This is a genomic window from Paenarthrobacter sp. 10N417 (genome assembly GCF_056394745.1).
Genome location: NZ_JBFTIL010000007.1, coordinates 1 through 56,576, shown reverse-complemented (window position 1 = coordinate 56,576; position 56,576 = coordinate 1). Strand labels below are relative to the sequence as shown.

60 protein-coding genes and 1 pseudogene (1 of these 61 running past the window's edge) are annotated in these 56,576 nt (G+C 61.0%); 13 read left to right on the top strand and 48 right to left on the bottom strand.

The features are described 5' to 3' along the window. Positions 1–443, top strand: the 3' portion of a protein-coding gene (locus AC1DCM_RS10280; protein ID WP_477518356.1) for a M15 family metallopeptidase. Its footprint begins 406 nt before the window's first position; the window shows 443 of its 849 coding nt (coding positions 407–849); its start codon lies off the left edge, out of view; it ends in the stop codon at positions 441–443. 100 nt (positions 444–543) lie between these two features. Here AC1DCM_RS10280 and glmM read toward each other — a convergent pair whose 3' ends face one another. From glmM to rplM, 3 genes are all read right to left on the bottom strand, one after another. After that, positions 544–1,908, bottom strand: coding sequence for a phosphoglucosamine mutase (gene glmM, locus AC1DCM_RS10275; RefSeq protein ID WP_223946542.1), 1,365 nt, complete (start codon positions 1,906–1,908; stop codon positions 544–546). Positions 1,909–2,085: 177 nt separating this feature from the next. After that, the gene (gene rpsI / locus AC1DCM_RS10270; protein ID WP_216925110.1) at positions 2,086–2,592 is read right to left on the bottom strand and encodes a 30S ribosomal protein S9; all 507 of its coding nucleotides are present in this window, start codon (positions 2,590–2,592) and stop codon (positions 2,086–2,088) included. A 38-nt stretch (positions 2,593–2,630) separates the two neighbouring features. Further along, entirely contained in the window at positions 2,631–3,074 is a 444-nt protein-coding gene (gene rplM / locus AC1DCM_RS10265) for a 50S ribosomal protein L13 (protein ID WP_011775554.1), read from the bottom strand. A gap of 287 nt (positions 3,075–3,361) precedes the next feature. Here rplM and AC1DCM_RS10260 point away from each other — a divergent pair, with 287 nt between their 5' ends. The 9 genes from AC1DCM_RS10260 to AC1DCM_RS10220 all read left to right on the top strand — a co-directional run bounded on the left by AC1DCM_RS10260 (position 3,362) and on the right by AC1DCM_RS10220 (position 11,370). Next, positions 3,362–4,006 (top strand): prepilin peptidase, encoded by a 645-nt coding sequence (locus AC1DCM_RS10260; protein WP_477518159.1) that lies wholly within the window; start codon positions 3,362–3,364, stop codon positions 4,004–4,006. Positions 4,007–4,338: 332 nt separating this feature from the next. Then, positions 4,339–4,533, top strand: a complete 195-nt coding sequence (locus AC1DCM_RS10255) for a Flp family type IVb pilin (RefSeq protein WP_442018347.1) — start codon at positions 4,339–4,341, stop codon at positions 4,531–4,533. A gap of 106 nt (positions 4,534–4,639) precedes the next feature. Then, positions 4,640–5,050: a TadE/TadG family type IV pilus assembly protein gene (locus AC1DCM_RS10250; RefSeq protein ID WP_442018346.1), complete on the top strand. Its 411-nt coding sequence runs from the start codon at positions 4,640–4,642 to the stop codon at positions 5,048–5,050. 14 nt (positions 5,051–5,064) lie between these two features. Further along, a complete protein-coding gene (locus tag AC1DCM_RS10245) occupies positions 5,065–6,081 on the top strand; it encodes a pilus assembly protein TadG-related protein (protein ID WP_442018345.1) in 1,017 nt (338 codons plus the stop codon). 47 nt (positions 6,082–6,128) lie between these two features. Further along, entirely contained in the window at positions 6,129–6,899 is a 771-nt protein-coding gene (gene cpaB / locus AC1DCM_RS10240) for a Flp pilus assembly protein CpaB (RefSeq protein ID WP_442018344.1), read from the top strand. Next, positions 6,896–8,095 carry a CpaE/TadZ family protein gene (locus AC1DCM_RS10235; protein WP_442018343.1) on the top strand — a complete coding sequence of 400 codons (1,200 nt, stop codon included), beginning with the start codon at positions 6,896–6,898 and terminating at the stop codon, positions 8,093–8,095. The genes cpaB and AC1DCM_RS10235 overlap by 4 nt, the downstream gene beginning before the upstream one ends. A 122-nt stretch (positions 8,096–8,217) precedes the next feature. Further along, on the top strand, positions 8,218–9,537 hold the full coding sequence (locus tag AC1DCM_RS10230; RefSeq protein ID WP_442018372.1) for a TadA family conjugal transfer-associated ATPase: 1,320 nt from the start codon (positions 8,218–8,220) through the stop codon (positions 9,535–9,537). A 2-nt stretch (positions 9,538–9,539) separates the two neighbouring features. Continuing rightward, a complete protein-coding gene (locus tag AC1DCM_RS10225; RefSeq protein ID WP_442018342.1) occupies positions 9,540–10,481 on the top strand; it encodes a type II secretion system F family protein in 942 nt (313 codons plus the stop codon). Positions 10,482–10,491: 10 nt separating this feature from the next. Next, on the top strand, positions 10,492–11,370 hold the full coding sequence (locus tag AC1DCM_RS10220) for a type II secretion system F family protein (RefSeq protein WP_442018341.1): 879 nt from the start codon (positions 10,492–10,494) through the stop codon (positions 11,368–11,370). Positions 11,371–11,480: 110 nt separating this feature from the next. Here the strand turns inward: AC1DCM_RS10220 and truA are convergent, their stop codons facing one another. The 36 genes from truA to rpsJ all read right to left on the bottom strand — a co-directional run bounded on the left by truA (position 11,481) and on the right by rpsJ (position 35,493). Further along, positions 11,481–12,371 carry a tRNA pseudouridine(38-40) synthase TruA gene (truA, locus tag AC1DCM_RS10215; RefSeq protein WP_442018340.1) on the bottom strand — a complete coding sequence of 297 codons (891 nt, stop codon included), beginning with the start codon at positions 12,369–12,371 and terminating at the stop codon, positions 11,481–11,483. A gap of 32 nt (positions 12,372–12,403) precedes the next feature. After that, the gene (gene rplQ / locus AC1DCM_RS10210) at positions 12,404–12,964 is read right to left on the bottom strand and encodes a 50S ribosomal protein L17 (protein WP_216925100.1); all 561 of its coding nucleotides are present in this window, start codon (positions 12,962–12,964) and stop codon (positions 12,404–12,406) included. A 66-nt stretch (positions 12,965–13,030) separates the two neighbouring features. Next, on the bottom strand, positions 13,031–14,041 hold the full coding sequence (locus AC1DCM_RS10205) for a DNA-directed RNA polymerase subunit alpha (protein WP_011775567.1): 1,011 nt from the start codon (positions 14,039–14,041) through the stop codon (positions 13,031–13,033). Positions 14,042–14,190: 149 nt separating this feature from the next. Continuing rightward, entirely contained in the window at positions 14,191–14,592 is a 402-nt protein-coding gene (rpsK, locus tag AC1DCM_RS10200) for a 30S ribosomal protein S11 (RefSeq protein WP_014922380.1), read from the bottom strand. A gap of 51 nt (positions 14,593–14,643) precedes the next feature. Beyond that, entirely contained in the window at positions 14,644–15,021 is a 378-nt protein-coding gene (rpsM, locus tag AC1DCM_RS10195) for a 30S ribosomal protein S13 (RefSeq protein WP_011775569.1), read from the bottom strand. Between the two features lie 196 nt (positions 15,022–15,217). Then, positions 15,218–15,331 (bottom strand): 50S ribosomal protein L36, encoded by a 114-nt coding sequence (rpmJ, locus tag AC1DCM_RS10190; RefSeq protein ID WP_011775570.1) that lies wholly within the window; start codon positions 15,329–15,331, stop codon positions 15,218–15,220. Between the two features lie 73 nt (positions 15,332–15,404). Beyond that, the gene (infA, locus tag AC1DCM_RS10185; protein WP_011775571.1) at positions 15,405–15,626 is read right to left on the bottom strand and encodes a translation initiation factor IF-1; all 222 of its coding nucleotides are present in this window, start codon (positions 15,624–15,626) and stop codon (positions 15,405–15,407) included. 194 nt (positions 15,627–15,820) lie between these two features. Then, a complete protein-coding gene (locus tag AC1DCM_RS10180) occupies positions 15,821–16,816 on the bottom strand; it encodes a P1 family peptidase (protein WP_477518158.1) in 996 nt (331 codons plus the stop codon). A 68-nt stretch (positions 16,817–16,884) separates the two neighbouring features. After that, positions 16,885–17,712 (bottom strand): type I methionyl aminopeptidase, encoded by an 828-nt coding sequence (gene map, locus AC1DCM_RS10175; RefSeq protein ID WP_477518157.1) that lies wholly within the window; start codon positions 17,710–17,712, stop codon positions 16,885–16,887. Positions 17,713–17,745: 33 nt separating this feature from the next. Then, a complete protein-coding gene (locus AC1DCM_RS10170; protein ID WP_477518156.1) occupies positions 17,746–18,657 on the bottom strand; it encodes an NAD-dependent epimerase/dehydratase family protein in 912 nt (303 codons plus the stop codon). Continuing rightward, positions 18,654–20,414, bottom strand: coding sequence for a class I adenylate-forming enzyme family protein (locus AC1DCM_RS10165; protein ID WP_477518155.1), 1,761 nt, complete (start codon positions 20,412–20,414; stop codon positions 18,654–18,656). The genes AC1DCM_RS10170 and AC1DCM_RS10165 overlap by 4 nt, the downstream gene beginning before the upstream one ends. Next, positions 20,407–21,624 carry a cytochrome P450 gene (locus AC1DCM_RS10160; protein ID WP_477518154.1) on the bottom strand — a complete coding sequence of 406 codons (1,218 nt, stop codon included), beginning with the start codon at positions 21,622–21,624 and terminating at the stop codon, positions 20,407–20,409. Before AC1DCM_RS10160 ends, AC1DCM_RS10165 begins: the two co-directional genes overlap by 8 nt. 37 nt (positions 21,625–21,661) lie before the next feature. Beyond that, complete coding sequence (locus tag AC1DCM_RS10155) at positions 21,662–22,450, bottom strand: glycosyltransferase family 2 protein (protein ID WP_477518153.1); 789 nt, start codon at positions 22,448–22,450, stop codon at positions 21,662–21,664. Continuing rightward, complete coding sequence (locus AC1DCM_RS10150) at positions 22,447–23,502, bottom strand: 3-oxoacyl-ACP synthase III family protein (protein ID WP_477518152.1); 1,056 nt, start codon at positions 23,500–23,502, stop codon at positions 22,447–22,449. Before AC1DCM_RS10150 ends, AC1DCM_RS10155 begins: the two co-directional genes overlap by 4 nt. Before the next feature lie 112 nt (positions 23,503–23,614). Continuing rightward, positions 23,615–24,184 (bottom strand): adenylate kinase, encoded by a 570-nt coding sequence (locus AC1DCM_RS10145; RefSeq protein WP_224091119.1) that lies wholly within the window; start codon positions 24,182–24,184, stop codon positions 23,615–23,617. A gap of 5 nt (positions 24,185–24,189) precedes the next feature. Then, on the bottom strand, positions 24,190–25,500 hold the full coding sequence (gene secY, locus AC1DCM_RS10140; protein WP_216925094.1) for a preprotein translocase subunit SecY: 1,311 nt from the start codon (positions 25,498–25,500) through the stop codon (positions 24,190–24,192). A 186-nt stretch (positions 25,501–25,686) separates the two neighbouring features. Next, positions 25,687–26,169, bottom strand: a complete 483-nt coding sequence (gene rplO / locus AC1DCM_RS10135) for a 50S ribosomal protein L15 (protein WP_224164997.1) — start codon at positions 26,167–26,169, stop codon at positions 25,687–25,689. Further along, the gene (gene rpmD / locus AC1DCM_RS10130; RefSeq protein WP_216925092.1) at positions 26,169–26,375 is read right to left on the bottom strand and encodes a 50S ribosomal protein L30; all 207 of its coding nucleotides are present in this window, start codon (positions 26,373–26,375) and stop codon (positions 26,169–26,171) included. Before rpmD ends, rplO begins: the two co-directional genes overlap by 1 nt. A 2-nt stretch (positions 26,376–26,377) precedes the next feature. After that, a complete protein-coding gene (rpsE, locus tag AC1DCM_RS10125) occupies positions 26,378–27,049 on the bottom strand; it encodes a 30S ribosomal protein S5 (protein WP_442004123.1) in 672 nt (223 codons plus the stop codon). Between the two features lie 29 nt (positions 27,050–27,078). Next, positions 27,079–27,462, bottom strand: coding sequence for a 50S ribosomal protein L18 (gene rplR / locus AC1DCM_RS10120; protein ID WP_223933973.1), 384 nt, complete (start codon positions 27,460–27,462; stop codon positions 27,079–27,081). Positions 27,463–27,465: 3 nt separating this feature from the next. Continuing rightward, positions 27,466–28,002, bottom strand: coding sequence for a 50S ribosomal protein L6 (gene rplF / locus AC1DCM_RS10115; RefSeq protein ID WP_144659422.1), 537 nt, complete (start codon positions 28,000–28,002; stop codon positions 27,466–27,468). An 18-nt stretch (positions 28,003–28,020) separates the two neighbouring features. Further along, entirely contained in the window at positions 28,021–28,419 is a 399-nt protein-coding gene (gene rpsH / locus AC1DCM_RS10110; protein WP_216925090.1) for a 30S ribosomal protein S8, read from the bottom strand. A gap of 78 nt (positions 28,420–28,497) precedes the next feature. After that, positions 28,498–29,085 (bottom strand): 50S ribosomal protein L5, encoded by a 588-nt coding sequence (gene rplE, locus AC1DCM_RS10105; RefSeq protein WP_144648593.1) that lies wholly within the window; start codon positions 29,083–29,085, stop codon positions 28,498–28,500. Beyond that, positions 29,085–29,444: a 50S ribosomal protein L24 gene (gene rplX / locus AC1DCM_RS10100; RefSeq protein WP_442004064.1), complete on the bottom strand. Its 360-nt coding sequence runs from the start codon at positions 29,442–29,444 to the stop codon at positions 29,085–29,087. Before rplX ends, rplE begins: the two co-directional genes overlap by 1 nt. Before the next feature lie 3 nt (positions 29,445–29,447). Next, entirely contained in the window at positions 29,448–29,816 is a 369-nt protein-coding gene (gene rplN / locus AC1DCM_RS10095) for a 50S ribosomal protein L14 (protein ID WP_003803789.1), read from the bottom strand. 354 nt (positions 29,817–30,170) lie between these two features. Continuing rightward, positions 30,171–30,467 (bottom strand): 30S ribosomal protein S17, encoded by a 297-nt coding sequence (rpsQ, locus tag AC1DCM_RS10090; RefSeq protein ID WP_142938371.1) that lies wholly within the window; start codon positions 30,465–30,467, stop codon positions 30,171–30,173. Beyond that, entirely contained in the window at positions 30,464–30,784 is a 321-nt protein-coding gene (gene rpmC / locus AC1DCM_RS10085; protein ID WP_275959788.1) for a 50S ribosomal protein L29, read from the bottom strand. The genes rpsQ and rpmC overlap by 4 nt, the downstream gene beginning before the upstream one ends. A 2-nt stretch (positions 30,785–30,786) precedes the next feature. Then, complete coding sequence (gene rplP, locus AC1DCM_RS10080) at positions 30,787–31,203, bottom strand: 50S ribosomal protein L16 (protein WP_003803795.1); 417 nt, start codon at positions 31,201–31,203, stop codon at positions 30,787–30,789. After that, positions 31,204–32,025 (bottom strand): 30S ribosomal protein S3, encoded by an 822-nt coding sequence (rpsC, locus tag AC1DCM_RS10075; RefSeq protein WP_216925088.1) that lies wholly within the window; start codon positions 32,023–32,025, stop codon positions 31,204–31,206. After that, positions 32,026–32,391 carry a 50S ribosomal protein L22 gene (rplV, locus tag AC1DCM_RS10070; RefSeq protein WP_431115942.1) on the bottom strand — a complete coding sequence of 122 codons (366 nt, stop codon included), beginning with the start codon at positions 32,389–32,391 and terminating at the stop codon, positions 32,026–32,028. It abuts the gene before it with no gap. Between the two features lie 38 nt (positions 32,392–32,429). Further along, the gene (gene rpsS / locus AC1DCM_RS10065) at positions 32,430–32,711 is read right to left on the bottom strand and encodes a 30S ribosomal protein S19 (RefSeq protein ID WP_011775591.1); all 282 of its coding nucleotides are present in this window, start codon (positions 32,709–32,711) and stop codon (positions 32,430–32,432) included. A gap of 12 nt (positions 32,712–32,723) precedes the next feature. Further along, a complete protein-coding gene (gene rplB / locus AC1DCM_RS10060; protein WP_011775592.1) occupies positions 32,724–33,563 on the bottom strand; it encodes a 50S ribosomal protein L2 in 840 nt (279 codons plus the stop codon). Positions 33,564–33,592: 29 nt separating this feature from the next. Continuing rightward, positions 33,593–33,898 (bottom strand): 50S ribosomal protein L23, encoded by a 306-nt coding sequence (rplW, locus tag AC1DCM_RS10055; protein ID WP_011775593.1) that lies wholly within the window; start codon positions 33,896–33,898, stop codon positions 33,593–33,595. Beyond that, positions 33,895–34,512 carry a 50S ribosomal protein L4 gene (gene rplD / locus AC1DCM_RS10050; RefSeq protein WP_431115944.1) on the bottom strand — a complete coding sequence of 206 codons (618 nt, stop codon included), beginning with the start codon at positions 34,510–34,512 and terminating at the stop codon, positions 33,895–33,897. Before rplD ends, rplW begins: the two co-directional genes overlap by 4 nt. 4 nt (positions 34,513–34,516) lie before the next feature. Continuing rightward, positions 34,517–35,167 (bottom strand): 50S ribosomal protein L3, encoded by a 651-nt coding sequence (rplC, locus tag AC1DCM_RS10045; RefSeq protein WP_026539807.1) that lies wholly within the window; start codon positions 35,165–35,167, stop codon positions 34,517–34,519. Between the two features lie 17 nt (positions 35,168–35,184). Next, positions 35,185–35,493 carry a 30S ribosomal protein S10 gene (gene rpsJ / locus AC1DCM_RS10040; RefSeq protein ID WP_003803825.1) on the bottom strand — a complete coding sequence of 103 codons (309 nt, stop codon included), beginning with the start codon at positions 35,491–35,493 and terminating at the stop codon, positions 35,185–35,187. A 385-nt stretch (positions 35,494–35,878) separates the two neighbouring features. Between rpsJ and AC1DCM_RS10035 the strand changes: the two genes are divergently transcribed. Beyond that, positions 35,879–37,312 (top strand): GH1 family beta-glucosidase, encoded by a 1,434-nt coding sequence (locus tag AC1DCM_RS10035; RefSeq protein ID WP_442018332.1) that lies wholly within the window; start codon positions 35,879–35,881, stop codon positions 37,310–37,312. A gap of 26 nt (positions 37,313–37,338) precedes the next feature. Here AC1DCM_RS10035 and AC1DCM_RS10030 read toward each other — a convergent pair whose 3' ends face one another. The 8 genes from AC1DCM_RS10030 to rpoB all read right to left on the bottom strand — a co-directional run bounded on the left by AC1DCM_RS10030 (position 37,339) and on the right by rpoB (position 54,258). Next, on the bottom strand, positions 37,339–37,464 hold the full coding sequence (locus AC1DCM_RS10030) for a hypothetical protein (protein WP_442018331.1): 126 nt from the start codon (positions 37,462–37,464) through the stop codon (positions 37,339–37,341). A gap of 25 nt (positions 37,465–37,489) precedes the next feature. Beyond that, positions 37,490–41,782, bottom strand: a complete 4,293-nt coding sequence (locus AC1DCM_RS10025) for a hypothetical protein (protein WP_477518151.1) — start codon at positions 41,780–41,782, stop codon at positions 37,490–37,492. A gap of 157 nt (positions 41,783–41,939) precedes the next feature. Further along, positions 41,940–43,130, bottom strand: a complete 1,191-nt coding sequence (gene tuf, locus AC1DCM_RS10020; protein WP_477518150.1) for an elongation factor Tu — start codon at positions 43,128–43,130, stop codon at positions 41,940–41,942. A gap of 232 nt (positions 43,131–43,362) precedes the next feature. After that, complete coding sequence (gene fusA / locus AC1DCM_RS10015; RefSeq protein ID WP_477518149.1) at positions 43,363–45,477, bottom strand: elongation factor G; 2,115 nt, start codon at positions 45,475–45,477, stop codon at positions 43,363–43,365. A gap of 69 nt (positions 45,478–45,546) precedes the next feature. Further along, on the bottom strand, positions 45,547–46,017 hold the full coding sequence (rpsG, locus tag AC1DCM_RS10010) for a 30S ribosomal protein S7 (protein ID WP_003803829.1): 471 nt from the start codon (positions 46,015–46,017) through the stop codon (positions 45,547–45,549). A gap of 1 nt (position 46,018) precedes the next feature. Then, the gene (gene rpsL / locus AC1DCM_RS10005) at positions 46,019–46,393 is read right to left on the bottom strand and encodes a 30S ribosomal protein S12 (protein ID WP_009358312.1); all 375 of its coding nucleotides are present in this window, start codon (positions 46,391–46,393) and stop codon (positions 46,019–46,021) included. A 354-nt stretch (positions 46,394–46,747) separates the two neighbouring features. Next, on the bottom strand, positions 46,748–50,647 hold the full coding sequence (locus tag AC1DCM_RS10000; RefSeq protein WP_431115949.1) for a DNA-directed RNA polymerase subunit beta': 3,900 nt from the start codon (positions 50,645–50,647) through the stop codon (positions 46,748–46,750). 104 nt (positions 50,648–50,751) lie between these two features. Continuing rightward, on the bottom strand, positions 50,752–54,258 hold the full coding sequence (gene rpoB, locus AC1DCM_RS09995) for a DNA-directed RNA polymerase subunit beta (protein ID WP_477518148.1): 3,507 nt from the start codon (positions 54,256–54,258) through the stop codon (positions 50,752–50,754). A gap of 474 nt (positions 54,259–54,732) precedes the next feature. On the opposite strand from rpoB, the gene AC1DCM_RS09990 reads away from it, so the two are divergent. After that, positions 54,733–55,932, top strand: coding sequence for an acetyl-CoA C-acetyltransferase (locus tag AC1DCM_RS09990; protein WP_442018329.1), 1,200 nt, complete (start codon positions 54,733–54,735; stop codon positions 55,930–55,932). Positions 55,933–55,958: 26 nt separating this feature from the next. Then, positions 55,959–56,426 (top strand): aminoacyl-tRNA deacylase, encoded by a 468-nt coding sequence (locus AC1DCM_RS09985; RefSeq protein ID WP_477518147.1) that lies wholly within the window; start codon positions 55,959–55,961, stop codon positions 56,424–56,426. Positions 56,427–56,453: 27 nt separating this feature from the next. Here the strand turns inward: AC1DCM_RS09985 and AC1DCM_RS09980 are convergent. Further along, a pseudogene (locus AC1DCM_RS09980) lies at positions 56,454–56,576 on the bottom strand (IS110 family transposase); the annotation flags it as partial.

The following is a 56,576-nucleotide window of genomic DNA, read 5'->3' as shown; positions in this document are numbered from 1 at the left end:
CAGAAAAGATGTTTGGCGCAGCGGCGGCCGAGGGCGTCGTCATGGCATTGGCATCCGGGTACCGTTCCTATTCCACCCAGGTGGTCACCTACAACGGCTACGTCGCAAGCAGCGGCCAGGTTGCAGCCGACAGGGCTTCGGCACGCCCCGGTCATTCCGAACACCAAACGGGCTGGTCCTTTGACATTGGCGACGGCGGAGGTGCCTGCAGTTTCCAACCCTGCTTCGCCGACCAACCCGCGGCTATTTGGGCCAAAGCCAACGCGCACAAATTCGGTTTCATCGTCCGCTATCCGTGGATGTTCCATGAAACCACCGGATACTTCTACGAGTCCTGGCACCTGCGCTACATCGGCGTCGAAGCAGCGACAGAGATGAACACCCGAGGCATCGCAACGCTTGAGGAGTACTTCGGGTTGGAAGCAGCACCGGACTACCTGTAGCGCCGGTCCTTTTAGAGCCCGTCCTTTTAACCAGTGCGGCCCGCCCTCCTGCAAACCAGTAAACCGGTGATCAGGAAAGCGGGCCGAGGTTGCTTGGGTTCTATACAGCCAGTTCGCTGGGAGCGCTCAGGCGTTCTTTGACTACGGCAGCCAGGCTGTTGCAAATACGTTCAGCCGTCTCCATGTCCGCAGCTTCCACCATGACGCGCACCAGTGCCTCGGTTCCGGACGGGCGCAGCAACACACGGCCGGTTTCACCCAGTTCCAGTTCAGCTGCGGCTACCGCGGCGGCAACGCCTTCGTCGGTGCCCGCACGGGCCTTGTCTACACCCTTGACGTTGATCATGAGCTGAGGGAGCTTGGTCATGGCCGTTGCGAGTTCCTTCAAGCTACGGCCAGTCAGGGCCACCTGCGCAGCAAGCTGCAGGCCGGTGAGAACGCCATCGCCGGTGGTTGCGTAATCGGAGAAGATCACGTGGCCGGACTGTTCGCCACCCAGGTTGTAGCCGCCGTCGCGCATTTCCTCCAGCACGTAACGGTCGCCAACAGCGGTTTCGCGGATGGTGATGCCGGCATTGCGGAGGGCGATCTTGAGTCCGAGGTTGCTCATGACCGTGGCAACCAGGATGCTGTCCTTGAGTTTGCCCGCTTCATTGAGCGCCAGCGCCAGGATCGCCATGATCTGGTCGCCATCTACTTCGTTGCCTTCGTGGTCTACAGCGAGGCAGCGGTCGGCATCGCCATCGTGGGCAATGCCGAGGTTCGCACCGTGCTTGACCACCGCTTCCTTCAACGGACCCAGGTGGGTGGAGCCCACGCCGTCGTTGATGTTCAGGCCGTCCGGTTCGGCGCCAATGACGACTACGTCTGCGCCGGCGTCCTTGAACACCTGCGGCGAACAACCACTCGCCGCGCCGTGTGCGCAGTCCAGGACAACCTTCAGGCCTTCGAGGCGCTTGGGGAGGGTGCCGAGCAAGTGGACAATGTAGCGGTCCTCAGCGTCGGAGAAGCGCTGGATGCGTCCGACGTCGCCGCCCACCGGGCGCTGTGGCTCTTTGCCGAGCTGCGCTTCGATGGCGTCCTCGACGTCGTCGGGCAGCTTCTGGCCGCCGCGTGCGAAGAACTTGATCCCGTTGTCGGGGGCCGGGTTGTGGGAGGCCGAGAGCATAACGCCGAAATCGGCGTCGAGGTCTGCCACCAGGTAGGCCGCAGCCGGGGTGGGCAGCACCCCGGCGTCATAGACATCGATGCCGGAGCTGGAGAGCCCCGCTTCGACGGCGGCGGCAAGGAACTCGCCACTTGCTCTGGGGTCCCGGGCGACTACGGCGCGAGGCCGCTTGCCATCTGTTGTGCGGTCATGGCCGAGTACGACGGCGGCGGCCTGGGCCAGCTGCATAGCCAGCTCGGCGGTGAGCAATCCGTTCGCGAGACCGCGCACGCCATCTGTTCCAAATAATCTAGACATCGGCTCAAGTTTAGACGACGACGGGACACCACCCGTCCAGCAGCGTGTCGGAACGTCATGTGCGCAGGTCAAATCCGGCTCCCAGCACGCCTCTTTGAACTGCTTAAAACGCAACTTCTTAAACGGCGAAAGCCCGCCCCGCCGAGACGGCGGAACGGGCTTTCGAGCAAGCGCAGATTAACGCTTGGAGTACTGCTGAGCCTTACGTGCCTTCTTGAGACCAGCCTTCTTACGCTCGATGACGCGGGCGTCACGGCGCAGGTAACCGGCCTTCTTGAGGGTGGCGCGGTTGTTGTCGACGTCGATCTCGTTCAGCGAGCGGGCCACACCGAGGCGCAGTGCACCGGCCTGGCCGGAGATGCCACCGCCGTGGATGCGGGCGATGACGTCGTAGGCGCCTTCAAGATCAAGGATCTTGAAGGGCTCGTTGACATCCTGCTGGTGCAGCTTGTTCGGGAAGTAGTTCTCCAGCGTGCGGCCGTTGATGATCCACTTGCCGGAACCCGGGATGACGCGAACGCGTGCAACGGCTTCCTTGCGGCGGCCAACAGCTGCACCGGCAACGGTCAGTGCCGGGCGCTCCTTCTTGGGCGCATCTTCAACAGATGTGCTTTCAGAGGTGTAGCTGGTGAGGGTTTCCTCAGCCTCGACGGCTTCGGCGGTCAGTTCTTCGTTCTGAGCCACGGTTCTCCTTGTAATAAAAAGTTGTTTGGTGGCCAGGACTACTGGGCGACCTGGGTGATTTCGAAAGTCTTCGGCTGCTGTGCAGCGTGCGGGTGCTCGGGGCCTGCGTAGACCTTGAGCTTGCCCAGCTGCTGAGCGGCGAGGGAGTTCTTGGGGAGCATGCCCTTGATGGCCTTCTCAACAGCGCGAACCGGGTTGGATTCCAGCAGCTCGGCGTAGTTGACGGAGGTCAGGCCGCCCGGGTAACCGGAGTGGCGGTATGCGCGCTTCTGCTCCAGCTTGGCGCCGGTGAGGGCAACCTTTTCAGCGTTGATGATGATGACGAAGTCGCCCATGTCCATGTGGGACGCAAAGGTCGGCTTGTGCTTTCCGCGCAGCAGTGTTGCGGTCTGGCTGGCAAGACGACCAAGGACAACGTCGGTGGCGTCAATGACGTGCCACTGGCGGTTGATATCGCCGGGCTTCGGGGTGTACGTACGCACGGTTTTGCCTCGTTCTTGTTCTGGCGTTCATGTTTTAGGCGACACGCAGTGAGGCGTGTACCTACTATGTATGCGTTACCGGAGCAGAGGTGAGGGCTCTATAGACCAGTCATCCCAGAATCTCGATATACCTCTTGAGTTAGCGACCCTGCAACTGGATCCCCGAGAAGGCATGTGTCATCGAGATAGGACACGCACAACGACTATAAACAATACCTTCAACGGGCCGTCCGGGTCAAAATGGGGTATCCGCCCCTCGGGGTCGCATGCGCTTTGAGGGAGAGTACATGACCAACGGTCCCGTTTTCCTGCTCCTGCTCGCCGTCGCCGGCTTGCTGTTGAGCCCGGCCGTCGAGTTAGTGATCGCCCGTGGCCTTCCGCGACTCGGCGAGCCCCCTTCCCTCAAGGTCCGGATCACGACGGCGGCAGTCACCGCACTGCTCTTTGCTCTGCTGGGTTGGCGCTTTGGTTTTACCGCGGAATTGCCGGCGTTCCTTTTATTGGCACTTCTTGGGGTGCAGCTTTCGAGAATTGATTTCACCCTCCATTTGCTGCCAAACCCCCTCGTTTTGTTCCTGCTTGGGGGTGGTTTTGTCCTCCTTGCCGCGTCCGCTGCACTCGATCCCGCCTGGCCTGAGCTGCTCCGAGCACTTGCTGGAGGCCTCATACTCTTCGTTGGCTACCTGATTCTGGGACTTATTTCGCCGAGAAGCCTCGGAATGGGCGATGTGAAGCTCGCAGCACCCGTCGGACTGTACTTGGGGTACTTGGGTTGGAAGCAAGTACTCTACGGCGGACTACTGGGATTCGTGGTGGGCGGGGTGCTCACGGTGCTTCTGTGGCGGCTAAGTCACAAGGAAAAGCCCGCAGAAACAGCTCACGGACCGGCGATGGTTGTCGCGGCGCTGGGCGTGACTCTGCTACTTCAGTAGGCCTGCGCCCGTTGGCATTTCGGAGGCTCTTCATGGGCTCAAAAATCTAAGGCTGCTGTCTATTCCAAGTAGTCGCTTGCCCTTTCTGACTTCCAAACTGAGTACTCCCCTGCCCTTCTACGGGTGACAACTGGATTTGTGTTGCAGGAATTCGAGTACGACTACGCATTGTTCAGCGGTACGTCCAGGGTGAATTCTTATCTCATCGAATTCCGAACCACTAAAGGCACCATGGGGGTAGTTCGGGAATCGAAGGCAAATTCCGATAATTTGCTGGACCTATTTCAATCAATTACCAAAACCCAATAATTCATTCTGGGAAGGATTTTCCAATGTCTGCTCTTATTCTCTCCGTCACCTCGTTCATCGCCGGCGTCAAGACCCGCTTCACCAAAGAAGAGAGGGGCGCCACGATGGTGGAGTACGGCCTCATGGTCTCCTTGATCGCGGTAGTCGTCATCGCTGCTCTTCTGATTCTGGGCCCGGCAATCGCGAACCTCTTCACCGGCGTCGCGGCTAGCCTCTAGCCGGACACAAGCGGTTGGCTGTGACGGCGACCTCCGTCGCCGTCACAGCCAACCTCCTTCTTTAAGGGCACTTAAGCTGCCACGATTCTGGGTCTGGGAGACGGTCGTGAAGACTAAAAAGAAGAACGAACGCGGGGCAGTAGCCGTGGAAATGGCGATTCTGTTGCCAGTCCTACTGCTGATCTTGATCGGGGTAATCGAGTTCGGACGGGCCCTCAACGTCCAGGTTTCGCTGACACAGGCCGCCCGCGAGGGCGCGAGGTATGCAGCGGTCCACTATCAGGACGGCCCACTTGATGTTACCGGCACTGCGTTAGCTTCCGCCCCTTCCTTGGCTGGTCTTGGGGTAACGGTAAGCAATAACGCGTCGAGCTGCGCCCCTGGCTCTAACGTCACAGTCACAACCAGCGTTTCACTCCCCTCGATGTCCGGATTTCTGGACGCCGGCTTCTTTGGCACGGCGGGCATCTTCCCCCTCAACATGACCGGAGTAGGAGTGATGAGATGCGGTGGATGAGGAATTTCCGAAAAGTGCGTCAGTCTCACCTGGATGTCGCCGAATCCAACGAAAAGGGTGCGGCCGCAGTCATAGTTGCYGGAATGATGGTCGTGCTACTGGGCTTCGCAGCTCTAGCCGTTGACGTCGGCGCGCTCTACGCCGAAAAAGCGCAGTTGCAAAATGGTGCGGACGCCGCGGCCCTGGCGATCGCTACGGATTGCGCCCATGGAAGTTGCGGGAACAGCGCCTCCACTGGCAACCAATTCGCAAATAACAACGCCAACGACAACGCCAGCGGAGCTGCCGTCACCTTCCCCGCTGCAACTACCGTCAGGGTGGTCACCAACGCCAGGGACACGTCGGGCCAGAACAGCTTCTCATTGTTCTTTGCCCGGGTGCTCGGATTCGATACCACGCCCGTAGACGCAGCGGCAGAAGCATCTTGGGGAGCGCCGTCCAGTGCAACCACGCTGCCGTGGACTGTCAGCGAGTGTGTCTTTAAGAAGTACCTATCCCCAGCACAGCTGGCGTCGCTGAACTCCACGGGAAACTTCACCGGAGACCCTGTTCCTACGCACGTTCTGTTGCGGTATGACACGAACGCCCCCACGGTGTCCGGTTGCGCAGCACAAAACGGATACCAGCCGGGCGGATTTGGCTGGCTCGTCACCAATTCGGGGTGTTCCACCGACATCTCCCTCAATGCAACGGTCAATGGCCAAACCGGCAACCACTTTCCGAACGCTGCCGCCTGCAATTCCGTGTTGGCCCACATCATGGACGAGCCGGCACTCATCCCACTCTTCAAAACGGCGACGGGTAATGGCTCCAATGCCAAATACACGCTGATTGGTTTCGCAGCCTTTCAGGTGACGGGTTACAAGTTCAGCGGCTCAGGCGCAGTCCTGGATCCTGCCGCGCCGAACTGCACCGGGAATTGCCGGGGCCTGCAGGGCTACTTCAAACGGTTTGTTTCGCTCGAGGAAGGAATGACGGTTACTGGCGGCACCCCCAATTACGGAGCATCCATCGTGACGCTCACCGAATAGTCGCTCACACAGCACTGGCAGTATCAAAATTAGAAGGGAGTTAGAAAGTGAAAGCACGCCTACTGGGAGGCATTGCGGCACTGCTTTTAGCAGTCATCGGCACAGTCTTGCTGGTTACCTACATTCAGGGAGCCGACAAGCGTGCGCAGCAAGGGCTCGATCCCGTGAACGTTCTTATCGTCAAGGAACGCATTCCGGCCGGCACCAAGACCGAGGATCTCGGCAACAAGGTGAAGACTGAAACGCTGCCGCAGTCTGCGGTAGCACCAGGCACCATCAGCGCACTCAACGACCAAAAGGGGAAAGTCACGTCAGTTGACCTGCAACCTGGCGAACAGTTGCTGGGCCTGAAGTTGGTGAACCCCAATGAACTGGTTCCTGGAACAGTTCCGGTACCGGAAGGCCTGCAGGAACAGACTTTCATTCTGGCCCCCGAAAGGATCATGGGTGGCCGCATCGAAGCCGGCGACACGGTGACCGTGTTTGCCTCCTTCAAGGCAGACGGCGATATCCCCTCCGATGCGGATATCCCCGCCGAAGTTAAGGGCTGGAAACAATACACCAAGCTGCTGTATCACGATGTATTGGTGACGGCCGTCCAGCAGGCAGCACCGGACGCAGAGAAGAAGTCGGCCAACACGGACGGCTCTGTACAGCTGCCCAATGGATCGGCTTATGTCACCGTTGCCCTCAGCGACGCGAACGCCGCCAAAATGGTCTTTGGCGCGGAATTCGGCACTTTGTACTTGTCCAAGCAAACCGACAAGACCGCTAAGAGCCAACCACCGGTAACGACTCTGGGAGGCGAGTTGAAATGAGCCGCTTCGTAGCCATCACTGCGGTCCGCGATTTCGAAGGCCGCGTGCGTCAGGCAATTACTGGAGCACTCCACGGCGACCTGCAGACGCTGTCACCCGATGTGCTTCATGGCGGTTCCGATGACGTCTTCAAGCAACTGAGTGGCGCACCACCAGAGGTCATGATTCTGGGCCCTGGTGTGAATCCCGACGATGCTTTGAAGTTGGCCACTGTCTTCGATCTTCAATACCCCGAAATCAGCCTGCTACTCGTCTGCCAGCCCGAACCAGACATCGTGCTACGGGCCATGCATTCCGGGATTCGTGATGTTGTTTCTCCTGAAATCGACATCAATGAACTTCGGGTACTGCTCGAGAGAGCCTGTCTTGCCTCCGCCAGTCGTCGACGCGGAATGCAGCCAGCTGCCGAATCCGGCCAGGACCGAGGACGAGTCATTGCTGTCATGTCGCCGAAGGGCGGTGTGGGCAAAACGACCGTGGCCACCAACCTGGCCGTCGGGCTCGGCGCCATGGCTCCCATGGACGTTGTGATCGTGGACCTGGATCTCCAGTTCGGCGACGTGGCCTCCGGCCTGTTGCTGGAACCCGAGCATTCCATCACGGAGGCGGTTCACGGTCCTGCGGCGCAGGATTCGATGGTCCTCAAGGCTTTCCTTACGGTTCACCCAGCCGGCATTTATGCCCTCTGCGCACCTCGGAAGCCATCGGAGTCGGATTACATCACGGCGGACCACGTCTCCAGGCTTCTCAACCAGCTGGCCAGCGAGTTCAAATATGTGGTGGTGGATACGGCTCCGGGACTCGGCGAACACTGTCTTGCCACCTTGGAGCTGGCCACCGACGGTGTCTGGGTGTGCGGCATGGACGTGCCAAGCATCCGCGGGCTGCGCAAATGTTTCAGCGTGCTCAAGGAACTGCAACTCCTACCCCAAGGGCGGCACACGGTGCTGAACTTCGCGGATAGGAAGAGCGGGATTTCCGTACAGGACGTGGAGTCGACGATAGGAGTCCCCATTGACACCGTGATTCCCCGTTCTCGGAACCTGCCTTTCTCCACCAACCGCGGAGTGCCGGTGCTCCAGGGGACCACCCGCGATTCTGCAACCAAGGGTTTGAAGAAACTCGTGGAACGGTTCGACCCCCGCTTGGCCACTACGCCCCAAAACAAACTGCACAGAAGGGTGGTGGTGTCATGAAACTATCAGAACGGCTATCGAAAAGCAGCCCACTCGGGGCAGTGGAGTCACCTGTTAGCAGCGGTGAACAGCCTGCAGGCAACGAAGTACCCGCAATGTCAGTCCCGGCGACGTCTGGGCCGATGCTCGGGGGATCGCTGTCGGCCCCGGCTGTCGACGCGCTATCGGGTCTCAAGAAACGGGCCGCGGCGGCCCTTTTCGAAAGCATGGGCACCAGGAGCAGCGACACCTCCACCTCGGAGGAAGAGCTCCGGTCTTTTGCCGTTGACGAACTTTCAACGTTTATCGACGACGAACAAGTGCCTCTTTCCCCGGAGGAACGTCGGCGGCTGATTCGGGAAATCTCAGATGAGGTCATGGGATACGGGCCCCTCCAGCGCTTGCTGGAGGACCCCTTGGTCACGGAAGTCATGGTCAACCGATTCGACCAGATTTACGTGGAACGACACGGGCACTTGGCACTGACGGACCTGCAATTCAGCAGCGATGACCATCTGAGAAAGGTCATCGAGAGAATTGTTTCCAAGGTGGGACGCCGGATTGACGAGTCCTCACCATTGGTGGACGCACGACTCGAAGACGGTTCCCGTGTCAATGCGATCATTCCTCCCTTGGCGGTTAACGGCCCTTCACTCACCATCAGGAAGTTCAGCCAAGTTCCGCTTACGGTCCGCAACCTCATCGAGTGGGGTTCCATGAGCCACGAGATGGCGGAGCTGCTGAGCGCCTGCGTCCTTGCCAGGTTGAACGTTATCGTCTCAGGCGGTACTGGCACCGGAAAGACAACGCTGCTCAATGTGCTCTCCACGTTCATTCCTGAGTCTGACCGCATTGTCACCATCGAGGATGCCGTGGAACTCCAACTGCAGCAACGGCACGTAGTGCGGTTGGAAAGCCGGCCACCCAACATCGAAGGCAAGGGTGCAGTCACCATCCGCGACCTCGTTCGAAACTCGCTGCGTATGCGTCCCGACCGGATCATCGTTGGCGAAGTGCGCGGTGGCGAGTCACTGGACATGCTTCAGGCGATGAATACCGGTCACGACGGTTCTCTCTCCACCGTGCACGCGAACTCACCGCGTGACGCGATCGCCAGGTTGGAGACTCTGGTCCTCATGGCTGGCATGGACCTGCCGCTCCGGGCCATCCGTGAGCAGGTATCCTCCGCCGTCGACCTTATTGTGCAGGTGACTCGCCTCCGTGATGGCACCCGGCGCGTCACTCATGTGACGGAAGTACAAGGCATGGAGGGAGACGTCGTCACGCTCCAGGATGCATTCTTGTTCGATTATTCGGCAGGCATCGATGCCCAGGGCCGGTTCCTGGGCAAGGCCCTTCCGACGGGGATCCGACCACGGTTCCTCGACCGTTTTTCCGAACTGGGTATTTCGGTGTCCCCGTCAGTTTTTGGCGTAACACCGGTCCCCGTGGGAAGGCGGTAGCCATGGATTCGCCAGTTCTGTTTCCTGTAGCCATAGGGCTGTGCGTTGCTGCCCTGGTATTACTCGTCGTCTTTGTTCTGAAGCCCCGGAACGGGAGCATACCCTTGGAGCGGCGGCGTTTGGACGCCAAACCCGATGACTCCGCCGTCGGCCGTGTTTCCCATTCGGCCGTGCAATTCGTAGACACAGCCATTGGCCGCTCTGGCGGCCCTTTTAATCGGGAAGTGCTCTACAGGGCCGGAGTCAGGCAGGCTCCCGCTGATTTCACCGTAATGGTGGCCATGGGCACTGTGCTCCTTGGAATTGCAGGTTCGTTCCTGGTCAATGTGATCATCGGGATCCTGTTGGCCATTGCAACTCCGTTTGCCGCCAAACTTGTTCTGGCCTTCAAGACAGATAAACGCAGGGCCAAATTTGACGCCCAGCTCACCGACACAATCCAGATGCTGATCGGTGGGCTACGGGTGGGACACAGTATCATGCGATCACTCGAAGCGACCGCTCAGGAAGCGCAAGCACCAACGTCTGAAGAGCTGTCCCGCATCGTCAATGAGGTCAGGATCGGCAAGGACCCGCGCCAAGCCGTTGAAGACTGCGCCGACCGCATGGACAGCGACGACTTCAGGTGGATCGGACAGGCCATTCAGATCAACCGGGAGGTGGGCGGTGACTTGGCAGAAGTCCTGGAGCAGGTTGCAGGAACCATTCGGGAACGCAGCGAGATCAAGGCCCACGTCAAGGCCCTAAGCGCTGAGGGGAAGATGTCCGCTTACATCCTTATGGCTCTCCCCGTCGGCGTAGCCCTGCTTCTGACCATCATGAATCCGCATTACATGTCCGTCTTCGTCCAACACCCCTTGGGAATAGCCATGCTGGTTGCCAGCGCGGTCCTGTTCGTCATAGGTGGATTCTGGATGAGCCGCACCGTGAAGATCAAGTTCTAGGAGGGTTGCCATGACCGTCATTGCGTGGCTGATCATCGCCGCCATTATCCTTCCGCTGGCCTACTTCGCGTGGTCCATAGCAAGCATCGACCGTAAGGGGATCGTAGCCATCCAGAGCAACTTGGGTTCCGGGTTTGCCCAGGGTGCGGGTGTCAGCGTTCAACGCCCCCCGTTCATGCTCGGCTTAGCGCGGAAACTCACTCCTGGCAGCTACGAAGCGAAGCTTGATCAATGGCTCGCGTTGGCTGGGCGTCCGCAGTCGATGCCCCTGACAAAGCTGATTGCCATCAAGCCCGTCCTGGCGGTATCCGGGGCTACCGCAGGGCTGCTGCTGATAGTTGCAGGACCAAGCCCATTGAGTATCGGATTCGCCATCTTCCTCACTGCCCTCCTGTACTTCATCCCAGACCTGCTCGTCTACAACACTGGGTTGAAGCGCCAAGAAGAAATCCAGCTGGAGTTCCCCAACACCTTGGACCAGATGCTGATTTCGGTTGAAGCCGGGCTCGGATTTGAGGCAGCCATGGAGCGGGCGTCAGCCTATGGAACCGGGCCATTGGCGCAGGAACTCATGCGGACGCTTCAAGATATCCAAGTAGGGCGGCCTCGGACGGAAGCCTACGGGGCGCTGGCCGAACGTTCCACCGTTGCGGATGTCCGTAGCTTTGTCCTGGCCGTGATTCAAGCTGATAAGTACGGCATCGGCATTGCTAACGTCCTCCGCGCCCAAGCAAGGCAAGCGAGAGTCAAGCGCCGTCAAATCGCCGAAGAGAAGGCAATGAAGCTACCCGTCAAGGTGCTTTTCCCGTTGCTGTTCTCCATCTTCCCGGTGCTGTTCATAGTCCTTCTGGGTCCCGCTGTCATCAAGATCATGCAAGCATTCAGCTGATCTTGACCTTCGGGAATTAGACCGGCCGTTCGCGGATCCCAGACCGTGGGCGGCCACAACGGCCCCCTTCCGGTACCCAGAGCCGGGAGGGGGTCCTCCAACGTTCGGACCTACTCGCGCCGGGCCCTCGTCAACTCAGCCCGCGCCAGCAGCTCGCTGTCCGACGGGTAAGCAACTTCCTCCAGGACCAACGGGTGCGGTGCGGCCAACACGGACTTGGCGTCACGCCTCCGCTCCAGAAGACGTTCATGCAGCCAGCCCGGTTGCTCCAGGCCTTCCCCCACGCGCAGTGCCGAGCCCACCAAGGACCTGACCATGTTGTGGCAGAACGCATCGGCCTGAACAGTAGCGACAATGACCCCGTCGCTCCCCCGTTTGAAGTCAAACTTCTGAAGCTCCCGGATGGTCGTTGCGCCCTCGCGGGGTTTGCAGTAGGAACGGAAATCCTGGAGCCCCAGCAACTGGGAAGCGCCTTCATTCAACAGCGCGACATTCAGCGGCGCCTTATGCCACAGCGTGATTCCGCGCAGCACCGGATCCCAGCGCTCCGCGCCATCCGCAATGCGGTAACTGTAGCGACGCCACAAGGCAGAAAACCGGGCGTCGAAACCTTCCGGCGCCAGACCGGCGTCGTGCACTTCTATGGCACCGGTCAGGTCACCGAGAATGCGGCTGAGGGCCCCGCGAAGGCGACGCAAAAGCGCCACGGCGGGGTCCAGTTCGTGCCCGCGCGGAAGTCCAAGCCACTCGGCTTCCGTCAGATCCAGATGGACCACCTGGCCGCGGGCGTGGACGCCGGCGTCAGTGCGACCAGCAACCGTGACCCGGACCGGACGGCGCACGAGGAGGGCCAGCGCTTCCTCAAGTGCTCCCTGCACGGTGACCAAGCCGGGCTGCAGTGCCCAGCCGTTGAAGGGTCCTCCGTCATAGGAAAGATCCATGCGGACACGCAAAAACCCGCCGCCCCCCAAAGCGGGGGCAGCGGGTTTTCGTTCGTTCATAGACTTAAGTCTACTGTGAAGAATTCAGTGAATTACTTCTTGTCCTCAGCGGCCGGAGCCTCTTCGGTCTCAGCAACTTCAGCGTCAGCAGCCTCGGCCTCAGCGGCCGGAGCCTCTTCGGTTTCAGCAGCTTCGGTCTCTACAGCCTCGGTCTCAACAACCTCTTCCTCAGCAGCCGGGGCAGCCTTGGCAGCAGCAGCGGTTGCTTCAGCAACTACGGCCTGCTTCGGGGAAACCGGCTCGAGGACGAGCTCGATGACAGCCATGGGAGCGTTGTCGCCCTTACGGTTGCCGATCTTGGTGATACGGGTGTAGCCACCATCGCGGTTGGCAACGGCGCCGGCGATGTCGGTGAACAGCTCGTGGACGATGCCCTTGTCGCTGATCAGGCCGAGAACGCGGCGGCGGGAAGAGAGGTCGCCACGCTTGGCGAAGGTGACCAAACGCTCTGCATACGGCTTAAGGCGCTTGGCCTTGGTAACCGTGGTGGTGATGCGCTTGTGCTCAAACAGTGCAGCTGCCAGGTTCGCGAGCATCAGGCGCTCGTGAGCCGGGCCGCCTCCGAGGCGCGGACCCTTAGTGGGGGTAGGCATAATAATTTCTCCTGTTGTGTAAGCCGGTCAGGTCCATCGCTGGACCTGACGGCCAAGATCTGCTTTTTAGAGCTCGTCGTCGCTGAACGCGGCGTCGTCCTCTTCGATGGCTGCGGCGCGGGCTGCGAGATCGAAACCGGGAGGGGAGTCCTTGAGGGACAGACCCAGTTCGACGAGCTTTGCCTTGACCTCGTCAATGGACTTCGCACCGAAGTTACGGATGTCCATCAGGTCAGCCTCGGAGCGGGCAACGAGTTCACCCACGGTGTGGATGCCCTCACGCTTGAGGCAGTTGTAGGAACGGACGGTAAGGTCCAGATCCTCGATCGGCAGAGCCATGTCCGCTGCCAGGGCAGCGTCCGTCGGCGACGGGCCAATCTCGATACCTTCAGCTGCGGTGTTCAGCTCACGAGCCAGACCGAACAGTTCCACCAGGGTGGTGCCTGCAGAAGCAACGGCATCGCGCGGAGCGATTGCCTGCTTGGTCTCGACGTCGACAATGAGCTTGTCGAAGTCGGTGCGCTGCTCAACACGGGTAGCTTCCACGCGGAAAGTTACCTTCATGACCGGCGAGTAGATCGAGTCAACCGGAATACGGCCGATCTCGGAGTCGCCGGACTTGTTCTGAGCTGCCGAAACGTAGCCACGACCGCGCTCGATGGTCAGTTCGAGTTCGAACTTGCCCTTCGAGTTCAGAGTGGCAATGTGCAGATCCGGGTTGTGGAATTCGACGCCGGCCGGCGGAGCAATGTCCGCGGCGGTGACGACTCCGGGGCCCTGCTTGCGCAGGTAAGCAACAACCGGCTCGTCGTGCTCGGAGGAAACCGAAAGGTTCTTGATGTTCAGGATGATCTCGGTGACATCTTCCTTGACACCCGGAACCGTGGTGAACTCGTGCAGCACGCCATCGATCCGGATGCTGGTTACAGCGGCACCGGGGATGGAGGAGAGCAGGGTACGGCGGAGGGAGTTTCCGAGGGTGTAGCCGAAGCCCGGCTCCAGCGGTTCAATGATGAAACGGGAGCGGTTCTCGGATACAACTTCTTCAGACAGGGTGGGGCGCTGTGCAATGAGCACTTAGGTTTCCTTTCGGCGAGCATCCGCTATATGACGCAACACAGGTGGTGGAAATCGGCTTCGGTTTCCAGCCTGACCAGCCGGGCCATGCTTGTAGATGGTCTAAACCATGTACAGCAGGCCCGGCCGGTCAGACAGGGAATACCTAATTAGACGCGGCGGCGCTTGGGCGGGCGGCAACCGTTGTGGGCGCTGGGGGTGACGTCCTGGATGGAGCCAACCTCAAGGCCAGCAGCCTGAAGCGAACGGATTGCGGTTTCGCGTCCGGATCCCGGACCCTTGACGAATACGTCAACCTTGCGCAGACCGTGCTCCTGAGCGCGCTTTGCAGCAGCTTCAGCAGCCATCTGGGCAGCGAACGGGGTGGACTTACGGGAGCCCTTGAAGCCAACCTCACCGGCGGAAGCCCAGGAGATTACAGCACCGTTCGGGTCCGTGATGGACACGATGGTGTTGTTAAAGGTGCTCTTGATGTGCGCCTGGCCAAGCGCAATATTCTTCTTATCCTTGCGACGCGGCTTACGAACCGCTCCACGAGTCTTCGGGGGCATTGTTTCTCCTACAGAAAGTTATCGGGGGAAAACCAGGTCAATCCCGAGGGATTAACGTCCGGCCTTCTTCTTGCCGGCGACGGTGCGCTTCGGGCCCTTACGGGTACGAGCGTTGGTCTTCGTACGCTGTCCGCGTACGGGCAGGCCCTTGCGGTGGCGCAGGCCTTCGTAGCTGCCGATCTCAACCTTGCGGCGGATGTCAGCGGCTACCTCGCGGCGAAGGTCACCCTCAACCTTGTAGTTGCCTTCAATGTAGTCACGCAGCTGGACCAGCTCGGCGTCAGTCAGGTCCTTGACGCGAACGTCAGCGCTGATGCCGGTGGCAGCCAGGGTTTCGTGTGCACGGGTCTTGCCCACGCCGTAGATGTAAGTAAGCGCAATTTCCAACCGCTTTTCGCGGGGAATGTCTACGCCAGCGAGACGAGCCATAGTGGCGGTACTCCTTGAATAAACCGGAGGTCGTAGGCAGTACACCCACACGATCCGTGTGGCCCCAGCCTCCGACCGGGGGTACGTTGACCAGGCTCTGTAATGCAGTCCTGGCACAACTTGTGCTGCCTTTATTTACTTGCGTGGGCTAGCAACCCAGGTTTGCCCTTGCGGGCGCTGATTCCCTGAAGGGGAATTAGCCCTGGCGCTGCTTGTGGCGCGGGTTCTCGCAGATCACCATGACCCGGCCGTTACGGCGGATCACTTTGCACTTGTCGCAGATCTGCTTGACGCTCGGCTTGACCTTCATGGCGTTCCTTTGCGTGTTTTGCAGTTGATCTGCTGGAGCGGCTTGGCACTATTGCCTTCGGCCGCCCAGCAATTTACTTGTAGCGGTAGACGATACGACCACGTGTGAGGTCGTATGGGCTTAGCTCCACCACTACGCGGTCCTCGGGGAGGATTCGAATGTAGTGCTGACGCATCTTCCCAGAGATGTGTGCGAGAACGACGTGCTTGTTGGTGAGCTCAACACGAAACATCGCGTTGGGCAGCGCCTCAGTCACAACGCCCTCGATCTCAATGACCCCGTCCTTCTTGGCCATATCCTCCGCTAACTGTTGTTTGCCGCTGTCCTCCGGTAGGCACCGAAAATCCAACGGACGTTTTTTGTTTGCTTGGCCCTCTTGGAACCACGACACTAAAAAGGGCGTGGCTGCACAGACAACCAACAAATAACTCTACGCCAATGGGGCCGGAAAGTTAAATCCGTCCATGGTAGCGCACGTACCGCCGCCCGTCACTCCCCTACTGTCCGGTAAGCGGGGAAGTCTCCCGCCGCCGTCGTGACACTTTCGGCCGTCTCAACACCGTCCAGGATCGCCAACCGCACTGCTTCGGCTGCGGCACTTTGGAGCGTAATAAGCGATACCTGCCGCGCCTGCTCGGTACTGCGATCAAGCCCGACGGCGCCCGTCGCCAGGGCGAAAACGGTGTCACCGTCCGCCAAAGTGTGGGACGGATCCAAGGCCCGCGCCAGCCCCGCATGCCCAGAGCTGGCGGTCCGCTTGCACTCAGCAACATCCAGGACAGCATTCGTAGCGATGACGACGAGCGTGGTGTTGAGCCCTTCCGTAGAAGCCACTGGGTCTGCGACCCTCTGCGCGCTCGGTCGTGCCTCCCTTAGACGCGCGCTGCCGGGCCCCAGCCCCACCGGCGTCCCGAGCGCGTTCACGACCGCGATCGCGCCAACGATCACCGGGCCGTCAGGAGAGATGCTGTCGAGCGTGATCGAGGATGTACCGACGCCGCCTTTGTACTGCCCGCGCGCAATCACTGCACCCGTGCCAGCACCAACGTTTCCGCGTTCGACGGCGGCATGGTCGCCTGACGCGTACGCTGCGGCGGCTGCCTGGTAACCCATGTCGGCGTCGGGTCGCGCTTTCACGTCACCGCCGCGTCCGAGGTCGAAGATGGCGGCGGCCGGAACGATCGGCACCACCGTCCCGGGAACCGCAAAGCCCCGGCCCTGCTCCTCACACCAGAGTTGAGCACCGGTAGCCGAGGCCAGCCCGAACGCGCTGCCACCCGTAAGCACGATGGCGTCGACCGTGGATACCAATGTTGTCGGATCAAGAGCGTCAGTTTCGTGCGTACCAGGACCTCCCCCGCGCACATCCACCGATCCCACGGTTCCCACGGGCGGAAGGACGACGGTCACGCCACTGAGCCACCCGCCGTCGCTCTTCTGAACGTGGCCAATACGGATGCCCGGCACATCGGTGATCGCACTCATGGCACCATTGTCCACCTCGAGGCAACGCAGCTGCGTCGCCGGTGGGGCTGGGACCGGGTAGCGCTCGGTTACGGGATGGGGACAGGCACGACGCCGAGCGGCGCCAACTTCTCCGCGCCTCCGTCCGGGGCAGACAGGACCCAGATGCCCTTATCGTGCACAGCCACGGAGTGCTCCCACTGGCAGGAGCGCTTGCCGTCGGTGGTGACAACGGTCCAGTCATCGTCCAACGTGGCAGTCTCGATGCCACCGCGCACCAGCATGGGTTCGATCGCGAGGCACAGCCCCGGGCGAATCTTCGGGCCGCGGTGATTGGTGCGGTAATTCAGGACGTCCGGGGCCATGTGCATTTCCGAACCGATGCCGTGGCCCACGTAATCCTCCAGGATGCCCAGCGGCTTACCGGGGACGGAAGAAACGTAGTCATCAATAGCGTTGCCGATATCGCCCACGAACTTGCCCTTGGCCAGCGCAGCGATCCCTCGCCACATGGCGGCCTCGGTGACATCCGAGAGCCGCTGGTCCTCAGGGTCTGCCGTGCCAACGATGACAGTGCGGGCGGAGTCCGAGTGCCATCCGTCAACGATGCAGCCGCCGTCGATGGAAATAATGTCACCATCGTTGAGGACGCGATTTCCGGGGATACCGTGGACCACTTCCTCGTTGACTGATGTGCAGATGGTGGCAGGGAAGCCGTGGTAGCCAAGGAAGTTGGACTTGGCACCGGCGTCATTCAGGACTGCCGCAAAAACTTCGTCGAGGTCCTTGGTGGTGACGCCTGCCTTGGCCGCCGCAACGGCAGCGTCAAGTGCACGGCTGAGGACCAAACCGGCCTCGTGCATCTTGCGCATTTGCTCGTTGGTTTTGTACTCGATGCGGGGCTGACCGAACGCCATGTTCTCCTCTGGATGGTTTGCTGTAGGAGCCGATCAGGCCCCGTGCTCCAACCATTTTCCCGCATCGGAGAGCGTGGTCGAAATTGGTTCGATTCCCAGCTCTTCCCGTAGGCGGTCCAAACGGTAAGTTCTGTCCCGTCCGAGCTGGCTGACGGCGTAGCGCGTGAGGCGTGGTGCCTGGCCGGAAACGAGGGCAAGGGCTTCGGAAATACGGGCAAGGGCCATGGCAGCGGGCCGCGGGATGTACCTGATATCCACCCCGGCATGGCCAGTGACCGCGAGTACCTGCCTCAGCACGCTCCCGAGCTCCACAGGCTCCGCGTCCGCCACGTTGATAGCTCCGCGGGCATCGGACTGGCAAGCTGCCAGTGCTGCCTCCGTCAGATTGTCAACATACGTGAGCTGATGACGGATACCGGCATGGCCCACGGTGAGAAGCCGTCCGTGGCGAATATTGCTGATCAAGCGCGGCAGCAGCGTCCGGTCCCCCGGTCCGTAAACTCCATGTGGCCGAAGAACCACGGCGTTGCGATGCCGTCGGGCCTCCACGTCGGCGAGCGCCTTGCTTCTTGCATATGCGTTGAGGTGACGCGCAGCCACGCCTTCTTCGCCGCGGTTGGTGCAGGGCTCCCACCAGGGGTAGACGCTTGAACTGGAAATGTGAACCAGTCGTGTTGTTGGGTAGGCCTCAGCCACGGCACGGGTCCCCATCACGTTGGTGCGGTAGAACGTGCGGGCGGCGCCCCAGTCGGCCACGTGGGCGCCGGCATGGATCACCGCGTCCACGGCCGGCAATCGGGCAGGCGGCACACCGGCCAGGTCCCAATACGTCAGCCCAGGGCCCTGGCGCCGTGCGAAACGAACAACTTCCCAGCCTTGGGCCTCGGCGGCAGTGGCGACTGCTCCACCAATGAATCCTGTGGCCCCGGTGACCGCGATTCTCACTGCGCGCCGGCTTTGTCAGCGGACCTGCGGGCAAATTGGCATCGAAGTGCTTCCCGATCCGGCTTTTTGTGGCGTCCGCTGTGGGGGATGGCATCCAGGATTTCGATGTGATCGGGGAGAGCGGATTCGTCAATCATCGCCGGGAGGACCTTGGTTAGCTTTGCTTTCAGCTGCCTCCCCTGTGTCTCTGACAGCCCCTGTGCAGGCACGACCGCCAGCCACACAGCTTCATCACCGATCCCGTCCGGAACCCCCACCATGACGGCCTGCTGAACTCCGGGCACGGAAGTGATCAGCGGTTCATACAGCGCAGGGTAGATGTTGGTCTTGCCCCGGATGATCATGTCCTTCTTACGCCCGATCATCACCAAGCGCGCGGGACCCATTCCGGGGCCTCCCGCACCGTGGTCCAGCCGCACCAAGTCTCCGGTGGCGTGTTCAATCATGGCTTCCTCGCCCAGATATCCGTGGCACATGTTCGATCCCCGGGCGTACAGTTCGTGGTCCTCCCCCACCCGGATCCCGACGGCGGGTAGCGGCTCTCCGAGGAAATCGCCTTCGCCACTTCCATCCGGCGACGTGAATTCGGCTTCAGCGCCGGACGCAAAGGCCAGCTTCTCCCTACCATCGGCTACGGCGATGGGCAGCAACTCCGTCATGCCGTAGATGAGTTTGAACTCGACGCCGGGAAGCAGCGCCGTTGCCCGTTTCAGGAACGGAGCCAGAACCGGCGCGGCTCCAAGCATCACGGTCCGCAGTGTTCCGGGGAGCCTGGCGCTGCCGTCCTCGACCGCATCCAGGATGGGCGCCAACTGGGACGGCACAAGGAAAAGGTGCGTCGCGCCGTCGTACGAGTCTTCTTTGCCAGCCACCGGCCCAAGCTCGCGTGCCAAGCGAAGAGGATCAATGTGCGCGGAGAAGCCATAGCCGGGCATAGTCCAGTGCGCGCCGGCGATGAGTGCCGGCAAGCCCATCATCAGCTGCTCGGAGTGGATACGATCGCCCTCGGCAAAGGTACAGCGCTGGCTTAACTGCTCGAACCCTGCCCCAAGCGAACCCCGTGTATGTACCACACCTTTGGGCGAACCGGTGGTCCCGGACGTAAAAATAATCACGGCTTCCTGACTTGAGGAAGCCCCTGTAGAAGACGGAACTCTATCTCTAAGAAGCGCCGTACTGGCCAGTCGCTTCACGGGCGTCGCGCTTCGGGGTACGCCGGGGAGCCACGGTCCGGAGTAGTAGTGCCGGACATCCATGGCACCGTAATCCGGCAGCAGCAATCCCCTCCGCCGGGCCAGTGGCCGTAGCGGGCTCTTGGTACTCACCGCGTACAGGAGTGACTCGGCCGCCGCCCACCGAGGGGCAGCCAGCCTGGCCCGATCATGGAAAAGCGACGGTCCGATTCCCGGATCGATGAACACCACAGAACCACCGGCCCGGACGGCCCCCAGGGCCAGGATGAACGCTGCCGGGCTGGGGCGGACCGAGAACAGCATCCGCTCACCGGCACCGAAGCCATCATCCTGGAGATGCCGGGCAGTGGCATCTATACCGTTCACCAGTTCGCGGTATGTGATGGTCCGTCCTGGTCTCAGCCGGTCTGGACGTCGTAGTCGCCCTGGAGCATGGTTCCAAGCCGAAAATCTGCCGGGCGCCGTGACTGCTGGACTCCCAGGCACGCGCTCCGCTGCCGCGTAGACAGCCTCGATGAGATCCGTGCCGGAAACGGTATCTTCCAACAATGCGTCATCAAGCATTGACCAGCTCCAACTTCCTGTACGCCGGAATGAGCACACCCTTGCTAACTTGACGTGACGAGATGACCCACGGATGGTGGGCGTACCTGTCCAGAAGTGAAGACAGCGTGGCGTTGATCTCGGCCATGGCCAACGGCATGCCGATACAAAAGTGCGGACCCGCACCGAACCAAAGCTGACGCGCATGGGGCGGGGTGGGAATCCCAGGTTCGAATCCGCCCAGGCTTTTAGACGCGTGAACAGTCGACAGCAAAAGACGGTCACCGGCACGGATAGCGACTCCGCCAAAGGTGCAAGGAGAAACAGCATCCCTCAGCATCATCGGCGACGGCACGGTGAACCGGAGTGCCTCGTTCACAGCCGAAGAAACACCGGATCGATCCTCAACGAGGCCCGCAATGCGTCCGCTGTCAGCGAGCAGGGCAATCAGCCGCGGAACAAAGGACACTAAGGTCTCTGTTCCCACCATCACGAACGCGCTGATGATGCCCATGGCTTCTTCCTCGGTCATCCCGAGTGCGCGCAGCCGCCCGGGAAACGTTTGGGGATCGCCCTTCCGGTACGCTGCCCTCGCCGGTCCAGCCAGGACCCCGACGGCGGATCTTCCCTTGGCTACCTGCCTCACTGTCAACGTGGGGCGCCCCAGGCGGACGAGCGAAGAGATGGAAGACCCCAGATTGAAGAGTTCCCTGTTGGGCAACCGGCCAGGTGCATCATCCGGCACGCCCAGCAGCCTGGAGATGACTCCCCCAGCAAGCTCCTTGACGCAGTCCACCAGGTCCACGTGGCCACCTGCGTCCAATCCGTGGTGTAGGCGATCATGAAGCGAAGCAGCGGCCGGCTCAACAATTGTCGCCACCGAGCCTGGAGTGAAGAGGTCCGCGAGCTTCCGCCGCAGCTCCCTGTGCTCGGTGCCGTCCATGTTCACCAACGCCTTTGGCCCCACTACGGGAGTCCAGAGCGCACCCGAACCGGACGGTCCGTTCTTGATGAATCGTTGGCTATCCATGAGAACGTCACGCACCAAGGCGGCTTCGCTGACGAGGATCCCCAGGCCGGGCAAACGCATCACCGGCCGCAGGCTGCCCAGCCCCCGGATCGCCGGGTACAGCAATGGATGCGCCCCCAGCTGAACACGCTGTTCCCAGCGTTCGGCCTTGCTGATGACGCCGCCGGGCATCCTGCCGCTAGGCATCTTGCCGCTAGGCATGCTGCCGTTGGGCATCCCTCCGTTGGATATCAAAGCGTCACCGAATGTCCACGTGCTCTGGGCGGTACCGGTGGTCCGCATACCAAGCCAGGGTGTTCTTCAAGCCCCAGGCTTTGACCCGCCGTGAGGAGCCGTAAACCACAACATCCCGGCGCAACGCGTAATTGCGGGTCAGCTTTCGCACGCGGTTGGACAGTGCGCGGTCTTCGTGGAGGTCTTCGATGCTGGTTCGCGGGAATCCGCCGGAACGGTCATAGATGTCTGCCGTGATCGCCATATTGCACCCCGGAAGCATCTGATAGGGGCCCAGGTACCCGTCACCCTTATTGCCGGGGCGGATCCGGCCGAAGAAAGATGCGATCTCGACGGCGAGCAACATCATCCTCCGCTCCCCCATACTGATCCCTTCGTCCTCGCGGGGCACAAGCTGGCCGGCGATGAGTTCCAGACCGTCGTGGAAGGCCTCAACAATTTTGGCGGTCCAATCCGGCGCAGCGAGACAATCGGCATCCGTCCGGGCAAGCCACGTTGCGCCGTGCTCCAAGCCGAAGCACATGCCCGTGTCTGCGGCCGCGCCCGTCCCCTTCTCGGCTTCATGCACAAGCCTGATATCCATGTGGGGATGAGCCGCGGCAAACTCTGCCACGATCAAACAGCTGGCGTCCGTCGATCCGTTGTCGACCACCACCACCGTGAAGTCCTGATGTTCTTGGGCCGCAAGAGAGTCCAGCGTCTGCCGGACCAGCTTCTCTTCGTTCAGCATGGGCACAGCGATCGACAGCGGCCGGGTAGGGGCCAGGCTTCCCAGATGGCTTTCCAGCGTCACAGCCGCACCACTGCCATGCCCAGGCTCACGCCGCCGGCGAGTCCCACCAAGGCCACGAGATCCCCCGGACCGCAGCGGCCACTGTCCACGGCAAGTTTCAGTTGCAGGGGCAAGCTAACGGAGGCCAAATTTCCGAAGTCCTCTACCGATGGAACCAGAAGCTCCCTCGGAACACCGGCCCGCTCCGCAAAGACTTCCCGGTACGGTGCACTCACCTGGTGCACACAAACCACGGCGAAGTCCGTCCACTGCAGTTCCAGCCGGTCCAATGTTTCGTCCAGGACGCCGCAGCCCAGATCCAGAAACGCGTCCTTGAGTTTCTCCCCGTCCATGGTGAAATAGGTCGCTTCCGGATCGCGCGGATACGCAGATCCACCTGCAGCCAAGGTGCCGACCGACCAGTGGCTGCTGCGGGCCGTGAAGCCCATGGCAAGAATGCCCGCCGGACCGGCCTCCACGCGGTTCGTCTCCTTTGCCGCTGAATCCGCAGGTTCGAGCAGCACTGCCGCGCCGCCGTCGCTCATGGTGTACCCGGGAAAGCTTGACGCGAAAGTGTCAAAGTCCGGAACAGTCCAACGGATGGCCCGCGACGGCGACTCCCCTGTGACCACCAGGACCCGCGCATAGCGTCGCGTGGCGATCAGGGCATCTGCCACCTCCAGGCCGTTCAGGAAACTGTTGCACGCATTCTTCACGTCCATCACAGGGCAGTCGAGTCCGAGTTTGGCAGCGGCCATGTGGCCCGTGGCCGGTTCCACCATGTCCTGGCTGGCGGACGCGAAGATCAGGAGGTCTATATCCGAGGCCGGCAGTCCGCATTCAGCCAGCAACTTTGCGGCTGCATGGGCCGCAAGGTCCGACGCCTGTTCCGAGTCCGCCATGACGCTCCGGGACCGGATACCGGTCACGCGGGAGATCAAACCCTTCGGAACACGGAAGCCGGGACTCGACTCACCAATACGGCGTTCGACGGCGGCAGTGTCCAGGCGCGCAGGCGGGAGGTAGACCTCCAAACCTGCAATCCTGCTGTGTGCCGAAAGAGCTGTTTGCATGCGGTTCCCCCAAAAACTGCCGCGAAACGAAAAGGGTGTGTCCCGCACCAATGGTACGGGACACACCCTTTTGCTCCAGCGCCGATGATCCGGCTATGTGGAAAAAGCCCTGCTAGACGGCCTTGGCCGACTCGATGGCTGTGAGGACGCGGTCGGTGACCTCGTCGATGCCGCCGATGCCGTCAACCTGCGTCAGGATGCCACGCTCGGCATACTTGGCAACAACGGCCTCGGTCTGCTCGTGGTAGAGATCCAGCCGGTGACGGATGACGGCCTCATTGTCGTCAGAGCGTCCGGTTTCCTTCGCACGGCCCAGGAGGCGGGACACCAGTTCTTCGTCGTCGGCAGTCAGCTGGAGCACGACGTCGAGCTCCTGCTCGCCTTCAGCGAGGATCTGGTCGAGGTAGTCGACCTGCGCGGTGGTGCGCGGGTATCCATCCAGCAGGAAGCCATTCTCGACGTCGCTCTGGCTCAGGCGATCACGAACCATGTTGTTCGTGACGCTGTCCGGAACGAAGTCGCCTGCATCCATGTATTTCTTGGCTTCGATGCCCAAAGGGGTTTCGCCCTTTACGTTGGCACGGAAGATGTCGCCGGTGGAGATGGCGACTACGCCGAGGCGCTCGGAAATCCGCTCAGCCTGCGTACCCTTACCCGAACCGGGAGGTCCAATGATCAGCATTCTCGTCATCGCAAAAGCCCTTCGTAGTGACGTTGTTGTAGCTGCGCATCAATCTGCTTGACGGTTTCCAGACCGACACCCACCATGATCAGGATTGACGTGCCACCGAACGGGAAGTTCTGGTTGGCGTTGATCAGGACGAGTGCAACCAGCGGAATCAACGCCACGAAGCCCAAGTAGAAGGCTCCAGGCAAGGTGATCCTGGAAAGCACGTACTGCAGGTAGTCCGCGGTCGGTTTACCCGCCCGGATGCCCGGAATGAACCCGCCGTACTTCTTCATGTTGTCCGACACTTCTTCAGGGTTGAAGGTGATGGCCACGTAGAAGTAGGTGAAGAACACGATCATGGCGAAGTAGAGCGCCATGTAGATGGGGTGGTCGCCACGGGTGAGGTTGTTGTTGATCCACTCAACCCACGGCGCCAGCTGCTCCCCTGCTTTCGGCTGGTTGAACTGAGCAATCAGGCCCGGCAGGTACAGCATGGAGGAAGCGAAGATGACGGGCACGACGCCGGCCATGTTCACCTTGATGGGGATGTAGGTGCTCGTGCCACCCACGGTGCGGCGTCCGATCATGCGCTTGGCATACTGGACGGGAACCCGCCGCTGGGACTGCTCCACGAAGACCACCAGGGCCACCGTGAGCAAGCCGATCGCCAGGACGATGAAGAACGTCCCCGGTCCCTTCGTCTCCCAGATGGAACCAAGTGAACGCGGGAAGCCTGCAGCAATGGAGGTGAAGATGAGCAGCGACATTCCGTTGCCCACGCCCTTCTCCGTAACGAGCTCGCCCATCCACATGATGAGGCCCGTACCGGCCGTCAGCGTGATGATGATGAGCAGCGTGGTAATGATGCTGTCATCAGGAATGATCGGGAGGTTACAACCCGGAAGAAGCTGGCCGGAGCGCGCCAAGGACACCAGTGTGGTGGCGTTCAAGAGGCCGAGGGCGATGGTGAGGTACCGGGTGTACTGGGTCAACTTCGACTGGCCCGAGGAACCCTCTTCGTAGAGCTGCTGGAACCGGGGAATGACCACCCGGAGCAACTGAACGATGATGCTCGACGTGATGTAGGGCATGATGCCCAGTGCAAAGATCGAGACCTGCAGCAACGCGCCGCCGCTGAACAAGTTAACCAGCTGGTAAATGCCCTGCGAGGTGTCACCGTTGTTCAAGCATTGCTGGACATTCTGGTAGTTCACACCAGGCGAGGGGATGAAAGCTCCCAAGCGGAAGATTGTGATGATTCCCAGCGTGAACAACAACTTGCGTCGCAAATCAGGCGTCCGAAACGCCCGGCCGAATGCGCTTAGCAAGCGTCCTCCTGAGTAGAAAGTACAAGGATGTGGATGGGCTCAATGAAACCCAACAACCGAGTCTAGCTGCTTGTGACGCCGTCGCAATAATCGAGAGTTCACTTTCACGCAAAAAATCCCGGTATACGGGGCCGAAGCCCCGCGTACCGGGATCTTTTTCACAACGGGGATCAGCCCCACTGGCTCTTAGAGAGCAGTGGTGCTTCCGCCTGCTGCAGCAATCTTTTCAGCAGCGCTGGAAGAGAAAGCGTGAGCGGTGACGTCAACCTTGACGGTGATGTCGCCAGTGCCCAGGACCTTGACGGGCTGGTTCTTGCGAACAGCACCCTTCTCAACCAGGGACTCAACGGTGACAGCGCCACCTTCCGGGAACAGCTCGTTGAGCTTGTCCAGGTTCACAACCTGGAACTCAACCCGGAACGGGTTCTTGAAGCCGCGCAGCTTCGGCAGGCGCATGTGCAGCGGCAGCTGGCCGCCGGCAAAGCCAGCCTTTACCTGGTAGCGGGCCTTCGTACCCTTGGTACCGCGACCGGCGGTCTTACCCTTGGAGCCTTCACCACGACCAACACGGGTCTTGGTGGTCTTGGCACCCGGGGCGGGACGCAGGTGGTGGACCTTCAGAGCGTTCTGCTTCTCAGCAGCCTCTGCGGCGGTCTTGTTCTCTGCCATTACTTCGCCTCCTCTACATTCACGAGGTGCGGAACCGTGTTGAGCATTCCAACGGTCACGGCGTCGGCGTCACGGACAACGGTGTGTCCGATGCGCTTCAGGCCGAGGGACCGGAGGGTAGCCTTCTGGTTCTGCTTGGCGCCGATGACGCCCTTGATCTGGGTGATCTCCAACTTGGCGTCGGAGGGAGTCAGGTTCTTAGCCATGACTAAACACCTGCCTTCTGGTTCTGGAGCGCGCGCACCAGAGCAGCCGGAGCAACCTCGTCCAGCGGCAGGCCACGGCGGGCAGCCACGGAAGCGGGCTCTTCGAGCTGCTTCAGAGCGGCAACGGTCGCGTGAACGATGTTGATCGCGTTGGAGGAACCGAGCGACTTGGAGAGGATGTCGTGGATACCCACGCACTCCAGTACCGCGCGGACCGGACCACCGGCGATAACACCGGTACCGGCGGAAGCCGGACGCAGCAGGACAACGCCTGCAGCAGCCTCACCCTGCACACGGTGCGGGATGGTGTTGCCAACGCGCGGAACGCGGAAGAAGGACTTCTTGGCCTCTTCAACGCCCTTTGCGATAGCAGCGGGAACTTCCTTGGCCTTGCCGTAGCCAACGCCAACCATGCCGTTGCCGTCACCGACGACGACGAGTGCGGTGAAGCTGAAGCGACGACCACCCTTGACGACCTTGGCAACGCGGTTGATGGTTACAACGCGCTCTACGAACTGGCTCTTCTCGGCTTCGCGACCGCCGTCGCGGCCACCACGGCCACCACGGTCGCCGCGGCCCTGGCCACGCTCGCCGCGCTCGCCACGACGTCCGCCGCGGCGGTCATCGGCAGCGGGTGCGGTCTCAGTTGCTTCAGCAGCTACAGCTTCAGTCACCTGAATGTCCTTTTCGTTATTTTCAACGGTCACAGTGCCAGCCCACCTTCGCGAGCACCGTCAGCGACGGCGGCGATGCGGCCGTGGTACTTGTTACCGCCACGGTCGAAGACAACAGCTTCGACGCCTGCAGCCTTGGCACGCTCGGCAACGAGCTCGCCGACGCGCTTGGCCTTGGCAGTCTTGTCTCCGTCGAGAGCGCGAAGGTCAGCTTCCAGGGTGGAAGCGTAAGCCACGGTTACACCCTTGCTGTCATCGACAACCTGGACGAAGATGTGGCGGGCCGAACGGTTGACGACCAGACGAGGACGTACAGCCGTACCGGTGATGCGCTTGCGGATACGAAGCTGGCGACGGCTGCGTGCAGCAGACTTGCTCTTGTTCGTACGCTTCTTGTTAATTGCGATGGCCATGGTTTACTTACCAGCCTTTCCGACCTTGCGGCGGATGACTTCGCCGGCGTAACGGACACCCTTGCCCTTGTAGGGGTCAGGCTTGCGCAGCTTGCGAATGTTGGCAGCAACCTCGCCGACCTGCTGCTTGTTGATACCCGCAACAGAGAGCTTGGTCGGACCCTCTACTACGAAGGTGATGCCTTCGGGTGCCGAGACGTTAACCGGGTGGCTGAAGCCAAGAGCGAACTCCAGGTCAGAACCCTTTGCCTGAACGCGGTAACCAGTACCAACGATTTCAAGCTTCTTCTCGTAGCCCTCGGTAACGCCCTGGATCATGTTGGCGATCAGGGTGCGGGTCAGGCCGTGCAGCGAACGCGAGTTGCGCTCGTCGTTCGGGCGGGTGACCGTGAGAGTGTTCTCTTCCAGGGAAACCTCGATCGGGCTGGCCACAGTGTGGCTCAGCTCTCCCTTGGAACCCTTGACGCTGATGACGGAGCCATCGAGCTTGACCTCAACTCCGGCAGGAACGGTGATGGGGAGACGTCCAATACGTGACATTATTCTCTTCCTTTCCCGTTACCAGACGTACGCGAGGACTTCGCCGCCCACGCCCTTCTTGCCGGCCTGCTTGTCAGTCAGGAGGCCGGAAGAGGTGGACAGGATAGCGATACCCAGGCCACCCAGCACGTGCGGCAGGTTGGTGGACTTCGCGTAAACGCGGAGGCCCGGCTTGGAGATGCGGCGGACGCCAGCGATGGAACGCTCGCGGTTCGGACCGAACTTCAGGTCGATGGTCAGCTTCTTGCCAACCTCGGCGTCTTCTTCCTTCCAGCCGGCAATGTAGCCTTCTGCCTTCAGGATGTCAGCAACGCGTGCCTTCAGCTTGCTGTACGGCATGGTCACGGTGTCGTGGTATGCCGAGTTTGCATTGCGCAGACGCGTGAGCATGTCTGCGACAGGATCTGTCATAGTCATTTGGGCTATAGCCCTTCCTCATAACGGTTTCCGCTGCGCCTGCTCTTGCGAGCCTGCGCTGCCGGACCTGTTACGTAGTTAGTTTTCGGTCTTGAACGGGAAACCAAGCGCCTTGAGCAGCGCGCGGCCTTCGTCGTCGGTCTTGGCGGTGGTGACGACCGTGATGTCCATACCGCGAACGCGGTCGATGGAGTCCTGGTCGATTTCGTGGAACATAACCTGCTCGGTCAGACCGAAGGTGTAGTTGCCGTTGCCATCGAACTGCTTGCCGTTGAGGCCGCGGAAGTCACGGATACGCGGCAGAGCCAGCGAAACCAGACGGTCCACGAATTCCCACATGCGGTCTCCACGCAGGGTTGCGTGTGCACCGATCGGCATGCCTTCGCGCAGCTTGAACTGTGCGATCGACTTACGGGCCTTGGTTACCTGCGGCTTCTGGCCGGTGATCAGGGTGAGGTCGCGGACAGCGCCGTCGATCAGCTTGGAGTCCTTGGCGGCATCTCCAACACCCATGTTCACAACAACCTTCACCAGGCGGGGAACCTGGTTCACGTTCGCATAGCTGAACTCGTCCTGCAGGGACTTCTTGATGGTCTCTGCATACTTCGTCTTCAGACGCGGAACGATCTTGTTTGCGACGGTAGTCTCAGACAGTGTTTCACTCATCAGATGTCCTTCCCGGTGGCCTTGGACACGCGGATACGGACGGTCTTGGTAGCGCCATCCTTCTCAACGGTGTCGAGACGGAAACCAACACGGGTCGGCTTCTTGGTCGACGGGTCAACCAGAGCAACGTTGGAAACGTGGATCGGGGCCTCAATGACCTCGATGCCACCGGTCTTGGTGCCGCGCTGCGACTGACCGACCTTGGTGTGCTTGGTGACGCGGTTGATTCCCTCTACCAGCACGCGGTTGGTGTCCGGGAATACGCGCAGGACCTTGCCCTGCTTGCCGCGGTCGCCGCCACGTTCCTGCTTGGCGCCGGTGATGACCTGAACGAGGTCACCCTTTTTGATCTTAGCCATGGACTAAAGCACCTCCGGGGCCAGCGAAACGATCTTCATGAACTTCTTGTCGCGAAGTTCACGACCAACCGGGCCGAAGATACGGGTACCGCGGGGGTCACCGTCGTTCTTCAGGATCACAGCTGCGTTTTCGTCAAACTTGATGTAGGAACCATCCGCACGGCGGCGTTCCTTCTTGGTACGGACGATGACCGCCTTAACGACGTCGCCCTTCTTTACGTTTCCGCCGGGAATAGCGTCCTTGACGGTAGCGACGATAACGTCGCCAATGCCTGCGTAGCGACGACCGGATCCACCGAGAACGCGAATGGTAAGGATTTCCTTAGCACCCGTGTTGTCGGCGACCTTGAGTCGCGACTCCTGCTGAATCAATTTTTACTCCTTGCGTCGCGCCGGTTCTCAGACCGAAATCATGCATACGGAATGAGCCTTGCGGAACGGTTGATCGGGGTGTCTCTTGACCTGCCTGGATTTTGCCAGAACAGGCCTAAACGCCCGTGCCACGAGCATCAGCTTCCCTTGCAGAAAACTCTGCGCGGGGCAGTATGCAGCGGCACGATTGTTTACGAGGTAGTTGATGACGCACAATTGGCGCCATACAAACTCAATATCCTAGCATGTTTCGCTGGTCTTTCCGAAACGTGCCAGGAACGCGGAAGGGCCCGCGTTCCATGCAGAACGCGGACCCTTCCAATAAATCTCAACCGGGCAAGCCCAGCGTCGGATTTACTTGGCCTTCTCGAGGATCTCCACCAGGCGCCACCGCTTGGTAGCGGACAGCGGGCGGGTCTCAGAGATGAGAACGAGGTCGCCGATGCCGGCGGTGTTCTCTTCGTCGTGAGCCTTGACCTTCGAGGTGCGGCGAATAACCTTGCCGTACAGAGCGTGCTTCACGCGGTCTTCAACCTGAACAACGATGGTCTTTTCCATCTTGTCAGAGACAACGTAGCCGCGACGCGTCTTACGGTAACCGCGCTGTTCAGCGCTGGCTGCTGCTTCCGTCACAGTTTCCTTCTCGCTCACTTGGCGTCCTCTCCAGCTTCAGCTTCGGCAGTTTCAGCCTTGGCAGCCTTCTTGGACTTCTTTTCTTCCTTGGCTTCCACAACCGGTGCGGCAACCTCGGCACGAATGCCCAGCTCGCGCTCACGCAGAACGGTGTAGATGCGTGCGATGTCCTTCTTTACCGCACGCAGGCGACCGTGGTTCTCCAGCTGACCGGTGGCGGACTGGAAACGCAGGTTGAACAGCTCTTCCTTGGACTTGCGGAGTTCTTCAACGAGACGCTCGTTGTCGAAACCGTCCAGCTGTGCGGGTGCGAGATCCTTCGACCCTACTGCCATTTCTATTCACCACCTTCGCGACGCACAATGCGTGCCTTCAACGGGAGCTTGTGGATTGCCAGGCGCAGGGCCTCGCGAGCTACCTCTTCATTGACACCGGAGAGTTCGAAGAGAACCCGGCCCGGCTTGACGTTTGCGACCCACCATTCCGGAGAACCCTTACCGGAACCCATACGGGTTTCAGCAGGCTTCTTCGTCAGCGGACGGTCCGGGTAGATGTTGATCCAGACCTTACCGCCACGCTTGATGTGGCGGGTCATCGCGATACGGGCGGACTCGATCTGACGGTTCGTCACGTATGCCGGGCTCAGGGCCTGGATACCGTACTCACCGAAACTGACCTTGGTGCCACCCGTTGCAGCGCCGGAACGACCCGGGTGGTGCTGCTTACGGTGCTTGACTCGACGTGGGATAAGCATTTAAGCCTCTCCTCCTTCTGCTGCCGGAGCAGCAGCTTCAGCGGCCGGAGCCTCTGCAGCAACCGGTGCTGCGTCAGCGGCCGGGCGGTCGTTACGACGACGGCGGTCGCCACCCGGGCGGCCCGGACGGTCTCCTGCGCGGCCACGGGACGGAGCAGCAGCTGCCTGCTGAGCCAGTTCCTTGGCGGTTACGTCACCCTTGTAGATCCAAACCTTCACGCCGATGCGGCCGAAGGTGGTCTTGGCTTCGTAGAAGCCGTAGTCGATGTTCGCGCGGAGGGTGTGCAGGGGCACACGGCCTTCGCGGTAGAACTCCGAGCGGGACATTTCTGCGCCACCCAGACGACCCGAGCAAGCAACACGGATACCCTTGGCACCCGCACGCTGTGCGGACTGCATGGCCTTCTTCATCGCACGGCGGAAAGCCACGCGGGAAGTCAGCTGCTCAGCGATGCCCTGGGCAACAAGCTGTGCTTCCATCTCGGGGTTCTTGACCTCGAGGATGTTCAGCTGAACCTGCTTGCCAGTGAGCTTTTCGAGCTCGCCGCGGATGCGGTCTGCTTCGGCGCCACGGCGACCGATAACGATACCCGGGCGTGCCGTGTGGATATCCACGCGGACACGGTCACGGGTGCGCTCGATCTCAACCTTGGCAATGCCGGCGCGCTCCATGCCAGTGGACATGAGCTGACGGATCTTGATGTCCTCGCGGACGAAGTCCTTGTAGCGCTGTCCGGCCTTGTTGCTGTCAGCAAACCAGTGCGAAACGTGGTCGGTGGTGATGCCGAGTCGGAACCCGTGCGGGTTTACTTTCTGTCCCACTTAGCGAGCCTCCTCTTTCTCCGGGGTTGCGACGACCACGGTGATGTGGCTGGTCCGCTTCCTAATGCGGTAGGCGCGGCCTTGGGCACGCGGCTGGAACCGCTTCATGGTCGGGCCTTCATCAACGAATGCTTCGCTGACGAACAGGTCGCTGTCGTCGAATGCAACGCCGTCACGGTCCGCGAGGACACGTGCGTTGGCCATTGCCGACTGAAGTACCTTGAATACCGGCTCCGAAGCTGCCTGGGGGGCAAACTTCAGAATTGCCAGAGCCTCATTCGCTTGCTTACCACGAACAAGGTTGACGACGCGCCGGGCCTTCATAGGCGTTACGCGGATGTGACGCGCAATAGCCTTGGCTTCCATTGCTTTCCTTCTCTCGTCTAAGACGTAAAGTCAGGCGCCTAGCGGCGCTTGCCCTTACGGTCGTCCTTAACATGGCCGCGGAATGTCCGCGTGGGAGCGAATTCGCCGAGCTTGTGCCCGACCATCGACTCAGTGACAAACACCGGAATGTGCTTGCGTCCGTCGTGTACGGCGATCGTGTGCCCGAGCATGTCGGGGATGATCATCGAACGGCGGGACCAGGTCTTGATGACGTTCTTGGTGCCCTTATCGTTTTCCCGTGCGACCTTCACAAAGAGGTGCTGGTCAACGAAAGGACCTTTTTTCAGGCTGCGTGGCATGTGTCCAGGCTCCTATCGCTTGTTCTTGCCAGTACGGCGGCGACGAACAATAAGCTTGTCGCTCTCTTTGTTCGGACGGCGGGTACGGCCCTCGGGCTTGCCGTTCGGGTTAACCGGGTGACGTCCACCGGAAGTCTTACCTTCACCACCACCGTGCGGGTGGTCAACCGGGTTCATGGCTACACCACGGACGGTCGGGCGAACGCCCTTCCAGCGCATACGGCCGGCCTTGCCCCAGTTGATGTTCGACTGCTCGGCGTTGCCGACCTCGCCGACGGTTGCGCGGCAGCGCACGTCAACGTTGCGGATTTCGCCGGAGGGCAGACGCAGCTGGGCGAAGCGGCCTTCCTTGGCAACGAGCTGTACCGAAGCACCAGCGGAACGTGCCATCTTGGCGCCGCCACCCGGACGCAGTTCAACTGCGTGGATAACGGTACCAACCGGGATGTTGCGCAGCGGCAGGTTGTTGCCCGGCTTGATGTCAGCGTCGGGACCAGCCTCGACGAAGTCACCCTGGGACAGCTTGTTAGGAGCGATGATGTAACGCTTGGTGCCATCAACGTAGTGCAGGAGTGCGATGCGAGCCGTGCGGTTCGGGTCGTACTCGATTTCGGCAACGCGGGCGTTGATGCCGTCCTTGTCGTGACGACGGAAGTCGATCAGACGGTACTGGCGCTTGTGCCCACCACCCTTGTGACGGGTGGTGATCTTACCGGAGTTGTTACGGCCGCCAGTCTTGTGCAGCGGACGCAGCAACGACTTTTCCGGAGTCGATCGCGTGATTTCAGCGAAGTCGGCTACGCTCGAGCCACGACGGCCCGGGGTAGTCGGCTTGTATTTACGGATTCCCATAATTTATTTCCTCGTTAAAGTGGTCTCCGCTACGCGAGCGGACCGCCGAAGATGTCGATTGTGCCTTCTTTGAGGGTGACAATTGCACGCTTGGTGCTCTTGCGCTGTCCCCAGCCGAATTTGGTGCGCTTGCGCTTACCGGCACGGTTGATGGTGTTGATCGAGTCAACTTTGACCGAGAAGATCTTCTCAACGGCCAATTTGATCTCGGTCTTGTTCGAGCGAGGGTCCACCAGGAAGGTGTACTTGCCTTCGTCGATCAGACCGTAGCTCTTTTCCGATACGACGGGTGCAAGCACGACGTCGCGCGGGTCCTTGATGGTGGTTACGCTCACTTGGAGGCCTCCTCGTTCTTAGCCTTGTCAGCGACGAACGCCTCGAAAGCAGCCTTGGTGAAGACCACGTCGTCGGAAACGAGAACGTCGTAGGTGTTCAGCTGGTCTGCGTACAGAACGTGAACATCTGCGAGGTTGCGCACGGAGAGTGCAGCGACGTCGTTGGCGCGCTCGATAACAACGAGCAGGTTCTTGCGCTCGGAGACTGCACGCAGCGAAGCCAATGCTTCCTTGGCGGACGGCTTGGAGCCGGCAACCAGTTCAGCGATGACGTGGATGCGACCGTTACGGGCGCGGTCAGACAGGGCGCCGCGGAGAGCAGCAGCCTTCATCTTCTTGGGGGTGCGCTGGCTGTAGTCACGAGGGGTCGGACCGTGGACAACGCCACCGCCGGTCATGTGAGGAGCACGGATGGAACCCTGACGGGCGCGGCCGGTGCCCTTCTGCTTGAACGGCTTGCGACCTGCACCGGAAACCTCGGCGCGGGTCTTCGTCTTGTGGGTACCCTGGCGGGCAGCAGCGAGCTGTGCGACGACGACCTGGTGCAGCAGCGGCACGTTGGTCTGGACGTCGAAGATCTCTGCAGGCAGGTCTACCTTGACAGTGCTAGTCATCTAACTAGGCTCCCTTCACGGCGGTGCGTACGAGTACGACCTGGCCGCGGGCACCGGGGACGGCACCCTTGATAAGGAGCAGCGACTTCTCAACGTCAACAGCGTGAACCGTGAGGTTCAGCGTCGTGTGACGCTCGGCGCCCATGCGGCCGGCCATTTTCAGGCCCTTGAAGACGCGGCTCGGGGTGGATGCGCCACCGATGGAGCCAGGCTTACGGTGGTTCTTGTGGGCACCGTGGGAAGCGCCAACGCCGTGGAAGCCGTGACGCTTCATAACACCGGCGAAGCCCTTGCCCTTGGAGGTGCCGACGACGTCGATCTTCTGGCCGGCTTCGAAGATCTCAACAGAGAGCTCCTGGCCCAGCTCGTAGGATGCGGCGTCTGCGGTACGCAGTTCGACAACGTGGCGGCGAGGAGTTACGCCTGCCTTTTCAAAGTGACCAGCCAGCGGCTTGGTGACCTTGCGGGGATCGATCTGGCCGTAGCCGATCTGGACGGCGACGTAGCCATCTACCTCTGCGTTACGCAGCTGGGTGATGACGTTGGAGTCAGCCTGGACGACAGTTACCGGGATGAGCTTGTTGTTCTCGTCCCAGACCTGGGTCATGCCGAGCTTCGTGCCCAGCAGGCCCTTTACGTTACGGGTTGCGGTCATAGTCTCTCAGCACCTCCCTAGAGCTTGATTTCGATGTTCACGTCTGCAGGCAGGTCGAGACGCATAAGCGAGTCAACAGCCTTCGGCGTGGGGTCGATGATGTCGATCAGACGCTTGTGAGTACGCATTTCGAAGTGCTCACGGCTGTCCTTGTACTTGTGCGGAGAGCGGATAACGCAGTACACGTTCTTCTCCGTCGGAAGCGGCACCGGGCCGACTACCGTTGCGCCTGCGCGCGTGACCGTCTCAACGATCTTCCGCGCTGAAACATCAATGACCTCGTGGTCATATGACTTCAGCCGGATGCGGATTTTTTGTCCCGCCATGTCGCCTGACTCTCTTTCAGCTAGTGCTGCTCTAGTTAGGGCTGCTCTGTTTACTTACCTGTTGGCGTGGCCGCCGAAGCGTTTGAGGTTGTACCACCACACGCCGCACAAGCTGAATCCGGCTCATTCCGGGTTCCTCAACTTGCCGGCGCACCGACCCCCGCGGTCGGGCGTGTCGCGATTTTCACGCAAACTCGACCGCATTCCATGGGGTTCAGGGTTATGTTTGGGCTTCAGCCTGGACCCTGACACCCGGCATTATCCGGATCGGGACACGAAGAAGCGCTTGAACAACTCATCCAGTATGGCGGAAATAAAGGCCAAAGGCCAATCGGGGCCCGGGCGGGCATTGCCACAGCCGCCACGCGCTGTGGATGATAGTGGAATGACCGCCCAGGATACGGGTTCCGTGGAAGATCTGGCCGCGCGCCTACGTCCAGGGTTCACGCTGGGAGTGGCGGCCGCCGCCTTCCAGATTGAAGGTTCTGTAACCGCTGATGGGCGGGGACCTTCGGGCTGGGATGCATTCGCGCAGAAGCCGGGGGCAATCGTCGACGGCGACTCCCCCACCATTGCGTGCGATCACTACAACCGTGCTCACGAAGATATCACCCTGATGCAGGAACTGGGCATCGACTCATACCGCTTCTCCTTGTCCTGGCCCAGGATCCAGCCCGGCGGCAAAGGTGGAATCAACCAGCGCGGGCTGGACTTCTACGATCGACTGATCGACAAACTGCTTGCTGCCGGTATCTCGCCCATGGCAACCCTGTTCCATTGGGATACTCCTCTGGAACTTGAACACGCCGGCGGCTGGATGAATCGGGATACAGCGGAACGCTTTGCCGTTTATTGCAGCGCTGCAGCGGAGCGCTTTGGGGACCGCGTGGAGCACTGGGTCACCATGAACGAACCAGTTTCCGTCACGCTCCAAGGCTATGCTTTGGGCGTCCACGCCCCAGGCCGCCAGTTGTTGTTCGATGCACTTCCGGCCGCCCATCACCAATTATTGGGCCATGGATTGGCAGTGCGGGCCCTGCGTGAGGCCGGAGTGAAAGGGCAGATTGGCATCTCCAATATGCACTCGCCCGTCCGCCCAGCGAGCAACAGCCTCTCGGACCGTTTGATGGCCCAGTCCTTCGATCTGCTCCTCAACCGCATTTATGCTGACGCCGTCCTGCTGGGTCAGTACCCCAGGCCACCTTTGCCCATGAAACCCTGGTTCCGGTCATTGGGGACCATCCGGGATGGTGACCTTGAGCTGATCAGTCAGCCGCTGGACTTCTATGGGCTCAATTACTACTACCCGATCAAGGTTGCCGCAGGGCGAGGACCGGCGGAGATCCCCACAGGCACGGCCGTCGAAATGACGAAAGTGCCGTTCCACCTTGCCGCCTACCAGGAGTATGAAACAACCGGATTCGGCTGGCCAGTGGCGCCGGAGCATTTGGCAGTGCTGCTCCGCGAGATGAAGGACCGCTACGGCGAGGCTCTTCCACCGGTCTATATCACCGAAGGCGGAGCCAGTTTTCCGGAGCCTTCGCACGTTGATGGGCCCATACAGGACCATAACCGGATCAGCTACCTGGCGGAGCATCTTGGCCACGCGCTGACTGCTACGGGGCCCGGCGGCATCGCCGAGGACGTCCAACTCCGCGGTTACTACGTGTGGACACTCCTGGATAACTTCGAGTGGGCGGCTGGGTACTCGCAACGCTTTGGCTTGGTGCATGTGGACTTCGACACCTTGGAGCGCACACCCAAAGACTCGTTTTACTGGTACCGGGCGCTGGGCCGGGCACGTCACCGGGAACCCTAGCCCAGGTGGGTTAACTCCCCATGCACCTACTTGTTCTTGTTGGCGCGGTTGATGCGCTTGGCGCGGTCAATTTCGTTCCGGAAGTACTTGCGACCCCACAGCACTCCGCCGCCGATCACCGCGATGATGGCAAGGAAAATCAGAAATTCCATGGTGCTCCTCTCATTGAGCTCAACGTTAGCGGATTCCATCCTGAGTGGATGCTGCCGAGCGTTCCTCTGTCGGGTTGTTGCCGTCGATTGCCGGCGGTTTTCGGTTCAGCCGCCATATGGCCAGCACGATCAGGGTCAAGGCAACGATCGCCAGCATGGCGAACGCGTAACTGCGCAACGCCCACATGACACTGGCAGCCACACCAGCGGCGCCCCACCACACGAACATGCGCTCAGCCAGGAGAAGCCCGGCCACCAGGAGCACTGCATGGGCCACGAGGACGTATATCTGCTGGGATGAAGTGCCCATGAAACTTGTCCCCACGGCTGTCAAGGACAGCAGCCCTGCTGTCAGGGCAAGCCGCAATTGTCCCTCAGAACGTTGCCGGTCCAAGTAGCGCGCCCCTGCCATAACCGCCCCGGCGACGACGTACCATTGTGCCGCCCAAAACCAATCCGGCGAGCTGCCATCCACAAACAGAAGCGCGCGTTGGAACCCGGCGAGCGTAGCCACAGCAGTGATTTCTCCGGCCAGCCTCTTGCCGTCTGTGACCTCGATGACCACCAACACTCCGGAAACCAGGATAAGTGTGGCACCCACGAAAGAGGTCTGGTCCCGCCCCAGGCCGACGGCCGCAGCTACTCCAAGCCCCGCGATCGACGTTACCGCCAGGGCGTTCCGCCGCCAAGGTTGTGAGGCGATGAAGGGGCCGCCCAGCCTGCGGACCACATACATCGCTGCCCCGGTTCCCGCTGCGCCTATCAACCATGGCAGGAAGGAGTCCCAGGCAGTCAGCTCCCGACCATCCAGCAAACCGTCGACGGCGGCCACGGCACCAACCAGCGCGGCGGGCGCGGCAGCGGCATAGAGGGAGGGCATCCCCTCAAAGTGCGAGGCGGCGAACACCACTGAGGCCAGAACCAGGATGGCAAAACCGCTAAGCGACAGTGACGTCGTCATAGCCAACAAGCCACCAGCAGCTGTGAAGGTGAGTGCCGAAATCAACCACAGCAACCGTTCGACCACAGCTGCGGCTGAACCCCCGCCAGTTATTACGGGTCTCGCGTTCAGGGGCGGGAAAACTGCCCTGGCAACGATGGCAGCCACTGCCAGCGCCAGCAGCACCCAAGGCACTTGGTACTTGTCCAGCAACGGCTGATACAGCCACGTATCAGATGAGAAGCCCAGGGAGGGTCCAGCCGCGATCACTCCTGCCGTGAGTCCAGCGATCCCGAAGTACTGCGCTCCCCGGGCGCCAAAGGTGCGCCACGCGATCGCGGCCGCTACCGGCACGAATGCCAACTCCGCGAGAAGCACCCAACGGCCACCGCCGTCGTAATCTGCTGCGAGCAAGTAGACCAGTGGGAGAAGAAGCTGTGCGCCTGGAATTGCCCATACCATTGCCTTCTGGAAGGGGTCGTCGCTGTGTCGCCTCTGGAGGAAGGACTGCACAAAGAACTGCACTGGCAACTGCAGGATAAGGATCAGCGCGACAGCGACAGATGTAGCAGCAGCCGACTCCGTGAAGTCGGCCACCACCAGCGTGACCAAGGCCCCGGAGAGAATGCGCACAGCCAACAGGTATCCACCGCGGGCCAGGCGCTGGCCGGTCACAGCAACCATGAAGCCGCTGTATGCCGTAAAGATGCCCAGCAGGAGTTCCAGATCCCTGACATTTCCAAGCCGGAGGGCGAACAGCAGAACCATTGCCGCAGGAGCGAACAACCATCCCAGTTTGTGGGCTCGAAGGGTCGTGCTGATGGCCACGGCCGCCAGAGCCGTAATGGTGGCACCCGCACCTGGCTGCCAACCCTCGAGAACCCCCGACGCCCCGCCCAGGGTGAGGAACATACTGCACAGGACCATCCCGGTAAGCACCACTCCAGCATCGATAATGGCAGGCCCCAGGGACTTCGCAAGATAACCCGCACGCAGCGGCAGGATCAGCTGCAGGGCAAGAACGACAATGAGGCCAACGGCAACCTCTTCATGGGCAATCTGGAATCCGGCGTCCTTCGTTGCGTCGTAGTAGGCCGAGGCAGCTAACACGGTTCCCGCGGCGCGCGCCAACCACCAGTAGCTTTGCCTATGGAGGGAAGCACGCAACCGGAGGGCTGTGGCGCAGAAGTAGATGACAGCGGCCAGGAGAACCACGTTGGCCAGTGTCCGCGACACGGCAACCCCGGCCACGATGCCTGCCACCGTAGCGGCGGCCGGAGCCAGGAACTCCCCTATTGTGGGACGCCACGTCAAGACGCCAGCGCCACCTGTGGGGCCGGTACTGCTACTGTCCCTACCCTGAGGGAACGCCAACCAGCCGGAAACCAAACCTGCGGCAACCACCGCCCCCACAGCAACTGCCACGGTGGGCCGCCCGGGTGCACCATCGAAAATGGGCAAAGCAAGGAGTCCTGCCATCGCCGCCCCGCCGAACCCCGCTGTGGACGCCTGCCCTCCCACGGCGCGAACGCCGTTGGCCTCAAGCAAGGCACTCACCAGCTGCTGTACGGCACATGCCGCCACGAAAGCGAACAACGTGTAGGAAGGCCTGTACGGATGATCGGTGAAAACGCCGGCAGCCAACGCCGTTACCGATAGCGTAAGAGCGACCCGCCCAGCCAGGACGTAGACATGTCGAAGTGGCCTCGACTTGTTTGCTCCCAGAAGGAACCAATAGAGGGCCGCGACAACTAGCAGCCCGGTCACGGGCCACGCACCCAGCAACCGAACGAACGGTGCTGCCACAACAAGTACGGCGGCGGGTGCGAACTCTGCCCCCTGGCCCAGCTTCCAACCCAGCACCATGGCTGTCGGCATCGCGATGCAGAGCGGCACAAACTCTGGAAGCTGGAAAGTTCCCACGCCAAGCATGACCGTGAGCACAACCGCCGCAACAGTTTGCAGCCCGAGGCACGAGACGGCGTCGTACCACCACGTTCGTGGAAGCAAGCGTTTTCCGCCGAAGGCGACTCCAACCGATTGGACCCCCAAACAGATGATTCCAGCGAGAACCACGTGGCTAGAATCTGCAGATACATCCCACACAAGACCCAACACTGCCAAGGTGAAGGCGACGCGGGCGCCATAGAAATTGAGCAATCGGTGCTGGCCTGACGGCGCTTGCTGGCCCGACGGCACAAGCACCATCACTGCAAAGTACAGCCCGCACATCAGCATGACCATGGGGTACTCCCCCTTGGCCAGGAAGTTGGGCGTCATGCTTACYGCGAGMCCCACGAAMGGCACGACAAACGGATGCAGCACCACCAGAGGACGGASATAGAGCGGAGGTAGCCACCGCGGGCGAACCAGCGCTCCGAGCGTGAAGAGAATGGCAACGCCAATCAGCGCCGTAAARTACCAGACCAAGGCCCCGCCAAGCACTGAGACTCCGGACCATGCCGTGGAGACCACGAAGGTGAGCGAGAGCAGAGCCAACACCTTGTTATCGAGGCGCAGTGCAGCGTAAACGTAGGCAGCAGTTCCCAGCAAAGAAGTGACCAGCCATGCCGTGGGGCCGTGATGAAGGGCAAAGTTATACATGGCCAGGCCTGTAACCGGAATCAGGGCCAGCCCCGTTCCGGTAAAAGCTATGGCTGCCGGGCGAAGTCGCGGCACCCTTGGCTGGATGATCAGTCCTGAACCATAGAACAAGATGGTGATGGCCCAGATGGCCACAAAACGAAGAACCTCAGGAAGGCTCGTTCCAACAAACAGTGCGCCTGCGGCGACAAGCAATAGACTCGCGACGTACAGGGTGATGTTGATGTTTTGGCGGTCGCGTTTCTCCTTCCGAGCCGCCACCGCTTCCGGGCTCTCAAGCTGGGGAAGCTTCGGCTGGAATGGTTGCTGTTGTTGCGTAGGAGCCACACTTCCCTGTGGAGCGGGCACGCGACTGCTCGACGGCGGCACCCCGACTGGCCCAGCGATCCTCACCGTCTGCTGAAACCCAGAAGGCATGATTGCCGGCTGGAACGGCATCGACGGCTGTACCACAGGCGATTGCTGTACTGTCGGCAACTGCTGTGCTGTCGCCGGTACCTGTGCTGTCGGCGGTTGCTGTACTGTCGGCGGGTGCTGTACTGTCGCCGCTTGCTGCCGCACTTTGGGCCGCTGACTTTGCCCTCGCGCGTCCTCCCACCCAGCCAGATGGCCGGCGAGGTACCCCGCACGATAAGTAGCGGCGTCGTCGATTCTGACAGTCGGCGTCGAACGAGCACCTTCCCGCCGGCCCCGCACCAAGCCCAGTGCGTAGCCAATGACACCAATAACGGCCAAAAGCATCAGCGCAAGGCCTGTCGTCAAGAATCCCAGCATGGAAGCTCCTACGGTGAAGCCGGGCGCAAGGCCTGCACGGCATTAATCCAATCGATAGATAAATGATAGCAAAGAAGAACCCCACCACATAAGCGATGGGGTTCTTCTTTAGCTCGCTACCGACAATGCCGGAAGTTTGCGGATCTACAAGTAGAAACTACTTGATGATCTTGGTAACACGTCCCGAACCAACGGTGCGGCCGCCTTCGCGGATAGCGAAGCCGAGGCCCTCTTCCATAGCGATCGGCTGGATGAGCTCAACGGTCATCTCAGTGTTGTCGCCAGGCATAACCATTTCCGTGCCTTCCGGCAGGGTGATAACGCCGGTTACGTCCGTGGTACGGAAGTAGAACTGCGGGCGGTAGTTCGAGTAGAACGGGTTGTGACGTCCGCCTTCGTCCTTGGAAAGGATGTAGACGTTGGCCTCGAAGTCGGTGTGCGGGGTGATGGAACCCGGCTTGACGACAACCTGGCCACGCTCGACGTCGTCGCGCTTGAGACCGCGGAGCAGGAGGCCACAGTTCTCGCCGGCCCATGCTTCGTCGAGCTGCTTGTGGAACATCTCGATACCGGTAACCGTGGTCTTCTGGATCGGGCGGATGCCAACGATCTCGACCTCGGAGTTGATGGCGAGGGTTCCACGCTCGGCGCGGCCCGTAACAACGGTGCCACGACCGGTGATGGTGAAGACGTCTTCGATCGGCATCAGGAACGGCTTGTCGCGGTCACGTACGGGGTCCGGAACGGACTCGTCGACAGCTGCCATCAGGTCCTGGACGGACTTGACCCAAACCGGGTCGCCTTCCAGAGCCTYCAGACCGGAAACGCGAACAACCGGAGCTTCATCGCCATCGAAGCCCTGCGAGCTCAGGAGCTCACGAACTTCCATTTCGACGAGGTCGAGGAGTTCTTCGTCATCAACCATGTCCGACTTGTTCAGTGCGACCAGCAGGTAGGGAACACCAACCTGGCGGGCGAGCAGAACGTGCTCACGGGTCTGGGCCATCGGACCATCGGTTGCGGCAACCACGAGGATTGCGCCGTCCATCTGGGCAGCACCGGTGATCATGTTCTTGATGTAGTCAGCGTGACCGGGGGCGTCAACGTGTGCGTAGTGACGCTTCTCGGTCTGGTACTCCACGTGGGAGATGTTGATGGTAATACCGCGCTGGCGCTCTTCCGGAGCAGAGTCGATGGACGCGAAGTCGCGCTGCTCGTTGATGTCCGGGTACTGGTCGTACAGCACCTTGGAAATGGCGGCAGTCAGCGTCGTCTTACCGTGGTCAACGTGACCAATGGTGCCGATGTTGACGTGCGGCTTAGTCCGCTCGAACTTTGCCTTTGCCACAGGTTCCTCCTAGAACGATTTCAAGTGAAGTGCTCCTCGGCCGCGCTTTTCGCGGCAGAAACTTTAGCAAGTCTACTTGGGGGCTTGGTTTTGGTGAAATTGCAGATTCAGGAACCAATACTAGTTCCTAGAGCCTGTTCGCGCAGGGGGCCGGGCCGCGACTTTCGCCGCAGCCCCGCCACTCACGCTGAGATGCCTTCCCGGAACCGGAATTGCATCCGTTACCGGGAGATTACTCGCCGCGGGTTTTCTGGATGATCTCGTCGGCTACAGCCTTCGGGACCTCCGCGTAGCTGTTGAACGTCATGGAGTACACGGCACGACCCTGCGTCTTGGAACGGAGGTCGCCAATGTAACCGAACATGCCGGACAGCGGAACGTGTGCACGGATAACCTTCACACCTGCTGCGTCCTCCATGGACTGCATCTGGCCACGGCGGGCGTTCAGGTCACCAATAACATCACCCATGTATTCCTCAGGTGTGCGGACCTCAACATCCATCAGCGGTTCGAGCAGAACAGGGTTCGCCTTGCGTGCAGCTTCCTTGAAAGCCATACGGCCGGCGATCTTGAACGCCATTTCCGAGGAGTCAACATCGTGGGACGCGCCATCGATCAGCGTGGCCTTGATGCCAACAACCGGGTAGCCGGCCAGGACGCCGTCGTTCAGTGCATCCTGGATACCAGCGTCAACGGACGGGATGTACTCGCGCGGAACGCGGCCACCAGTGACCTTGTTCTCGAACTCGTACAGCTCGCCGGAAGAGGTGTCCATCGGCTCGATCGCGATCTGGATCTTTGCGAACTGACCCGAACCACCGGTCTGCTTCTTGTGCGTGTAGTCGTGACGCTCTACAGCGCGCTTGATGGTCTCGCGGTAAGCAACCTGCGGCTTGCCAACGTTTGCCTCAACCTTGAATTCGCGGCGCATGCGGTCCACCAGGATGTCCAGGTGGAGCTCGCCCATGCCGGCGATGATGGTCTGGCCCGTGTCTTCGTTGAGGGAGACCTGGAAGGTCGGGTCCTCAGCGGAGAGCTTCTGGATGGCCGTGGAGAGCTTCTCCTGGTCACCCTTGGTGTTCGGCTCGATGGCAACCGAGATCACGGGCTCCGGGAAGCTCATGGACTCGAGGACGATCTGGTTGTTGGAATCACACAGGGTGTCACCCGTGGTGGTGTCCTTCAGACCGATGGCTGCGTAGATGTGGCCGGCAGTAGCGCCCTCAACGGGCATTTCCTTGTTGGCGTGCATCTGGAACAGCTTGCCGATACGTTCCTTCTTGCCCTTGGTGGAGTTGACCACCTGGGCGCCGGCCTCAACGTGACCGGAGTACACGCGGATGAAGGTCAGCTGACCGAAGAACGGGTGCGCCGCAATCTTGAAGGCGAGGGCCGAGAACGGCTCGTCAGCAGAGGGCTTGCGGGTGAGTTCCTTCTCTTCGTCGCGGGGATCGTGACCGATCATCGGGGGGACGTCGAGCGGGTTCGGCAGGAAGTCGACAACAGCGTCAAGCATCGGCTGTACGCCGCGGTTCTTGAAGGCAGAGCCACAGAACACCGGGTAGAGCTCGGAGTTGATGGTCATCTTGCGGATGCCGGCCTTCAGTTCCTCAAGGGTGAGTTCTTCACCTTCGAGGTACTTCTCCATGAGCTCTTCGGATGCTTCGGCCACAGTCTCAACGAGCTGTGCACGGTACTCTTCAGCCTTGGCCTGGAGGTCCGCCGGGATTGCCTGCACTTCGTAGGAAGCGCCCATGGTGACGTCACCCTTTGCGTCGCCAGGCCAAACCAGGGCACGCATTTCGAGGAGGTCAACAACACCGATGAAGTCATTCTCAGCGCCGATGGGCAGCTGCATGACCAGCGGCTTGGCACCGAGGCGGGAAATGATGGTGTCTACGGTGAAGTAGAAGTCAGCGCCCAGCTTGTCCATCTTGTTGACGAAGCAGATACGCGGAACGTTGTACTTGTCAGCCTGGCGCCATACAGTCTCGGACTGCGGCTCCACGCCTTCCTTGCCGTCGAACACTGCGACAGCACCGTCGAGGACGCGCAGGGAGCGCTCAACCTCAACCGTGAAGTCAACGTGGCCCGGGGTGTCGATGATGTTGATCTGGTTCTTGTCCCAGAAGCAAGTCACGGCGGCAGACGTGATGGTGATGCCGCGTTCCTTTTCCTGTTCCATCCAGTCGGTCGTCGAGGCGCCGTCGTGCGTCTCGCCGATCTTGTGGTTCACACCCGTGTAGAACAGGATGCGCTCGGTAGTGGTGGTCTTGCCGGCATCGATGTGGGCCATGATGCCGATATTGCGGACCTTGTTAAGGTCGGTAAGCACGTCCTGTGCCACGGGGTCTCCCTTTCGGATGGACTACACGTTCGCCGCCGGCTCGGTTGAGCCGACGGCGCCCGGGAGGATTTACCAGCGGTAGTGTGCGAAGGCCTTGTTGGACTCGGCCATCTTGTGGGTGTCTTCGCGACGCTTGACAGCGGCACCGAGACCGTTCGAGGCATCCAGGATTTCGTTCTGGAGGCGCTCGGTCATGGTCTTCTCGCGGCGGGCCTTGGAGTAGCCAACGAGCCAACGCAGGGCGAGGGCGGTGGAGCGACCCGGCTTGACCTCAACCGGAACCTGGTAGGTGGCGCCACCAACACGGCGTGAACGCACCTCGAGGGAAGGCTTGACGTTGTCCATGGCCTTCTTGAGGGCAGCAACGGGGTCGCCGCCGGACTTGGCACGTGCACCTTCGAGGGCACCGTAAACGATGCGCTCAGCGGTGGACTTCTTGCCGTCAACCAGAACCTTGTTGATCAGCTGAGTGACCAACGGGGAGCCGTAAACGGGATCGGAAACTAGCGGCCGCTTCGGGGCCGGACCCTTGCGAGGCATATTACTTCTTCTCCATCTTTGCGCCGTAACGGCTGCGGGCCTGCTTGCGGTTCTTGACACCCTGGGTGTCGAGTGCGCCGCGGACGATCTTGTAGCGGACACCCGGAAGGTCCTTCACACGACCACCACGGACGAGCACGATGGAGTGCTCCTGGAGGTTGTGGCCAACGCCGGGGATGTAAGCGGTAACTTCAACGCCACCGTTGAGGCGCACACGTGCCACCTTACGAAGAGCCGAGTTCGGCTTCTTGGGGGTGGTGGTGTAAACGCGGGTGCAAACACCGCGGCGCATCGGACTGCCCTTCAGCGCGGGAGCCTTGGTCTTGGAGACCTTAGGCGTGCGGCCCTTGCGGACCAGCTGGTTAATCGTAGGCACTTTCGTGTTCTCCGTTGTTTGATCTCTGCCCCCACACACAGGCGCCAGCCAGTGTAAACGTGGGAACTTTGGCGTTGCTCATGCGGCCGGCCGAAACATCCGGTAGGCGTGCAAAAGTGCGGCATTCGTTGCGCATGTTGCCCGCAACCCGGAAACAGGCTCCACCCAGCACCATGAGAACAAAACCAAAATGATGCTGCGGCGGCCTTCATCCACTGCCACACAGAACAATTACCAAAATTCTAGCACGGCTTGATCTGAGGCCTTAATCGGGTGTATGGCGTTCCAATGACAGGACGGGCCCCGCACTCAAGAGTGCGGGGCCCGTCCTTCAGCCATTAACTACTGCTGGTTTCAGCGGAAGTCGTTGCCGAGATCGTAGTCATCCAGCGGGATGGCGTGGAACTCGGGAGCACCGTCGCCGCCCAGGGCGTCATACGAGAAATCGGTGAAAGCGCTGGGGCCCGTGAACAGGCTTGCCTTTGCTTCCTCGGTCGGCTCAACCGTGACCTCCGTGTAACGGGGCAGGCCCGTTCCGGCCGGGATGAGCTTACCGATGATGACGTTCTCCTTGAGGCCGAGCAGAGGATCGCTCTTGCCTTCCATGGCCGCCTGCGTCAGGACGCGGGTGGTCTCCTGGAAGGAAGCGGCCGACAGCCAGGACTCGGTTGCCAGGGACGCCTTGGTGATACCCATGAGTTCCGGGCGACCTGACGCCGGGGACTTGCCCTCGGACACGACGCGGCGGTTCTCGTCTTCGAAGCGGGAGCGCTCTGCAAGCTCACCAGGGAGCAGGTCGGAGTCGCCGGATTCGATGACGGTCACGCGGCGCAGCATCTGGCGGACGATAACCTCGACGTGCTTGTCGTGGATACCAATACCCTGGCTGCGGTAAACGCCCTGGACCTCGTCCACAAGGAACTTCTGTGCGGCACGGGGACCCATGATGCGCAGAACCTGCTTCGGGTCCACCGGACCGTTGATCAGCTTCTGGCCGACGCTGACGTGCTCGCCATCCTCGATGAGGAGACGGGAACGGCGCAGCACCGGGTAGGCAATCTCTTCGGAACCATCGTCCGGAGTGATGACCAGGCGCATCTGGCGCTCGGACTCTTCGATGGTGATGCGGCCGGCTGCTTCAGCAATCGGTGCGACACCCTTCGGAGTACGGGCTTCGAAGAGCTCCTGGATACGGGGCAGACCCTGGGTGATGTCGTCGCCACCACCAGCAGAAACAGCACCACCGGTGTGGAACGTACGCATGGTCAGCTGGGTACCGGGCTCACCGATGGACTGTGCGGCGATGATGCCCACGGCCTCGCCGATGTCCACGGTCTTGCCCGTTGCCAGCGAACGGCCGTAGCAGAGTGCACAGGTGCCGACCTTGGACTCACAGGTGAGTACGGAACGGACCTTGACTTCGGTGATACCTGCAGCCAGCAACTGGTCGATAACGACGTCGCCGCAGTCGGTTCCGCCGGCAGCCAGGACGTTGCCCTGGGCATCGACGACGTCGACAGCCAGCGTACGTGCGTAGGCGCTGTTCTCGACGTTCTCGTCCAGGACGAGCTCACCGTTGGAATCCGGCACGGCGATCGGCGTGAGCAGACCGCGCTCGGTACCGCAGTCCTCTTCGCGGACGATGACGTCCTGCGAAACGTCCACCAGACGACGGGTCAGGTAACCCGAGTTGGCGGTACGGAGAGCGGTATCGGCCAGACCCTTACGAGCACCGTGCGTGGCAATGAAGTATTCCAAGACCGACAGGCCCTCGCGGTAGGAGGACTTGATCGGGCGAGGGATGATCTCACCCTTCGGGTTGGCCACAAGACCACGGATACCCGCGATCTGGCGAACCTGCATCCAGTTACCACGTGCACCGGAGGACACCATGCGGTTGATGGTGTTCATCGGGGACAGGCTGTCACGCATCGCCTGGGCGATCTCGTTGGTGGCCTTGTTCCAGATCTCGATCAGTTCCTGGCGACGCTCGTCGTCGTCGATCAGGCCCTTGTCGTACTGACCCTGGATCTTGGCAGCCATGTTCTCGTAACCAGCCAGGATGGCGGGCTTGGAGGTAGGCACCTCGATGTCGGAGATAGCCACGGTGACGCCCGAGCGGGTTGCCCAGTAGAAACCGGCATCCTTCAGGTTGTCCAGCGTGGCAGCCGTGACAACCTTCGGGTAACGCTCGGCGAGGTCGTTGACGATCCGGGACAGTTCGCCCTTGTCGGCAACAGCCTCAACCCAGGGGTAATCCTCGGGCAGCGTCTGGTTGAAGATGACCTGGCCCAGGGAGGTCTGGACGAGGGCCGTCTGACCCGGCTCCCAACCTTCCGGAGCTTCCCAACCGGCATAAGGCACGAAGTTGTCCAGACGGATCTTGACCTGGGAGTTCAGGTGCAGATCGCGGGCGTCGTACGCCATGATGGCTTCCGAAACCGAGGAGAAGATGCGGCCTTCGCCGGCGGAGCCGACGCGCTTGGTGGTCAGGTGGTACAGGCCGATGATCATATCCTGCGAAGGCAGGGTAACCGGACGGCCATCGGACGGCTTCAGGATGTTGTTCGAGGACAGCATCAGGATGCGGGCTTCAGCCTGGGCTTCCGGGCTCAGCGGCAGGTGCACTGCCATCTGGTCGCCGTCGAAGTCAGCGTTGAAGGCGCCACAAACCAGCGGGTGAAGCTGGATTGCCTTGCCTTCCACAAGCTGCGGTTCGAAGGCCTGGATGCCGAGGCGGTGAAGGGTAGGTGCACGGTTGAGCAGCACCGGGTGTTCGGTGATGATCTCTTCCAGCACGTCCCAAACCTGCGGACGGTAACGCTCGACCATGCGCTTCGCCGACTTGATGTTCTGTGCGTGGTTGAGGTCAACCAGGCGCTTCATCACGAACGGCTTGAAGAGCTCCAAGGCCATCTGCTTGGGCAGACCACACTGGTGCAGCTTCAGCTGCGGCCCAACGACGATGACCGAACGGCCGGAGTAGTCAACGCGCTTGCCGAGGAGGTTCTGGCGGAAACGACCCTGCTTGCCCTTGAGCATGTCGCTCAGGGACTTCAGCGGACGGTTGCCCGGACCCGTAACGGGGCGGCCACGACGACCGTTGTCGAAGAGGCTGTCAACAGCTTCCTGAAGCATGCGCTTCTCGTTGTTGACGATGATCTCCGGAGCACCGAGGTCAAGCAGTCGCTTGAGTCGGTTGTTGCGGTTGATCACACGGCGGTAGAGGTCGTTGAGGTCAGAGGTCGCGAAGCGGCCACCGTCCAACTGAACCATCGGGCGCAGTTCCGGCGGGATCACCGGGACAGCGTCCAGAACCATGCCGAGCGGGCTGTTGTTGGTGGTCAGGAATGCGTTGACAACCTTCAGGCGCTTCAGGGCACGCGTCTTGCGCTGGCCCTTGCCGTTCTGGATGGTGTCGCGCAGGGACTCAGCCTCAGCCTGCATGTCAAAGGTCTCAAGACGCTTCTTGATCGCCTCGGCACCCATGGAGCCTTCGAAGTACATGCCGTAGCGGTCACGCAGTTCGCGGTACAGGCCCTCGTCGCCCTCAAGGTCAGCGACCTTGAGGTTCTTGAAGCGGTCCCAGACCTGCTCAAGGCGCTCGATATCGGCGTCGGCACGCTTGCGGACGTTCGCCATCTGGCGGTCTGCGGAGTCGCGGGCCTTCTTCTTGTCGGCAGCCTTGGCGCCTTCACCTTCAAGACGGGCAAGCTCGTCTTCAAGGTCGCGGGCGATCGTGGCGATGTCGCTGTCGCGGTTGTCCACCAGCTGCTTCTTCTCGAGGTCGTGCTCGACCTGGAGGTTGGGCAGTTCAGCGTGGCGGTTTTCCGTGTCAACGCTGGTGATCATGTAGGCAGCGAAGTAGATGACCTTCTCAAGGTCCTTCGGAGCCAAGTCCAAGAGGTAGCCCAAGCGCGAGGGAACGCCCTTGAAGTACCAGATGTGGGTTACAGGCGCAGCCAGTTCGATGTGGCCCATGCGCTCACGACGCACCTTGGCGCGGGTGACTTCAACGCCACAACGCTCACAGATGATGCCCTTGAAGCGGACACGCTTGTACTTGCCGCAGTAGCATTCCCAGTCGCGGGAAGGACCGAAGATCTTCTCGCAGAAAAGACCGTCCTTCTCAGGCTTGAGGGTGCGGTAGTTGATGGTTTCCGGCTTCTTGACCTCACCGTAAGACCAGCCACGGATGTCTTCCGCGGTGGCGAGGCCGATCTGCATGAGGCCGAAGGAGGATTCGCTGGACATATGGTCCCTGTTCTCTCTTGTTCTCTAAATTCTGAAGTCTTGGTTACGGGAAGAGGGAGCTGTTCCGGTGGACAGTGACGTACTGCTGCCCACCGGAACGGCTGCTAAACCTCTTCTACGGAACTGGGCTCTGCACGAGACAGATCGATGCCCAGTTCTTCCGCAGCCGTGAAGACTGCGTCATCAGAGTCACGCATTTCGATCGTGGTTCCGTCGGTGGAAAGAACTTCCACGTTCAGGCACAACGACTGCATTTCCTTGATCAAGACCTTGAAGGACTCGGGAACGCCAGGCTCAGGGATGTTCTCGCCCTTGACGATGGCTTCGTAGACCTTCACACGACCGTGGATATCATCCGACTTGATCGTCAACAGTTCCTGAAGGGTGTAAGCGGCGCCATAAGCTTCGAGCGCCCACACTTCCATTTCACCGAAGCGCTGGCCACCGAACTGAGCCTTACCACCCAGCGGCTGCTGCGTGATCATGGAGTACGGGCCGGTGGAACGCGCGTGGATCTTGTCGTCCACCAGGTGGTGGAGCTTCAGGATGTACATGTAACCGACGGAGATCGGGTCCGGGAACGGCTCGCCGGAGCGGCCGTCGAACAGACGGGTCTTGCCGGAGGAATCGATCAGGCGGTCGCCGTCGCGGGTCACGTTGGTGGAGTCAAGCAGGCCCGTGATTTCTTCTTCGCGGGCGCCATCGAACACCGGCGTGGCGACGGTGGTCTGGCCGGTTTCACGGGGCAGGTTGGGCAGGTTCTTGACCCACTCCGGCTCGCCTTCGATCTTCCAACCGGTCTTGGCAACCCAACCGAGGTGGGTTTCAAGGACCTGGCCAACGTTCATACGACCCGGAACACCAAGCGGGTTCAGGACGATGTCCACCGGGGTACCGTCTGCAAGGAAGGGCATGTCCTCGATCGGAAGGATCTTGGAGATAACACCCTTGTTGCCGTGACGGCCGGCGAGCTTGTCGCCGTCGGTGATCTTGCGCTTGGCAGCAACGTAGACGCGGACCAGCTGGTTCACGCCCGGGGGCAGTTCGTCGTCGTTGTCGCGGTCGAAGACGCGGACGCCGATGACCGTACCGGACTCGCCGTGGGGCACCTTCAGGGAGGTGTCGCGGACTTCGCGGGACTTCTCACCGAAGATAGCGCGGAGAAGACGCTCTTCCGGAGTCAGTTCGGTTTCACCCTTGGGTGTGACCTTTCCGACCAGGATGTCTCCGGCTTCAACCTCGGCACCAATGTGGATGATGCCGCGCTCGTCCAGGCCTGCAAGGACTTCCTCGGACACGTTGGGGATGTCACGGGTGATTTCCTCGGCACCAAGCTTGGTGTCGCGGGCATCGATCTCGTGCTCCTCGATGTGGATGGAGGAAAGAACGTCCTCAGCAACAATGCGCTGGGACAGGATGATGGCGTCCTCGAAGTTGTGGCCTTCCCATGACATGAATGCCACGAGCAGGTTCTTACCGAGGGCGAGTTCACCCTGGTCCGTTGCAGGACCGTCAGCGATGATGCCGCCGACTTCCAAGCGCTGGCCTTCGTTGACCAGGACGCGGTGGTTGTAGCAGTTGCCCTGGTTGGAACGGGCGAACTTGTTGATGCGGTAGTTGGTCTCCGTGCCGTCGTCGTTGATCATGACAACGAGCTCAGCGGAAACCTCGGTGACCACACCTGCCTTCTTCGCGATGACAACGTCACCGGCGTCGACGGCTGCTGCGCGCTCCATGCCGGTACCCACGAAAGGAGCCTCGGAACGGACCAGCGGCACAGCCTGGCGCTGCATGTTGGCACCCATGAGTGCACGGTTGGCATCGTCATGCTCAAGGAACGGGATCAATGCGGTTGCCACGGACACCATCTGGCGCGGGGAAACGTCCATGAACTGGACTTCTCCGGCGGGAACCAGAACAGGCTCGCCTCCACCACCACGGGCACGGACAAGGACGGTCTCTTCCGAGAACTTCTTGTCAGCGTCCAGCGGAGCGTTGGCCTGTGCGATCAGGACCTCTGCTTCGTCGTCGGCCGTGAGGTACTGGACCTCGTCGGATACGACACCTTCGGAGACCAGGCGGTACGGCGTCTCGATGAAGCCGAACGGGTTGATGCGACCGTAGGAAGCCAGCGAACCGATCAGACCAATGTTCGGGCCTTCAGGGGTTTCGATGGGGCACATACGTCCGTAGTGGGACGGGTGAACGTCTCGAACTTCCATGCCTGCGCGGTCACGGGAAAGACCACCCGGGCCAAGAGCCGACAGGCGGCGCTTGTGGGTCAGACCCGAAAGCGGGTTGTTCTGGTCCATGAACTGCGACAGCTGGGAAGTTCCGAAGAACTCCTTGATGGCAGCGACAACCGGGCGGATGTTGATCAGGGTCTGCGGCGTGATGGCCTCGACGTCCTGCGTGGTCATGCGTTCGCGAACAACACGCTCCATGCGGGAAAGGCCGGTGCGGACCTGGTTCTCGATCAGTTCGCCAACGGCGCGGATGCGACGGTTGCCGAAGTGGTCGATGTCATCGATTTCGACGCGGAGCTCGTGGTCTTCGCCATCGCGCTTGCCCATGAGGGTCTTCTCGCCGGCGTGCAGCGCAACGAGGAACTTGATCATGGCGACGATGTCTTCAACGTGCAGGACCGAAGCTTCCTTGTCACCAAGGGAGCGGTCGATGCCGAGCTTGCGGTTGATCTTGTAACGGCCAACCTTGGCGAGGTCATAACGCTTTGCGTTGAAGTACAGGTTGTCCAGCAGGGACTGGGCAGCCTCGACAGTGGGCGGCTCGCCCGGACGCAGCTTGCGGTAGATGTCCAGAAGCGCGTCTTCGCGGGTTTCAGTGGCGTCCTTCTCCAGCGTTGCACGCATGGAGTCGTACTGGCCGAACTCTTCCAGGATCTGGCCTTCGGTCCAGCCGAGGGCCTTCAGCAGAACGGTGACCGACTGCTTGCGCTTGCGGTCGAGGCGAACGCCGACCTGGTCGCGCTTGTCGATTTCGAGTTCGAACCATGCACCGCGGGACGGGATGATCTTCGCAGTGAAGATGTCCTTGTCACTGGTCTTGTCCGCGGTGCGCTCGAAGTAGGCGCCCGGCGAACGGACCAGCTGGGAGACAACGACACGCTCGGTGCCGTTGACGACGAACGTTCCCTTTTCAGTCATGAGGGGGAAGTCGCCCATGAACACGGTCTGCTGCTTGATTTCGCCCGTGTTGTTGTTCATGAACTCGGCCTTGACATACAGCGGTGCCGAGTACGTGGCGTCACGGTCTTTGCATTCGGCCATGGTGTACTTCGGATCAGCGAACTCCGGCTCGGAGAAGCTCAGGGACATAGTGCCCTGGAAGTCCTCGATGGGGGAGATCTCTTCGAAGATGTCGGCAAGTCCGGAGGTGGTGGCGACGCTGAGGTCGCCCTCCTCGACAGCCTTCGCTACCCGCGCCTGCCAGCGTTCGTTTCCGACGAGCCAGTCAAAGCTGTCGGTCTGCAGGGCGAGAAGATTCGGAACATCAAGGGGTTCGTTAATCTTTGCGAATGAGAGGCGGCGAGTGGCACCATCGGTGCTTGCCGTGTTAGCGGTTTCGTTATTAGAGGTGCTCGAGGCGACCAAGAGGGATCCTTCCACAGACCTTCAGGCGTTTTCAGATCTCCCCCGTTTGCATGATGCAGAGTTCTCCGCATCATACTTATTCCGGTTCCGCTATATGACCCGGACCCAGCCTGCGCATGACAGTGCACGTATTGAACGGCACGTCAATGTCGCAGCTGAGAGGTAAAGCCCACCGCTATATGAAGGCTGAAGGTTAACAGGGAAGACGCAAATATCTACAATACGGCAAAGTAGCCTTCCTGTCTACCCCAGATTCTCCGCGAATGCAAGCACTGTTGCCGCAGGCACCTATGCGTAGTCCATGGACGTTGTCCGGAGCATCTGCCGGAAGGAGGCACCAAGCCCGTTGTGAAATCTCCTGCCGTGGAATCTCCTGCTGTGGAATCTACCGACGGATACAAGCGTTGGAAAGGATAGGCTGACGCACGCCGCACGATAGCCTTGGCTACACCACCACGGATCGGAAGAGAGACCATGAACAACTCCGCTGACGACAATGACGTTGTCATCCTTGCTGCTTCCCGTACCCCACAGGGTCGGCTCAATGGGCAGCTGGCCGGATTCACCGCCGTCGACCTTGGCGCGCATGCCATCAGCGCCGCACTGGGGGCCAGCGGCGTAAAAGCCGAACAAGTGGACGCCGTCATCATGGGACAGGTGCTGCAAGCGGGCGCCGGCCAGAATCCTGCACGACAGAGTGCCATAGCGGCAGGTGTGGGCTGGAACATCCCTGCCGTCACCATCAACAAGGTTTGCCTCTCCGGCCTCACGGCTGTCATTGATGCCGCCCGGATGATCCGCAGCGGGGACGCCACTGTGGTTGTGGCCGGTGGCCAGGAATCCATGACACGCGCCCCACACCTGCTCCCCGGCTCCCGGCAGGGCTGGACCTACGGCGCAATCCAGGCGTTGGACGTTGCCGCACATGATGGACTCACGGATGCGTTCGACGGCCAGTCAATGGGCTTGTCCACGGAAACCAAGAACGTAACGCTCGGCATTGACCGCCGCGCGCAGGACGAGGTTGCTGCCGCTTCCCACCAGCGCGCGGCTGCCGCGATGGCTGACGGAATCTTCGACGTCGAAATCGCTCCCGTGAGCGTGAAGCAGCGGAAGGGGGACCCCGTGGTCCTCACCTCGGACGAGGGCGTTCGTCCGAACACGACTGTGGAAACCCTTGCCCCTTTGAAGGCCGCCTTCGCTACGGACGGCACCATTACCGCCGGCAACTCCTCTCCCCTGTCCGACGGCGCCTCCGCACTCGTGCTGACAAGTCGCCGCTTTGCCAAGGACAACGGCCTGGAATACCTTGCGGTCGTGGGCAAGCCTGGACAGGTGGCCGGCCCGGACAACTCACTGCACTCCCAGCCCTCCAACGCCATTTCGCAAGCATTGAAGCGGGCTGGATGGACTGCCGAGGACCTGGACTTCATCGAAATCAATGAGGCCTTTGGCTCTGTGGCCGTCCAATCATTGAAGGACCTGAGCTACCCGCTGGAGAAGTGCAACATCCACGGCGGCGCAATCGCCCTCGGACACCCGATCGGTGCTTCCGGCGCCCGGCTGGCCCTGCACGCGGCCCACGAACTCAAGCGCAGGGGAACAGGCAAGGCTGCCGTGTCCCTTTGTGGCGGCGGCGGCCAGGGCGAAGCTCTCCTGCTGTACCGCGACTGATGGCACGGGACGTGGTGGAACCCCACATGAACGGGGCCGAACGGTTCCTGTCCGATGCCACCGCGCGCGGACTGGACGTGGACGTCGTCGAGCGCCCTGCTGCCCGGAGCCTCGAGGAGGCGGCGGGCATCCTGGGGATCAGTCCCGGGGACATCGTGAAGTCCCTCGTGGTCAAGCATCGCGACGGTAGCTTCCTCTTCGCGCTGATCCCCGGCGACCGGCAGATCTCCTGGCCTAAGCTGCGGGCGTTGGTGGGCGTGAACAAGCTCTCGCTGCCGCACGCCGACGTCGCCCTTGCCGCAACCGGCTATGAGCGCGGGACCATCACTCCCCTGGGAAGTACCACGCCCTGGCCGGTTTACGCGGATGCCACCATCACCGGACGCCGCATCTCCATGGGTGCTGGAGCCCATGGCAGGAGTGCCTTCGTGGATGCGGATGAACTCACGGCTGCACTCGGAGCAATCGTGGCCGACATCAGCGAACCCAACTAAAGCAACGCGGGGATCCTTCTATGGTTGTCAAGCGTGGCAAGGGCCGGGGTTTGGGGCGTTGAGGGTTCGGTAGATCCGCCGGGCGAGGTAGCGTTTCACGCACCGGCGGATCTCCTTTGTGGTTCGTCCCTCGGCTTTGCGTTTGCGGAC

What these genes read in the sequence shown, in the direction of transcription:
- glmM (WP_223946542.1), bottom strand. Translation starts at nt 1,908, where the DNA reads ATGTCTAGATTATTTGGAACAGATGGCGTGCGCGGTCTCGCGAACGGA.
- AC1DCM_RS10260 (WP_477518159.1), top strand. Translation starts at nt 3,362, where the DNA reads ATGACCAACGGTCCCGTTTTCCTGCTCCTGCTCGCCGTCGCCGGCTTG.
- AC1DCM_RS10255 (WP_442018347.1), top strand. Translation starts at nt 4,339, where the DNA reads ATGTCTGCTCTTATTCTCTCCGTCACCTCGTTCATCGCCGGCGTCAAG.
- AC1DCM_RS10235 (WP_442018343.1), top strand. Translation starts at nt 6,896, where the DNA reads ATGAGCCGCTTCGTAGCCATCACTGCGGTCCGCGATTTCGAAGGCCGC.
- AC1DCM_RS10230 (WP_442018372.1), top strand. Translation starts at nt 8,218, where the DNA reads ATGCTCGGGGGATCGCTGTCGGCCCCGGCTGTCGACGCGCTATCGGGT.
- AC1DCM_RS10225 (WP_442018342.1), top strand. Translation starts at nt 9,540, where the DNA reads ATGGATTCGCCAGTTCTGTTTCCTGTAGCCATAGGGCTGTGCGTTGCT.
- AC1DCM_RS10220 (WP_442018341.1), top strand. Translation starts at nt 10,492, where the DNA reads ATGACCGTCATTGCGTGGCTGATCATCGCCGCCATTATCCTTCCGCTG.
- truA (WP_442018340.1), bottom strand. Translation starts at nt 12,371, where the DNA reads ATGAACGAACGAAAACCCGCTGCCCCCGCTTTGGGGGGCGGCGGGTTT.
- rplQ (WP_216925100.1), bottom strand. Translation starts at nt 12,964, where the DNA reads ATGCCTACCCCCACTAAGGGTCCGCGCCTCGGAGGCGGCCCGGCTCAC.
- rpsK (WP_014922380.1), bottom strand. Translation starts at nt 14,592, where the DNA reads ATGCCCCCGAAGACTCGTGGAGCGGTTCGTAAGCCGCGTCGCAAGGAT.
- rpsM (WP_011775569.1), bottom strand. Translation starts at nt 15,021, where the DNA reads ATGGCTCGTCTCGCTGGCGTAGACATTCCCCGCGAAAAGCGGTTGGAA.
- rpmJ (WP_011775570.1), bottom strand. Translation starts at nt 15,331, where the DNA reads ATGAAGGTCAAGCCGAGCGTCAAGCAGATCTGCGACAAGTGCAAAGTG.
- infA (WP_011775571.1), bottom strand. Translation starts at nt 15,626, where the DNA reads ATGGCCAAGAAGGACGGGGTCATTGAGATCGAGGGCGTTGTGACTGAG.
- AC1DCM_RS10180 (WP_477518158.1), bottom strand. Translation starts at nt 16,816, where the DNA reads ATGAGTGCGATCACCGATGTGCCGGGCATCCGTATTGGCCACGTTCAG.
- map (WP_477518157.1), bottom strand. Translation starts at nt 17,712, where the DNA reads ATGGCGTTCGGTCAGCCCCGCATCGAGTACAAAACCAACGAGCAAATG.
- AC1DCM_RS10165 (WP_477518155.1), bottom strand. Translation starts at nt 20,414, where the DNA reads ATGCTTGATGACGCATTGTTGGAAGATACCGTTTCCGGCACGGATCTC.
- AC1DCM_RS10160 (WP_477518154.1), bottom strand. Translation starts at nt 21,624, where the DNA reads ATGCCTAGCGGCAAGATGCCTAGCGGCAGGATGCCCGGCGGCGTCATC.
- AC1DCM_RS10150 (WP_477518152.1), bottom strand. Translation starts at nt 23,502, where the DNA reads ATGCAAACAGCTCTTTCGGCACACAGCAGGATTGCAGGTTTGGAGGTC.
- AC1DCM_RS10145 (WP_224091119.1), bottom strand. Translation starts at nt 24,184, where the DNA reads ATGCTGATCATTGGACCTCCCGGTTCGGGTAAGGGTACGCAGGCTGAG.
- rplO (WP_224164997.1), bottom strand. Translation starts at nt 26,169, where the DNA reads ATGGCAGAGAACAAGACCGCCGCAGAGGCTGCTGAGAAGCAGAACGCT.
- rpmD (WP_216925092.1), bottom strand. Translation starts at nt 26,375, where the DNA reads ATGGCTAAGAACCTGACTCCCTCCGACGCCAAGTTGGAGATCACCCAG.
- rplR (WP_223933973.1), bottom strand. Translation starts at nt 27,462, where the DNA reads ATGGCCATCGCAATTAACAAGAAGCGTACGAACAAGAGCAAGTCTGCT.
- rplF (WP_144659422.1), bottom strand. Translation starts at nt 28,002, where the DNA reads ATGTCACGTATTGGACGTCTCCCCATCACCGTTCCTGCCGGAGTTGAG.
- rpsH (WP_216925090.1), bottom strand. Translation starts at nt 28,419, where the DNA reads ATGACTATGACAGATCCTGTCGCAGACATGCTCACGCGTCTGCGCAAT.
- rplE (WP_144648593.1), bottom strand. Translation starts at nt 29,085, where the DNA reads ATGAGTGAAACACTGTCTGAGACTACCGTCGCAAACAAGATCGTTCCG.
- rplX (WP_442004064.1), bottom strand. Translation starts at nt 29,444, where the DNA reads ATGGCTAAGATCAAAAAGGGTGACCTCGTTCAGGTCATCACCGGCGCC.
- rpmC (WP_275959788.1), bottom strand. Translation starts at nt 30,784, where the DNA reads ATGGCAGTAGGGTCGAAGGATCTCGCACCCGCACAGCTGGACGGTTTC.
- rplP (WP_003803795.1), bottom strand. Translation starts at nt 31,203, where the DNA reads ATGCTTATCCCACGTCGAGTCAAGCACCGTAAGCAGCACCACCCGGGT.
- rplV (WP_431115942.1), bottom strand. Translation starts at nt 32,391, where the DNA reads ATGGAAGCCAAGGCTATTGCGCGTCACATCCGCGTAACGCCTATGAAG.
- rpsS (WP_011775591.1), bottom strand. Translation starts at nt 32,711, where the DNA reads ATGCCACGCAGCCTGAAAAAAGGTCCTTTCGTTGACCAGCACCTCTTT.
- rplB (WP_011775592.1), bottom strand. Translation starts at nt 33,563, where the DNA reads ATGGGAATCCGTAAATACAAGCCGACTACCCCGGGCCGTCGTGGCTCG.
- rplD (WP_431115944.1), bottom strand. Translation starts at nt 34,512, where the DNA reads ATGACTAGCACTGTCAAGGTAGACCTGCCTGCAGAGATCTTCGACGTC.
- rplC (WP_026539807.1), bottom strand. Translation starts at nt 35,167, where the DNA reads ATGACCGCAACCCGTAACGTAAAGGGCCTGCTGGGCACGAAGCTCGGC.
- rpsJ (WP_003803825.1), bottom strand. Translation starts at nt 35,493, where the DNA reads ATGGCGGGACAAAAAATCCGCATCCGGCTGAAGTCATATGACCACGAG.
- AC1DCM_RS10035 (WP_442018332.1), top strand. Translation starts at nt 35,879, where the DNA reads ATGACCGCCCAGGATACGGGTTCCGTGGAAGATCTGGCCGCGCGCCTA.
- AC1DCM_RS10030 (WP_442018331.1), bottom strand. Translation starts at nt 37,464, where the DNA reads ATGGAATTTCTGATTTTCCTTGCCATCATCGCGGTGATCGGCGGCGGA.
- rpsG (WP_003803829.1), bottom strand. Translation starts at nt 46,017, where the DNA reads ATGCCTCGCAAGGGTCCGGCCCCGAAGCGGCCGCTAGTTTCCGATCCC.
- AC1DCM_RS10000 (WP_431115949.1), bottom strand. Translation starts at nt 50,647, where the DNA reads ATGTCCAGCGAATCCTCCTTCGGCCTCATGCAGATCGGCCTCGCCACC.
- AC1DCM_RS09990 (WP_442018329.1), top strand. Translation starts at nt 54,733, where the DNA reads ATGAACAACTCCGCTGACGACAATGACGTTGTCATCCTTGCTGCTTCC.
- AC1DCM_RS09985 (WP_477518147.1), top strand. Translation starts at nt 55,959, where the DNA reads ATGAACGGGGCCGAACGGTTCCTGTCCGATGCCACCGCGCGCGGACTG.